The organism is Teichococcus globiformis, assembly GCF_042646265.1.
GTDB classification, from domain to species: domain Bacteria; phylum Pseudomonadota; class Alphaproteobacteria; order Acetobacterales; family Acetobacteraceae; genus Pseudoroseomonas; species Pseudoroseomonas globiformis.
The window spans coordinates 114,636-171,355 of the sequence record NZ_JBHRTN010000003.1 but is presented as its reverse complement, the minus strand read 5'-3'; the positions used below and the strand labels follow the sequence as shown (position 1 = coordinate 171,355).

Here is a 56,720-nt window from a genome sequence, read left to right as displayed (position 1 = left end):
GCAGGTCATGCGTGGCCAGGTGGCTGGCGCGTCGCAGCGCTGCATCCATCCGGCGGATCGGCAGCACGCGCAAAAGCAGAAACACCAGGATCCCGAGCGCCCCGGACAGCAGGCTTGCCAGCAACGTACCCAGGAGGACGCCCCGCAGGCTGCGCGTTGCCTCGGCATCGCCCATCCGCACGCCGCCGACCTGCACCGCTTCAAGCCGGCTCGCTATAGGCCAGGCCACGGGCCGAGCTGGCCGGGATTCCATCACCAGCCGCCCAGCGACGTCATAGACACGCCGCAGCTCATCGGCTGCCCGCCCACGCGATGGCGCCGGGATCTGCAAGGCATCGCTTTGCCAGATGGCCGGGTTGGTGCGCGCCATTTCCGCCACTTCAACGGCATGAAGCGCCGCGCTGGCCTCCAGCGCCGCTTCCACATGCGCGCGCCCGGCCATGAAAACGCCGGCCGGGGGGCTGATGGCGACCAGGGCCGCCGCCACCGCCGTCAGCACCGTGACCGAGCGTGTCGCGGCGCCACGGTGCGGACACCGGTCCTGCGCACGGCCAGCGGGCGGCGGCAGCACGGGCGGGCGGCGAAGGCGCTGGGGCAAGGAGAAACGGGCGAGGCTCACAAGAAGGGTTCCGATGCGGTCGCCCACACTGCCCCGGCTCTGCTGAACAGTTCCTCAAAATGGGGTGGCGGCGGGTGCAAAAAAATGGCCGCACGCTTCGGTCCGACTCACCGGACGCGCCGAAAGGCAGCGCGACGGTGCCGGTCCGGGCCGCAAAGTTGCGTCCTGGATGTCAGCCACGCGGGCGGCCATGGGCGACAAGCAGCAGCGCCGCCGCCACCGCCAGATAGGGCGCGCCGGGCGCCAGAGCGTAGAGGGCGCCGCCGAGCACCGGCCCCAGCACCATGCCGCAGCCCTGGGCGGCGGCAACCGTGCCGGCGGCTGCCCCCTGCTCCTGCGGGCCGACTGCGTTCGCCGCCATGGCGGCGAAGGCCGGGAAGACAAAGCCCATGCCGGACGCCGCGACGAAGTAGGCCATCCACAGAGCCGGCGCCGTGCTGGCCAGGGCGACGGCGGCGAAGCCCAGTGCAGCGACGCTGCCGCCGATCCGCACCAGCCTCGCAGGCGGCCAAACCAGCCGCCGCACGAGCGCCTGCGACAGCAGCAGCGCCACCCCCACCAGGGTCAGGGCGATGCCGGCCGTGTTCGCCGCCTGCTCGGGCGGCAGGCCGAGGCGATCCAGCGCCAGGAAGCCCACCATCATCTGCGCATTGGCGACGCCGAGCATGGCGGTGAAGGCCACGGCCATGGGCCGGCGCAGCCGCGGGTCGCGCCAACGCAGCACCCTGCGCGGGCCCTTGGCAGCGGGCGGCGTGGCGGGCAGCGCAGCCCAGATGACCACCAGGGCCACCAATGGCAGCAGCGCAGTGCCATAGAGCGGCAGGCTCAGGCCCTGCGGCGCCAGCGCCGCCGCCAAGGCGGGCCCCAGCACCAGCCCAAGAGCCCCGGCCGAGCCCAGGGTGGCCATGGCGGCGGCACGGCGCTCGGGCGGGGTGTTGTCAGCAACCAGCGCACCGCTGGTGGGCGGCACCCCGGCATAGAAGCCGCCCATGGCCCCGCGACCGAGCATCAGCCCGGCAAACACGAACCACACCGCGGGCTGTGTCCAGAGCGCGTACTGGATAAAGGCGCAGAAAGCCAGATACGCCAAGGCGAAGCCGCCAATGCCCAGCAGCAGCACGGGTTTGCGCCCCAGCCGGTCGCTGGCCACACCCCATGGGCGGGCCATCAGCATCCAGAGCAGGCCGGACAGGGTCATTGCCAGGCCGAACTGCCAGGGCGCGACGCCCAACACGCGCAGCAGTGGCCCCGCGAGCGCGGTGAAGGCCATCATCCCCATGCTGCAGGCCAGCACGGCAAACAGGAGGGGCCAGAGACGGAACGAAGTGGAGCTCATCGCCGGGTCCCGGAACTGCGTTCGCAACGCCTCGGGAAGCGCGTTGCCCCTCCCGGACCCGTCCCAAATGCCCGAGCCCTTCGGAAACGGGTTGCCCTTAGGTGTCGGTGGCGGATGGCTGCGCGCTTCATGGCTTCGGACATGGGCGCCCTCCTGCGATGCGGCCGTGGAAGTTGGGCCCGGGCGATCGTGTCCCTCGCGGGAGGAGTTTCGAGGGCGGGCAGGCCCTCGATGCCGTTTCATCCCCGCAGGGTAGCGCCGCCATCGATGTAGAGATCGGCCATGGTGATGTGCCCCGCACGGTCGGACAGCAGAAAGGTGATGGCATCGGCGATGTCCTCGGGCGTGGCCAGCTTGCCCAACGGGATGCCGGTCTTGAAGCTTTCCGGCAAGCCGGCGATGACGCGCGCGGCGCCGTTCTGATCCGACCACATTCCGGTCTGCATGGGCGTCAGGGTTGAGCCGGGGGCGATGATGTTGCAGCGTATGCCGAAGGGCGCCAGTTCCAGCCCGAGGCAGCGGGTGAACATGGTGGCCGCCGCCTTGGACGCCGCGTAGGCGCTCATCGCATGGCGGGGAATGCCGGCGGCGTTGGAGCTGACAATCACGATGGCCCCGCGGCGGCGAGGCTGCATCACGCGGGCCATAGCCCGGCCGAGATGGAACACGCCATCGGCATTGACCGAGAAGACGCGGCGCCATTCCGCATCGCTGGTTTCTGCGGCGAGCGTCGTGCCCAGCACTCCCGCCAGGCTCGCAGCGCAATCGATCGGGCCATCCTCGTGCTCGATGCGGGCCACCAGCGCCTCCACCGCGGCTCCATCGGCGACGTCGAGCCGCTCGACGCGCAGGCCCTTCTCTGGCGAAAGGGCGGCAACATCGAAATCCGTGGCAGTGACCTGCATGCCTTCATCCAGCAAGGCACGGATCGTGGCGCGGCCGATGCCGCCCGCAGCCCCGGTGACAAGGACGCGTTTTCCGGCAAGGCCCGTGGGGCGCATCAGGCATGGTCCTCTTCGGTAAGGGCGAGGCGCCGGGCCAGCAAGGGCGCGATGCGCGCCGTGGCGGCCGGGCCAGTCAGCTCGGAATGCAAAGCGGGGATGTTCTCGATGTCCAGCCCGCCGACATAGGGCAACCACAGCGCGGGCTGCAGCCCGCTTTCGCGGTGGTCGAGCGCCGCGCGGAAATGCAGAATGCGCCCCTCGTAGCGGGTGTGGTGGTGCGCCCGCACCAGGCGGTTGTTGCCGCGCACCACGCGCATAACGCCGTCCAGAACGAGCTCCGGCAATTGCCCAAGCGGACTGCCGCCTCGCTGGAGATGCGCGACCACACCCTTGCGCGTCAGTTCGGCATCGGGAATGGCGTCGGGGTCCTCGCCGGCAATGGCCAGCAGGGCGCGAAGGGGGGCGTTCTCGCCCGGCTCGGGAGCGGCGCGCCAAACATCGGTGGGATAGGAATCAAGCATCGCCACCACACCCGGCGCCCGGCCGGTGGCGCGCAGTTCCACCGCCACCGCCTGGGCGATGATGCCGCCCACCGACCAGCCCAGCAGGTGCAGCGGACCATCGGGCTGAACAGCGGCGATGCGGCGGGCATAGTCGCCCGCCAGCGCGGCGAGGCTGTCGGGTGCTACGTCGCATTCGGTCAAGGCGGGGGCCTGGAGCGCCCAGACGCTGCGGCGCGGTGCCAGCGCGCGGGCCAGCCCGGCATAGCACCAGGACAGGCCGCCCGCCGGATGAACAACAAAGAGTGGCGGCAGGGATGCATCGCCCGCTTGCAGGCGAATCAGGGGGGCGAGGCCGTGATCACCCTCCCCGCCCCCATCCAATAGTGTTGCCAGTGCGGCGACACTGGGATGCGCGAAAAGCGCGCCGAGGCCGAGGTCCTGGCCGAAGCGGTCGCGGATGCGGCGCATGAGTTCCACCGCCAGCAGGGAATGTCCGCCCGCGGCAAAGAAATCATCCTCGGCGCCGACGGCATCGCGCGCCAGCACGGTGGCGAAGAGCCGGGCGAGCGTCGCCTCGGTGCCCGGGGCGGGGGCGCGGCCTTGTGTCACGGCGCTGGCGGGCATTGGCAGGGCGGCGCGGTCCAGCTTGCCACTGCCATTCACCGGCAGGGCTTCGAGCGCCACGTAGGCGGAGGGCCGCATCGCTTCTGGCAGGCCAGTGGCGGCGAGGCCGCGCAACGCCGCCTCGTCATAGCCAGCGGATGGCACCAGATAAGCGACGAGGCGCTTGTCGCCCGGGCGGTCCTCCCGCGCAATCACGCGGAGCTGGGCAATGCCGGGGGCGGCGCCGAGAGCGGCCTCCACTTCCCCCGGCTCGATGCGCTGGCCACGGATCTTCACCTGGTGATCGGCGCGGCCGAGGAATTCCACCGCGCCATCCTGCCGTCGCCGTGCCACGTCGCCGGTGCGGTAAAGACGCCTGCCGGGGTGGAACGGGTCGGGGATGAAGGCCTGTTCGGTGAGGTCGGGGCGACCGAGATAACCCTCCGCCAACTGCACTCCGCCCAGATGGAGGTGGCCAGCGACGCCGGGAGGTACGGGGCGCAGGGCCTCGTCCAGCACGTGCAGCTGGGTGTTCCAGACCGGATGGCCGATGGGCACCGGGCGGCTGCGGTCTTGCGGCGTGGCAGGCCAGAAGCTGACATCCACCGCCGCCTCCGTCGGGCCGTAGAGGTTGTGCAACTCGGCTGCGATGCGGTGGTGGAAACGGTCCCGCAGATCGGCGGTGAGTTCCTCCCCGCTGCAGAAGATGCGCGCAGGGGCGAGACCGTGCGAGGCGGGCTCGCGCAGAAAGGCGGCCAGCATCGAGGGCACGAAATGCGCGGTGGTGATCCGGGTCTCGCGCATCAGCGCGGCCAGGGCCGCCGGATCGCGGTGCAGGCCGGGCGGGGCCACCACCAGTGTCGCGCCCGTGATGAAGGGCAGGAAGAACTCCCACACCGAAACATCGAAGGTGGCGGGGGTCTTCTGCAGGATGCGGTCGGAAGCGGTGAATCCGTAGTGGCAGCGCATCCACTCCAGACGGTTGACAATGGCCCGGTGGCTGACGACCACGCCCTTGGGCTCGCCGGTCGAGCCGGAGGTGTAGAGCACATAGGCCGGGTCGGCGGGGGTGACATCATCCGGCGCCGCGCCTTTGGATGGCCAGGCGGAAGGTGGCAGAACCGGCGTCCTGCCCGGCAGCGGCGTCCTGGCCAGAACGAGCAGGGGGGCGGCCCGCTCCACCATCGAGGCGAGGCGCGGTGCTGGATGCGACGGGTCCAGCGGCAGCCACGCCGCGCCGGCGCGGACGACGGCCAGCAGCGCGACCACCAGTTCCACCGAGCGTTCCAGGGCCACGGCGACGATGCGCCAGGGACCCGCGCCCCGCTCGCGGAGCGTGGCGGCCAAGGCGGCGCTGCGGGCATCCAGCTCGGCATAGCTCAGCACCGCCCCGTTGAATTCCAGGGCCGGAGCCTCCGGCGTGGCCCGCATGCGCGTCGCGATCAGCGCGGCCAGCGTGGTGTCGGGTACCGGTTGGGCGGTGTTGTTCAGCCCATGCAGCAGCCATTCCGCTTCGGCCGGTGTGGCCAGCGGCACATCGGCCAGCCGCTCCGCACCCAGCGCCTGCGCGATGAAATGCGGCAGGCGGGCGGCATGCGCAGCCAATCCGGCCTCGTCGTGGAAGGCCGGATTGGCCTCGATCTCCAACCGCAGACCGGCCGCATCATGGTCGCCGCGAAAGGTCAGGGTGACGTCGTCGACCGGACCGGTGCCGAGGATGTGGAGATCCGCCCGCAGTCCCTTGAAGACGGGCGACAGGTCGAAGGGCAACAGGTTGACCAGCGGGCCATAGAGCCGCCGTCCGGCGCCCACGCGCCCCAGGTCGCGGCGCAGCTGCTCGCCGCGGTAGCGGCCATGGCGGCGCAGCCGGGTCAGGGCCTTGGCTGCCTCGGCGAGGTAGTCCGCCAGTGGTGCCGACTCATCCGGCCTGAGGCGCAGCGGCAGGACGTTCATCCAGGTACAGGGCACCCGGGCGGCGGCATGCCCCATGCGACCCATGAAGGCGATGCCGGCAGATACCTCGTCCGTGCCGGCGTGGCGGCGGATATAGGCGGCGGTCAGCGCCGCCAGAATATCGGGCCAGGGAATGCCGTGCGCCGCGGCGGCATGGCGCAACGGAGCGGACAGGGTGGCTTCCAGCGTGCTGTCGTGGCGCAGCGCGTGTCGGCCCGTGATGGGCTCGGCGCGCATGCGGTCGCGCGGCACCAGCCCTTCGACCTCGGGCAAGTCGCGCAGCCGTTCCAGCCAGTAGGCGGCGTCGCGCGACCGGCGAGGATCGGCACGGTAGCGTTCGTCCTCGGCCAGTGCTGCGGCGAAGGGAGCGAGTGGCTGCCCCGGGACGCCGGCATAAAGCTGCGCAACACGGCGGGTGATCAGCTCCATGCCATAGGCGTCGAGCAGCAGGTGATGCGCTCGCTGGTACCAGAGATGCCGCTCCGGCGCGAGGATGTAGAGGCGTTGCACGGCCATCGGGTCGCGGGCGGGGTCGGTGGCGCGGGCCATGTCGCGGGCCATCCCCGCGCGGGCGGTGGCTTCCGCGTCGGAGGTGGCGGAAAGGTCCACGATATCCAGCACGGGACGGCGTGCCGGGTCGGTGGATTGTTGCGGGCCGCCTTGGCCTTCGACGATCCTCAGTGAGAGGATGTCAGCCTCCGTCAGCATCGTTTCCACGGCGGTGCGGAAGGCGGCGCGGTCGAGCGGGCCGCGCAGGTCGTGATACTGGCCGGTATTGAAGATCGGGTTCGCCGGATCGAGGGCCTGTGCGTACCAGAGGCCCGATTGCGCCTCGGTCAGCGGGGTCACGGGCCGGCCTGGTGGCGCTCGACGATGGTCCACCAGGCGTTGAGCGTCAGCCGCTCTGCGAACTCGGGGAAGTCGAGGCCGAGGCCGGTCTCGTTCCAGCGCGTCAGCAGCTGCATGGCACGGATAGAATCGAGGCCAAGATCCATGAGGTTGTCGTCGTCGCCGATTTCGGAAGGGTCTTCGTGGATGGTGGCGGCGATCTGCGCGCGCATGGCGTCGCGGGTCAGCATGACAGCGTGTCCAGGATGCGGGCGGTGGTCAACGGCACGGCAAAGGCGCCGGCAGCGTAGTGCAGCGCCATCATGTGCTTCTCGCGCGAAAAATCCGCCAGCGCGTCGGCGGCCATAAAGGGCTCGATGTCGCGCTGGAAGGCCTCGGCGGCGGTGAGGGCGCATCCGATATGGGCGTAGATACCGCAGACGACGAGCTGGTCGCGGCCGCGCGCGCGCATCAGGGTTTCGAGGTTGCTGCGCTGAAAGGCGCTGTAGCGATGCTTCACCAGCACGAAATCGCCGGACTCCGGCGCGAGCTCGGGCAGGATCGGCTGGTGCTCCGGCGCGTCCGACATGCCAGGGCCCCAGAGATCGGCCTGCAGGCCGCGGTCGCGCCGGTCCTGGTTGCCGTGCTGCGCGGTGTAGAAGACAGGAATGCCGCACGCGCGGGCCGCGGCGGCAAGAGCCGCGATGTTCGGCACCACTTGTGCCATCGGCGCGGCATCGCGCGTGTAGGGGCGCACGAAGTAGTGCTGCATGTCGTGCACCAGCAGGGCAGCGCGATCTGGCACCAGCGACCAGGGGGCCCGGGGCATGGGGAGCTCCGCTTCGCATGGCAGTTCGTAGGCGGGGATGGCGGGCAGGCCCTTGGCAGTCACGAGGCGTTGTCCTTGGCCAGGAAGTCCGCCCGCAGCCGGGCGCGCAACTCCTTGCGGCTGACCTTGCCGGCGGCTGTGGTGGCGAATTCGGGCACGAAGACGATCTGGTCGGGCACCTTGAACTCCGCGATGCCGCGCGTGCGCATCCACGCCTTCAGCGCCGGCGATCTCGGCTTCTCGCCATTGGGGATGATGAAGGCGCAGGAGCGCTCGCCCAGCACCTCGTCGGGGATGGAGACGATGGCGGCATCGAAGACCTGCGGATGGGCCAGCAGGTGGTCCTCGATCTCCTCGGCCGAAATCTTTTCGCCGGCACGGTTGATGTGGTCGCCGGCGCGGCCATGCACTTCCAGATAGCCGCCCGGCAACCGCCGCACGATGTCGCCGGTGCGGTAGAAGCCGTCGGCGGTGAAGGAGCGGGCGTTGGCAGCCTCGTCATTGTGGTAGGCGCGAATGGTGTAGGGGCCGCGCGCCAGCAGGTAGCCGGACTCGCCATCGGGCACCGGATTGCCAAGGTCGTCCACCACCAGCACCTCGTCATCCGCGCTGATCGGGCGCCCCTGAGTTCCGGTGATGATCTCGTCAGGGTCGTCCAGGCGGGTGTAGTTCACCAGCCCCTCGGCCATGCCGAAGACCTGCTGCAGCGTGCAGCCCAGTGTCGGGCGGACGCGGCGGGCGACCTCGGGGGTGAACTTGGCGCCACCCACCAGCAGGACTTCCAAGCTGGACAGGTCGTCGGAACGCGTTGGCGCCGCCTGCATCCAGAGCAGCGCCAGCGGCGGCACCAGGCCAGTGATGGTGACACGCTCCCGCGCGATCAGGGGGAATGCGCTGTCCGGTGCAGGCGATGGGCTGAGCACTACCCGTGCGCCGGCATAAAGCGCACCGATATGCCCCGGCGAGGACATGGGGAAGTTATGTGCCGCCGGCAGGGCGACAAGGAAGACACTCTTCTCCGTGACGCCGCAGATCGCGTTGCTGGCCCAGCAGGAGTAAAGATAGTCGTCATGCGAACGCGGGATCAGCTTGGACAATCCCGTGCTGCCGCCGGAGATCTGGATAAAGGCGACATCCGATGACGGAGGGTCGGGCGGCAGCATGATCGGCGTCCCGGCCTCCACCTCCAGGGGGGTGAATTCCGCCGCTTCGCCATTCACCACGAAGACATGCCGCAGCGCCGGCACCTCCGTCCGCAATGCACGCGCCTGGGCACGGTAGTCGAAGCCGTCATGCCGCTCGGCGATGATGTAGCCGGCTGCCTCGGATCTGCGGGCGAAGTGCGCGATCTCGGTGATTCGGTGTGCCGGCAGGGCGTAAAGGGGGATCATGCCGGCGCGGAACAGACCGAACACGGCGGGGAAGAACTCGGCGATGTTGGGAAGCTGCACCACCACGCGGTCGCCGGGGCGCAGCCCAGCCCGGAGGTATCCGGCGGCAGCGGCCTCGGCGCGCGACAACAGCTCGGCGTAGGACCAGTGGCGGGCGCCGTCCGTGATGGCGATGGCCTGCGGACGCTCGGCGGCGCGCTGGCGCAGGAAGGAGGAAAAGGTTTCGCCGCGCCAATAGCCCTTCTCGCGATAGCGGCGGGCGACGTCCTCGGGCCAGGTCTGCCGGAGCGGGATCACGGCGAATCATCCTTCATTCGAATTCCGAGCGCCTCCAGCAGCGCCCCGTACTTGGCGGCGGTCTCGTCGGCCTCGGCCCCGGGATCGGAGCCCGGAACGATGCCGGCGCCGGCATAGAGCCGTGCGGTGTTGCCGGCAATCTCGGCGCAGCGGATCGAGACGTACCAGTCGCCGTCGCCTGCCGCGTCACACCAGCCGACAGCGCCGGCGTAGAAGTCGCGGTCATGCCGCTCGATCTCGCCGATGAGCCTGGCCGCCTTGTCGCGCGGCACGCCACACACGGCCGGCGTCGGATGAAGCGCGGCGGCCAATTCGGCGGCACCGACGGAGGGATCGCGCAGTTCGCCCTCGATGCGGGTGCCAAGATGCCACATGCTGCGCGTGGAAGTGAGCTGCGTGCCGGCCGGTGCCGCCAGCACGGCACAGAAGGGCGCGAGCGTGTCGAGGATAAACTCGGCAACAATGGCATGCTCGCGCTGGTCCTTGTCCGAACGGAACAGCGCCTCGGCGGCGGCACGATCCCCGGCGGGGTCAGCCTGCCGCCGGGCAGAGCCGGCCAGCGGGTGTGACAGGACGCGGGCGCCCCGCCTGGACAGAAGCAGTTCGGGCGTGGCGCCGGTCAGCAGCCGGGCCGTCCCGTCGCGTGGCGGCAGCGGCACCAGAAAGCCGGTCACGGCAGGGTCGGCCGAAAGCCGCTCCAGGAGCAGCGCCGTGCCGATGGGCGCATCGGCCTCGGCCACCAGGCTGCGGGACAGGACGATCTTGGTCAGCGCGTCTGCCGTTCCCGCTTCCTGCGCCATGATGCCGAGGACACGGCGAACGGAGGCGGCGTAGCCAGCGGCGTCAGGCTCGTGCCGCAGCCGCCAGCGCGGCGTGTCGCCGGGTGGTGCCGGATCGGCGGCGGCGGGAGCCAGACGGCGCGAGGTGTGGGGGGAAACCAGATAGTCCGCCGCCTCACGACCGAAGGGCATGGCACCGGCGAGCACCGCCCCTGGCGGCGCATCGCGGAAAAAGGCGGCGGTCCGCGCCCCCAGCGTCGCTGCGGGTCCGCGCGGCAGCACGGTGCCAGGGCCCTCCCCCAGCACCGCGCCACCCGCGTTGCGGAAAGCGAAGCATGGGATGCTCCGGGCCGCCGCATTGTTGCGCTCCGCCACCATCGCCATCGTCGCCGAACCGCTGTTCAGAGACGGATCAGGCTGACGGTGTCGCCGTTCGGATCGTCGATCGGCGGCTGGCCACGCCCGGCGCTTTTCGCCTTGTTGGTGACATAGGCGATGCTGCCCTCTGCGTTGAAAGCAATGGTGTTGGGGTGGGTGCCGGTGGCCAGACTGTTGCGCAGCTCCAGCGTTCCCGCATCGATCACGCTGACCGTACCGGCACCGCGATTGGCGATCAGCACCAGCCCCTTGGCCGGGTTCAGCGCGATGCTGAGCGCGCCGGCACCTGTTTCGATGGACTTCAGGACAGCGCCGCTGGTGGCGTCCAGCACGGCGAGGTTGCCGCTCTTCTGGTTGGTGACGAAGAGGCGCTGATTGGCCGCCTCATACGCCGCGTTGACTGCGGATTCGCCGCCCGAGGCGAAGCTACGGGCCACCTTGCCGCTCGACAGGTCGATCTCGGCGACTTCGTTCGCCATCAGGCGGGTGACGAACAGGCGGTTGCCGGCGGCATCCAGCGTCAGGCCGGTTGCGGCCTCGCCCAGCCCTTCCTCGATCACCGAGAGCAGCTTGTGGGTCGCACCGTCGATCACCCAGACCTGGCTGGGAGCACCCTGGAAGCCGGGGGCCGAGACATAGATGCGGTTGGCCGCAGGATCGACCACCGCCTGCCGCAGGTGCGCCTTCTCGCCATGCACGACGCTGCCGACGATACGGCCCTCACGGGGATCGATGATCGAGACGCTGCCGGTGCGGGTGTTGGTGGTGTAGAGCAGTCCGGTACGGTCGTTCACCGCAAGGCCGAAGGCAGGGTCGGCCATGGGAATGCTGCCTTTGACCTCCAGCGTGCCGGGATCAAGCGCCAGGATCGCTGCCTGGTCGCCGCCGCGCGGGCCGACCGCGGCGACATGGACCAGGCCTGTGGCGCGGTTGAAGACCAACTCGTAGAGGCCGCCTGGCGGTGACAGCCGGATCTTCTGCTCAACGGCGGCCGCGGCGAAGGCCGGGGGCAGATGCGCCGCGGCGAACAGGCCGGCCATGGCGCCCAGGGCATGGCGCCGGGAAAGGATCGGCGTCGAGAGAATGCGTGCCATCGCTGCGTGTCTTCCTGTGCCGTGGCGGGGATCGGAAACGGCCGGCGTGGCCGCCAGCCCACGCTCGCCGTGAAAAAACGGCCATCTTCGGGCGGCGGCCAGACCAGGGCGCTGAACGTCGCGCCGCCGAATTCCCTGCGGCACCCGGGGGCGCGGCGATCAGGATCGGCGGGCAGGCGGCGAAGCCTTGGCTGGCCGGCGCATCCAGGATCGCGCCGGGGGCAACACGGCCCGCGGCACGGTCCTGCAATTGCAAGTCATTCTTAGTGGCGGGGAAACTATCGCCCGGCGGGCCGAAGTCAAGCCAGCCATTGGCGCGAGTGGCAGCCTTCGCTCAGCAGCGCTCCAGCCGGGCGGCGCAGGTGGCGAGGGTTTCCTCGGGCGGACGTTGCCACCAGTCGCGGGCGGAAAATATCTCCACCTCGACCTTTCCGGCATAGCCCGCCGCCTCCACGGCGCGGCGGATGCCGGGGATGTCGATCACGCCGTCGCCCATCATGCCACGGTCGAGCAGCACGTCGGTCACGGGCACCTTCCAGTCGCAGACATGGAACGCGGTGATGCGGCGGCCCTGCCCTGCCCGGCGCAGCGCGGCGGCCAATCTGGCATCCCACCACACGTGATAGACGTCCACGGCCAGGCCGACACCGCCGGCGCTGCCGGGATCAACCGCCTCGCAAAGGTCGAGCGCCTCGTCGAGCGTGCAGAGGCAGGAGCGGTCGCCGGCATAGACCGGGTGCAGCGGTTCCAGCGCCAAGGTCACGCCGAGCTGGCGGGCCTCCCCCAGCAAGGCGCCAACGCCGTCCTCCAATTGTCGGCGGGCGGCGCCGAGATCGCGCGAGCCGGGCGGCAGGCTGCCGGCCACAATGACGAAGCAGGACGCCCCCAGCCGCGCCGCATCACGCAGAGCCGCACGGTTCTCGGCCAGGGCGGCGGCGGCGGCCGCGGGAGTCGCGGCGGGAAAGGCGGTGCTGCGGCAATAGCCGGTGACAGCAAGGCCGGCATCGCGGATGCGTCGGGCTATGTTACCGACATCTTCCCCTTCCAGGTCGCGCCGCCAGGGGGCGATGCCGCCGAAGCCGTGCCGGGCAACGGCCTCGATCACCTCGGCGATCGGCTGCCGGTGCCCGAGGGTGGCGGTGTTGATGGAGCAGAGATCGGGCCGACCTTCCAGGCTGCGCACCTGCTTCAGCCCTCGATCCCGTGCAGTGCCAGGAGGTGCCGCATCCGTGCCGCCGCCCGGTCGGGGTCCGCCAACAACCCGGCTGCATCGGCCATGCGGAACAGGTCGGCGAAGTAGCCGAGCGGACGCATGGATTGCTGCCCCGCGACCATCACGAAGTGGTCCTGGTGCCCGTTCAGCCAAGCCAGGAACACCACACCTGTCTTGTAGAACTGCGTGGGCGTCCCGAAGATCCTCCGCGACAAGGGAACGGTCGGCGACAGCAATGCGTGGAAGCGCGCCGTGTCGCCCTCCGCCAGCGCTGACAGCGCCAAGGAGGCGGCCGGCGCGATAGCGTCGAAGATGCCGAGCAGCGCATGGGAATGGCCTTCGGCATCGCCCTCGATCAACTCGGGATAATTGAAATCGTCGCCGGTATACATGCGGACGCCGTCCGGAAGGAGCCGGCGCATCCGCACCTCCTTCGCGGCGTCCAGCAGAGAGATCTTGATGCCGTCCACCTTGCCAGGATTCTCGGCGATGATGCCGAGACAGGTATCGAGCGCGCCATCGAAGCCCGCATCGCCCCAGTAGCCGGCCAGAGCGGGATCGAACATGTCACCCAGCCAGTGCAGGATGACGGGTGCATCCGCCTCGGCCAGCAGGCGGCGGTAAACGGTGCGGTAATCCTCCGGTCCGCGCGCGACGCGGGCAAGGGCACGGCTGGCCATCAGGATGACCTCGCCACCCATGGACTGCACGGCTTCCATCTGCTCGGCATAGGCGCGCAGCACATCGTCGATGTCGCGCGCCTCTTTCGGATCGAGCTGGTCCGTGCCGCAACCGGAAGCGATGCGGATGCCGGGAATATCGCGGGTCTCGGCGAGGCTGCGACGGATCAGCTCGCGCGCCGTCGGCCAGTCCAGCCCCATGCCGCGCTGCGCAGTGTCCATGGCCTCGGCGATGCCGAGGCCGAGGCCGGCCAGGTGGCGACGATAGGCGATGGTCCGATCCCAATCGATCGCCGCGACGCCCGAGGTGGGATCGCCCAGCGGGTCCGCCACCACATGCGCGGCGGAAAAGGCCACACGGTTGAAGCGCGCGGCGCGCGGCACCGGCAACGGCGTGCCGTGCAGCGTGTAGGGCACGGGCGCGGCGCCCCCTTCCCCCGGCAGGCGGATCGTGGTCATGGCATCAGGCTCCTCATTCACCAACCCAACGCAGGATGTGCGTACCAGCGAGGCAGAGCCGGCCCTCCTGGTTGACCACCTCGAAGCGCGACATGGCACGCCTGGGTGCTTCCTCGATGCTGTCCACGGCGTAGGTCGCGGTCAGGGAGTCGCCGGCAAACACCGGATGGGTGAACCGGATGCGGTCATAGCCGGCGGAGACAGGCGTGCCGCGGCAGCCGCCCTGCACTGCGCGGCGCGACATCAGAGAGGAGGCCGCAGAAACCAGTCCCATCACATGCGCACCATGCGCGATGCAGCGGCCGAAGGCCGTGTTGCGCGCATACTCCTCGTCCACATGAACCGGATCGTGATCGCCGCTCAATTCCGCGAAGCGGACGATGTCGTCGGCGGAAATGGTGCGGCTAAACGACACTGTGTCGCCGATGGCCAGCGCTGTTGCGTCCGACATGGCCTACTCCGCGGCCAAAGATGCGGCGAAGCGCTCCAGCGCCGCGCGCGGCGTGGTGCCCGGCAGGCGTTGTGCCAGCCCCATCGGGCCGTCGGCGAAAAGCCCGGCAGGCATTGTCCGGAGATTGTCGGAGACACGCGGGCGGAAGCCCATGGCGCCCAGCACATCGCGCTCGAGGTCGCAATCCGGTGCGATCTCGATCAGTTCCGGGCCGTCATCTCCCAGCCGGAAAACCGCACGCTCGGTGACGTAGAGCACGGGCTGGCCGCGTTCCCGCGCGAAGCGGCCGGAAAAAGTGACCTGCTCCACCTGCCGTACTGCCTTCGGCGCGCCATTGGCGGTCAGCGTGCCGCCGAAGATCACGCGCTTGGCGCCCTGGCTGATGTTGACGAAGCCGCCAGGCCCGACGATGCGCCCGCCAAAACGGGACACGTTGACATTGCCCTCGGCATCGAACTCGGCGAAGGACAGAAAGGCGAGGTCCAGTCCGCCGCCATCGTAGAAGTCGAACTGGTAGGGCTGGTCCACCTGGGCATCGGGGCTCATCGCCGCCCCGGCCTCGTTGCCGCTGGCCGGCGCACCACCGATGTTGCCCTGCTCGTTGGTCAGGCAGATGCGGCGCAGAATGCCCTCCTCCGCCGCGACATTGGCGATGCCGGTTGAGATGCCGGAGCCGAGGTTGCAGATGGCGCCCTCGAACAACTCCATCGCGCCACGGCGGGCAACGATGCGGCGAGGGCCTGGCGGCAGGCGCGGGATCTCCTCGAGCGCCACGCGCTGATGGCCGGAATAAGCGGCGCTGTTCTGCGTTTCAAAAGTTTGCCACTGCTCAGGAACATGCACCAGCGCGTCCACCAGGATGCCCGGCACCTTCACCATTTTTGGATGCAGACTGCCCCGCGGCACGATGTGCTTGACCTGGGCGATGACGATGCCGCCGGCACGTCGCGCCGCCTGGGCGATGCTCAGCATCTCCAGTGTGACGGCCTCATGCTCCATGGAAATGTTGCCGTCCTCATCGGCGGCCGAGCCGCGCACCAGCGCCACATCCACGGCAAAGGGGCGGTAGAACAGGTGTTCCTCGCCGCGGAAATCCACCAGTTCCACCAGATCCTCGGTGGCGCAGCGGCTCTGCCGCCCGCCGCCGAGACGCGGGTCGACGAAGCTGTGCAGACCGATGCGGGTAAGCAGGCCGGGGCGCCCCGCTGCCATCTCCCGCATCAACTGCGACAGCGAACCCTGCGGCAGCGTGTAGGCCTCGATCTTCTCGTCGATCGCCAGCTTGGCGATGCCCGGACTGTTGACAAAGGTTCCGGAAACGACGCGCTTGAGCAGTCCCTCCTGCGCCAGGTGCCCGGCACCGCGCGTCTTGCCGTCGCCAAGCCCGACCGGGTGCAGCGCGGTGATATCACGGGGCTGGCCGCTGTCGCGGAAACGGGCGCCGATGGCTTCCAGCAGCGCGTCCGGCACGGCATGGCCCCCACCCGATCCGCCGATCAGCAGTGTATCGCCGCTCCGTACCAGCCGGGCGGCCTCCGCCGCGCTCATGCGCCTCATGCCACGGTCTCCAGTTTGGCAGTTTGCGAGGGCGCCAGCACCCCCGGAAAATGGCAGGCGACGCGGCGGCCCGGCGCAACTTCGGCCAGGGGCGGTGGCGCCTCGCACTCGGCGCGAGCGGCGGGGCACCGCGCCCGAAAGGCGCAGCCCCGCGGCAGATGCAGCGTCGAGGGCGGCTCCCCGCCCAGCACGATGCGCTGCCGGCCGGGATCGGGAATCGCGCTGGTCAACGCCACCGTGTAGGGGTGCAGGGGGCGCGACAGCACATCGTCCGCCACGCCCTCCTCCACAATGCGGCCGAGATACATCACCGCCACGCGGTCGCAGAAGGCGCGCACCACGGCGAGGTCGTGCGCGATGAACAGGTAGGACAGGCCGAGCCGCTGCCGCAGGTCCAGCATCAGGTTCAGCACCTGCGCCTGCACGTTGACGTCAAGCGCCGAGACGGGCTCATCGGCGACCACGACGCTGGGTTCCAGCGCCAGGGCACGGGCAATGGAAATCCGCTGCCGCTGTCCGCCGGAGAATTCATGGGGGAAGCGGGTGGCGAAGGCGGGCTTGAGGCCGACTGTGCCGAGCAGGTCGGCTACACGCTCGGCGGCCACCTTGCGCGAAGGCACGCGGCGGTGGGCCAGCAACGGCTCGGCCAGGATGTCGCCCACCGACATGCGTGGATTCAATGATGCGTAGGGATCCTGAAACACCATCTGCAGGCGCGGGCGCAGAGGGCGGAGCTCGGCGGCACTGGCGGTGGTGATGTCGCGTCCCTCAAACAGCACCGAGCCGCCGCTGGGCTGGTGCAGCCGCGTCAGCAACCGTGCCAGGGTTGATTTACCGCAGCCGCTCTCGCCCACGATTCCGAGGCTCTCGCGCGGGTGAAGCGCCAGGTCGACGCCGTTCACCGCATGCACCGTGGCCGGGGGCGCGAACCAGGACTTGCGCGGCAGGGTGAAGTGCTTCTCCACGCCGCGGGCTTCCAGCAGCGGCGCCGCATCGAGCAGCGGGCGCTCGCTCTCGGCGGCGGCGGGCAGACTCGGGCGCGGCAGGGTCCGGCCATCGGCGGTGACCCAGCAACGGGCGCGGCGGCCCGGCGCCACCTCCATCAGCGGCGGATGCTCCTGCCCGCAGCGGGAAATGCGGAAGGGGCAGCGCGGCTCGAACCGGCAGCCGGGTGGCTGGTGCAGCGGGTCGGGCGGCGTTCCCTCGATGCTGGTCAGTCGCGCGCCGACCGGCGAATCCAGGCGGGGCACGGCATTCGTCAACGCCCAGGAATAAGGATGGCGCGGGTCGGCCAGCACGGCGGCCGTCTCGGCTTCCTCCACCACCTCGCCAGCATACATCACCGCGACGCGCCGGCACACCGTGCCGATCACGCCGAGATCGTGGCTGATGAGCAGGATCGCGGTGCCGAAATCGCGGTTCAGTCCACGCAACAGATCGAGGATTTGCGCCTGGATGGTAACGTCGAGCGCCGTGGTCGGCTCGTCGGCGATCAGCAGCGAGGGATCGTTGGCGACGCCGATCGCCATCATCACGCGCTGCCGCATGCCGCCGGAGAACTCATGCGGGAAGGAACCCGCCGCACGCTCCGGTGCCGCGACACCCATCCGGCGAAGCAGCTCGACGCCGCGCTTGCGGGCCGCGGCCGGCGGCATGCGCCCATGGGCCACGATGTGTTCGGTGACCTGGCGCAGGATCTTCAGTACGGGGTTCAGGCCGGTCATCGGGTCCTGGAACACCATGGCGGCCTGGTCACCGCGCCAGGCAGTCAGATCGCGCTGGGACATGGCCAGCACGTCGCGCCCCTGAAATCGGATGGAACCGCCTGCGATGCGCGCCGGCTCTTCCAGCAGGCGCATCAGCGTCAGGGCGGTGACGCTCTTGCCCGATCCGCTTTCGCCGACGATGCCCAGCGTTTCACCGGCACCGAGGCTGAAGGACACGCCATCGACCGCCCGCACCGGGCCGGCATCCGTCAGGAACACGGTGCGCAGGTCACGCACCTCGAGCACCGGAGTGTTGTCTGCCCCATGCGATGGCGAGGCGATGGATCCGTCCATGATCTTTTCCTCCGCGCCAGGCATCAACGGTTGCGGCCCTTGGGATCGAGCCAGTCGCGCAGTCCGTCGCCGCAGAAATTGAAGCCCACGACAACGGTCAGGATGGCAAGGCCGGGAAAGGCTGCGACCCACCATTGCTCCACCAACTCGCGTCCCTCGGCCACCATGGAGCCCCACTCGGCAGCGGGCGGGATGACGCCGAGGCCGAGAAAGGACAGGCCGGCAAAGGTGAGGATGGCGTTGCCGAGATCCAGCGTGACCAGCACCGCCAGCGGCCCCAGCGTGTTCGGCAGGATGTGCCGCGACAGGATGCGGCGCGGCTTCAGGCCAAGCACCGTTGCCGCCTCGACATACTCCTGGCTGCGCTGCACAAGGGCGAGCGCCCGCGCCAGACGGGCGAATTTCGGCCACCACACCACCAGCATGGCGAGGATGGTGTTGACCGGCCCGATGCCCAGGGCGGCGGCGATGGCGAGCGCCAGGATGATCGGCGGGAAGCACAGCACCAGGTCGGTGAGACGCATCAGCCCCTCATCCCACCAGCCTCGCGCCCAGGCGGCGACGATGCCCACCAGCGTACCCAGCGCGGCGCCCAGCAGCACCACGGTGAAGCCGGCGAAGAGCGAAAGGCGGGCGCCGTGCAGCAGGCGCGAGAACACGTCGCGCCCCAGCGTGTCGGTGCCCATCCAGTGCGCGGCGGAGGGCGGCAGCAGGCGGCTGGTCACGTCCACCGCGTCGGGCGGGTATGGCGAGATCCAGGGCGCCAGCAGGGCGACCAGGATCCAGGCTAGCACAATGGCGCCGCCGAACCAGGCAGGCCCATAGCGCCGCAGCCGGCGAGCGAAGCGGGAAGGCGCGCGGGGAAGGGCCGCGCCCTGCGTGGACACACTCACCGCCGCACCCTCGGATCCAGCACGGCGTAGGACAGATCGACCAGCAGATTCACCAGGAGGTAGGTGACCGATACAACCAGCGTGATGCCGATGATGGCCGGGAAATCCAGTGCCGCGGCCGAGCGAAAGGTGTAGCGGCCGAGACCGGGCCAGGAGAACACCGTCTCGGTCATCACCGCGCCAGCCAGGAGATTGGCGTAGGCAAGGCCGCCCAGGGTGATCACCGGAACCAGTGCGTTAGGAAAAGCGTGACGCATGACGACGCTCCATTCCCGCAGTCCCTTGGCGCGCGAAACGCGGACGTAATCCTGCTGCAAACTGTCCAGCATCGATGCGCGGGTGGTACGGGTGATGAGCCCCACGGTCGCCGCGGCAAGCACGATGGAGGGAAGCACCAGATGCGCAACCGCATCGCTGAAGGTTTCCCAGTCCTGCTGCCAAACGGTGTCGATGAGGAAGAAGCCGGTGGGGCCCTCCGGCGGGAAGGCGATTGGATCGAGGCGGCCCGGGCCGGGTGCCCATTCGAGCCCGCCATAGAAGATCGCCAGCATGATGAAGGCGAGCCAGAAGGTGGGCGCCGAGACACCGAGCAGCGACACGCCGCGCGCCACGGAGTCGACCCAGCTATCGCGCCAGACGGCCGCGGCAATGCCGAGCGGGATGCCGACCGCCAGCGACAGGATGAAAGCAACCGTCGCCAGTTCCACCGTGGCGGGCGCGTACTGGATGATGTCTTCCAGCACCGGCCGGCGGGTGGCGATGGACAGGCCAAGGTCGCCCTGGGTCAGCCCGTGCAGGAACAACCCGTAACGTTCCCAGAGCGGCAGATCGAGGCCCCATTTGGCACGCCATTCCGCAACCGTTGCCGGATCGCTGGCGGCGATATCGCCCAGCTGCGCCAGCACCGGGTCGCCCGGCACCAGATTGGCGATGAGAAAGATGACCGCAGTGGCCAGGAGCGCCATGATCGCGGCTGTTACCAGCCGCTGGGCGATGTAGCGCGACACCGTCCCCTCCTCCCCGTCTCTTTTGTCTGTTGACCGGAGTCTTGTCCCATTGGAACGTTATCATCAAGCGGTTTCTGGACGAGCGCTGCGGTTTATTGGAACGTTACAATCGAGCCAGGGCAGCTTCACGCCAGGCAGGGGAGAATGGGACGTGCAGGGTCAGATCAGGGTGGACATCACCGATGGCATCGCGGAACTCGTGCTGGATCGCGCGGCCAAGCACAACGCCGTAACGCCGGAGATGGCGCGGATGCTGGCGGAACAGGCGCGCGCGCTCGACGAGGACGATGCCGTTCGCGCGGTGCTGCTGCGTGGCGAGGGCGTGAAGGCGTTCTGCTCCGGCAGTGACCTCAACGCTCTGGCCGCTTATCCCTCCGCGTGGCATTTCCGCAACCGCATCGAGTATGCCGCCGCCGTGCGGGACATCCGCAAGCCGGTTGTGGCGGCGCTGCAGGGATGGACGCTGGGCGGCGGCGCCGAGATGGCGCTGGGCGCCGACATCAGGATTGCCGCCGACACAACCCGCATCGGGTTTCCGGAGGTTGAGCGCGGCTGGGTCGGCGGCGGAGGTGCCTCGCAGGTGCTGCCGCGCCTGATCGGGCACGCCGCCGCCACGCGCCTGCTGATGCTGGGCGGCCAGATCGATGCCGCCGAGGCGGCACGGCTCGGGCTGGTGCACGAGGTCGTGATGCCCGACGCGCTGCTCGACCGTGCTCGTGCCGCGGCCGCGCGGCTGGCGTCGTTCAGCCCAGTGGCGGTGCAGTCGGTCAAGGCCGCCCTGCGTGCAGCCATGGAGGCGCCGCTCGCGGCCGGGCTGCGCTACGAGAACGAGATGAACGTGCTGTGCTTCAGCGCCGGTGACCATCTGGAGGGCATCCGCGCCTTCAATGAGAAGCGCTCGGCGGAGTTCACCCGATGAAGGTATTTCTGTCTCACACCGACGAGCAGTTCGCCGGATACTACGGCGATCGCGCACTGGCTGCCCTTGCCGGGACTGCCGAAGTGGCGCGAAACCGCAGCGGCCGCGTGCTTCAGGGCGAGGAGCTGGCACGCGCGGCGGCCGGATGCCACGCCATCATCGCCCACCGCGCCACGCCCGGCGACGCCGCGACCTTTGCCGCGGCACCGGATCTGGTGGCGTTTCTGCGCTGCGCTGTCGATATCAGCACGATCGATGTGCCGGCCGCATCGGCGCAGGGCATCCTGGTGACGAGGGCAACGCCGGGCTTCACCGACGCGGTGGCGGAGCTCGGCCTCGGCATGATGATCGACCTCGGGCGCGGCATCACCGACGCGGCCGCCGGCTTCCGTTCCGGCAGCGTGCCGGCGGCGCGGATGGGCCGTCAGCTTCGCGGCGCGACGCTGGGTCTGATCGGGTATGGCCGCATCGCGCGTCGCCTGGGTGAGCTGGCGGAAGCGGCGGGCATGGCGGTGCGCGCGCATGATCCCGCCCTGGGCGAAGCCGGCGCCACGCTGGACGAGGTACTGATCGGCAGCGATTTCGTCGTCTGCCTCGCGGCCGCGACGCCGGAGACGGATCGGCTGATGAATGCGGATCGTTTCGCGCGGATGAGGCACGGCGCCTTCTTCATCAACCTGTCGCGCGGGCAACTGGTCGATGAGGCCGCACTGGAAGCGGCGCTGGAGTCAGGGCATCTCGCCGGAGCGGCGCTGGATGTGGGAATGGCACCGGACCAGATGCCGCCCGGGCGGCTGGCGGCACGGCACGACGTCATCGCGACACCCCATGTCGGGGGATTGACGCCCGAGGCCACCGAGCATCAAGCGATGGACACGGTGCGTCAGATCGAGGCGCTGGCGGCGGGGCGGATGCCGGAGGGCGCGGCGAATGCAGAGGCGGCGCACCGGCTGCGCCGCCTCCTTGGACAGGCGGGGCCGGCGGGCTAGGCCAGCTTCACCCCGCCCATGTTGAGCTGCCAGCCCGCCGCCGTGAGGGGGAAGGCGCCCAGCGTCTTGCGGACGCCGATCTGGTAGGTGGGCTGGAACAGGATGAAATGGTTGGCCTGATCGACAACGCCTTTCTGCCACTCGATCCAAAGGCTGGCCGCCTCATCCTGGCTCTGCGCTTCCGAGGCGCGCTTCACCAGCGCCGTCATCTCCGGCGGCACGTTCCACCCCACGCGCCGCGCCACGCGCTCCACCACGGCGGAGGCCCACAGGTCGTTGGACACGGCAGGCGGGTTCCAGAAGGTCAGCACGCCACCCTGCATCTTGCCGGTGGTGTAGACCGTGCGCAGGTTGACCTGATCCATCGGGTTCAGCCGCACGCGGATGCCGATGCGCGCCAGGTCCGACTGGATCTTCTGCGCCAGAACCTGGTAGGACACGCCGGCCACGGCGGCGTTGCCGTAGGCGATCTCCATCTCGAAGCCATCGGCCAGCCCGGCGGATTGGAGCAGCTGGCGCGCCTTGTCCAGATCCTGGCGGAAGCCGACCTGCTTCGCGACCTCGGCCGTGCTGCCGGTGACGCCAATCGGCAGGAAGTGCGCTGGTCGAACGCCGGCTCCGCCCACCAGGCTGTTCAGGATGCCGTCATAGTCGATGGCGTGGCCAATAGCGTGCCGCGCTTCCTTCTTCGCCAGCGCCGGATTGGCCCCTGGATTTTCGGTGACGGCCATGTAGACGAAGTCGAGGCTCGGCAGCTTGTCGATCCTGACATTCGCCTCGCTGGCCAAACCCTGGACGTGCTCGGGGATCAGGTTGAAGGCGGCATGCACGTCGCCGCGGCGCAGCGCCAGGAGCTGCGCCGCGCTATCCGACAGGTGGCGGATGATGACGCGCTCGAAATCCGACGGGCCGCGCCAGGAATGCGGGTTGCGCTGGAGCGCGATCTGCGAGTTCCGCTCCCAGCGTACCAGGCGGTAGGGGCCGGTGCCGGCGCTGTTTCCGTTCAGCCAGTCGGTGGCCTTGTCCTTCTCGCGCGCCTCCGGCCCGGGCACGGCCCCGTTCTGCATCAGTACGGCGCGCTCCATGATGGCGCAGGCCGGGTTGCAGAGGATGGGCAGGATCGGGGCGTTCGGCGCGTTCATGATCAGGTCCACCGTGCGGGCGTCGACCACCTCCGCACGCTCGACCGACTTGATGTAGACCTGCGTCTGCTCCCGCATGCCGATCAGGCGGTCGAAGCTGAACTTCACGTCCTCCGCCGTCATGGTCGCGCCGCTGGAAAACTTAACGCCTTCCCGCAGGGTGAAGCGCCAGCCATCGCCACCCGGCCTGCGCTCCCATTTCGTGGCCAGACAAGGCTTGGGGTTGATGTAGTCGCCGGGCTCGAAGGTGACGAGCGTGTCGTAGCAGGCGGCCAGAGTCATGGGCGGCGTGTACTGCGCCTGCCGCACGGGGTCGAAGGTGACGCTGTCGCTGGTGTCGAGACCGATCACCAGGGTCTCCCGCCTGCCCTGCGCCCTCGCTGTGTGCGACAAGAACGGCAGGCTGGCCGCGCCGCCGGCCAGCAGGCGCGCGAGATCGCGCCGCGTGGTGTTGATGATTGCCATGGACTTTTCCTCCCTTGCGGCTGAAGCTAGCAGCAAGATCGGAACGTTCCAATAAATCCTTGGACAACTCCGGCGCAAGGCTCTGCGAGGGGAAGATGAGCATGGACAGCCCTGTCGGTGTCGGCCTGATCGGTCTCGGCATGGCGGCGGCGCCGCACCTGCTGGCGCTGCGCGATCTGGAGCGGGAGGGACGCGTCAGCCTGCTCGGAGGCCATTCACCCTCGGCAGAGCGGCGAGACACCTTCCGCCGCCGATGGGATGCTCCGGTGTTTGCGACGCAGCAAGAGCTGTTGCGCCAGCCCGGGCTGGGGCTGGTGCTCATTCTGACCCCGCCCGGCACGCACGGCGCCATCGCCACCGATGTCGCCGCCGCCGGACATGCCATGATCGTGGAGAAGCCGCTGGAGCGCGACGTGGCTGCGGGCGAGGCGCTGGTTGCGCTTGCCGAGCGGCACGGCATCGCCTGCGGCGTCTGCCTCCAGCATCGCTTCCGGCCCGGTGCCCTGAGGTTGCGCGAGGCGATCTTGGCGGGCGAGCTAGGCCGGCTGCTGAGCGCCAGTGCTTCCGTGCGGTGGTGGCGGGATGCGGCATACTTCGCCGAGCCAGGCCGTGGCACCATGGCGCGCGATGGAGGCGGCGTGCTGCTGACCCAGGCCATCCACACCATCGACCTGCTGCTGCATCTCGCCGGTCCTTGCCGGAACGTGGCCGGCTTCGCCGAAACCTCGCCGCTGCGCGCCATTGACACCGAGGATATCGTGGGAGCCGCTCTTCGCTTCGAGAACGGTGCCATCGGCGTGCTGGACGCGACCACCGTGGCAAAGCCCGGCTACCCGGAACGCATCGAGATTGCCGGCACGGAAGGGTCAGCCGTTTTGGAGGGCAGTCACCTGACGCTGCACGGACTGAACGGTGTCGAGCGGATCGGCCTTTCCCCTGCCGGCGGCGGCGCCGATCCCATGGCCTTCGACCACGGTCCACACCGCACCCTGATCGCCGACATGCTGGACGCGATGGCGGCTGGGCGCAGACCGATCAGCGATGCGCGCACGGCGCTGCCGGCCCAGCGCCTGATCGAGGATCTGCTGCGGCATACAAAGGAACGCACATGACCGGCATCACCGGCGCCACACGCCTTTTCGGAATTCTTGGCGATCCGGTGGCGCCACTGCGCTCCCCGGCACTGTTCAACGCCGCTTTCGCCAGGCTTGGCCGCGACGCGGCCTTCATCCCCATCCAGCTGCCGGTGGGCACCTTGCCCGCGGCCTGGGAAGGACTGCGGCGCATCGGCAACCTGGACGGACTGGTGATCACCATGCCCCATAAGGAGGCGGTGGTTCCCCTGCTGGACGCTCTTGGCCCTACCGCCCGCCTGACGCGCAGCGTCAACACGGTGCGCCGCATCGGCGATGGTGCCTGGGAAGGCGAGATGTTTGATGGCGAGGGCTTCCGCGACGGGCTGGAACGCACGGGGCATGCACCGCGCGGTGCGCGCATCCTTCAGGTGGGCTGCGGGGCAGCGGGCCGCGCCATCGCTCTTGCCCTGGCGCGTGCCGGCACCGCGCATCTTTCCCTGGTGGATTCCGATGCGGGCCGGGTGGAGCGCCTGAGGGCACAGCTGGCGGAAAGCTATCCGGCGCTTTCCACCAGCGCGGGCATAGCGGAGTTGGCGGGCCATGACATCATCATCAACGCCACTCCCATGGGCCTTTCGCCGGGTGATCCGCTGCCGCTGGACATCCGGCAGCTGCGGCAGGATCAGGTGGTAGCTGATGTGATTCCGAACCCCGAGGTGACACCGCTGGTTGCCGCCGCACGCGAGCGGGGCTGCCCCACGGTGACAGGCCGCGCCATGCATGAAGGGCAGGCACGGCTCGCCGCGGCCTGGCTCGGCATCGAGGGTTGGGAAGCCTAGCCCCCGGCCGACACGGCGACCCGGCGATGGATCATCATGTCGTTCTCGCCCTGCTGCACCGTGTCGCCGCGCTGTGATCGCAGATCGAAATCCAGCGTGACGATGCCGCGATCGGCATGGCGCGTGGGGCGCAGGGCGGTGATGCGGATGCGCGCCTGCAGGCGGTCGCCGACAAAGATCGGGCCGCTGAAGCGCCAGCGCCAGCCGAGAGAAACAATGGCGGCGAGCTGGGTCTGCGCCCGGTTCTTCAATCCGTCGGCCAGAGCAAGCCCGAGGATGCCGTGCGCCACCCGGCCCGGATATCCGAGGCGGCGTGCATACTCGTCATCCGTATGGATCTCGTAGAAATCCCCGGACAATCCGGCAAAGGCGAAAAGATGCGCCTCCGTCACCTGGATGCCGCCGGTTTCCCACTCCATCCCGACGGCAACGTCATCGTAGTGCAGCCTGCGGTCTTCCATGCCTTGTATCTCCCTGGTGCTGAGTTCACAGGCGGCCGACATGCAGTCCGCCATCGATGTGCAGCGCGTCGCCAGTGGTGAAGCACAGTTCCCCGGCCGCCAGCAGGGCGATGGCGCGGCCGATATCCTCCGCCTCGCCCCAGCGCCGGATAGGGGACAAGCCTTCGGCAATGCGTCGCGTGTAAGCTTCGGCCACCGGCGCGGTGAGGTCGGTGCGGATCACGCCCGGACGGATCTCATGCACGCCGATGCCAGCCTCGGCCAGGCGCAAGGCCAGGACCTTGACCATCATCGACACCGCTGCCTTGGAGGCACAGTATTCGGCACGATCCGGCGAGGCGAGTGCGGCATTGGCGGACGACACGAAGATAATGCTCCGCGGCGTAGTGCCCTGCTGCGCCTGAAGCATATGGCGGGCGAAGCACTGGGTCAGGAAGAAGCTGCCACGTGCATTGATGCCGAAGGCGCGGTCCCACGATTCCGGCGAAACCTCCAGCAGGTCGCCGCGCCGCATGGCGCCGACACCGGCATTGTTGACAAGGCAAGCTATCTCGCCCAGTCCGAAGGCGTGTCGAGCAAAGGCTTCGTGATCCTCAATCCGGGCGATGTCGAGCAAGTGGAAATGGAAGTGGCCGCCGGCGGCGCGCACGGCCTCGGCGGTTTCCCGCACCCCCTCCTCCGCGATGTCGGCGGCGAGCACGTCGAAGCCACGGCCTGCCAGCGCCACGCAGGCGGCGCGGCCGATGCCGCGGCGGCCGCCCGTCACCACGGCCAATGGACGCTGCGGGCTCATGCCAGCAGGCTCCGGGCGACGATCATGCGCTGGATCTGGTTGGTGCCTTCATAGATCTGCGTGATCTTGGCGTCGCGGTAGAGCCGCTCCACCCGGACCCCACGGATGTAGCCCGAGCCGCCATGGATCTGCACCGCATCGGCGGTGCGCGCCACCGCGGCATCGGAAGCGAAGCTCTTCGCCATGCTGGCCTCCACTGTCGCACGCTCGCCGGCATCGAGGCGCTGCGCCGCGTGATGCACCATCAGCCGCGCGGCGTGCGCGTCCCTGGCCATGTCGGCGATCATCCACTGCACGGCCTGGAACTCCGCAATGGCCTGCCCAAACTGCTTGCGCTGCTTGGCGTAATCGATGCTGTCCTCGAGTGCCGCCTGCAGGATGCCGAGGGCGAGGGCGGCGATGCCGATGCGCCCCTTGTCCAGCACGGACATCATCATGTGGAAGCCGCGACCTTCCTGCCCCAGCAGGGCCTCGGCAGGCAGCGCAACATCCTCGAAGCGCAGGCCGCCAACGGGGGAAGCGCGCTGGCCCATCTTGTGCTCCTTGCGGTCACGCGTCACGCCAGGCGCTTCGAGGTCGACCAGGAAGATCGACATGCCGCGATGCCCGGCCGCCGGATCGGTGCGGGCCAGCACGGCGGCGAAATCGGCCACGGGCGCGTTGTGGATCCAGAGCTTGGCTCCGTTGAGCACCCAGCCTTCGCCCCGCCGGCGGGCCTGGCTGCGCAACCCCGCGAGATCGGAGCCCGCCTCCGCCTCGGTCAGAGCATAGGCGCAGCGCCGCTCCGCACGCAGAAGGGGACGAAGGTAGTGTTCCTGCTGATCCTGAGTGCCGTGCTGGGTCAGCAGCGTACCGAGCAGTTCCACCAATCCGACTTGGTCGGCCACCGAGGCATAGCCGCGCGACAACTCCTCCATCACCAGCGCGTAGGCCAGCGCGTCGGCGCCGGCACCTCCCAGCACCTCCGGGACGCTGATGCCGAAGAGGCCGGCTTCCGCCAGACGGCGGTAAAGATCGGCGGGATAGCGCTCTGTTTCATCGAGTTCAGCGGCCAGTGGCGCGATCTCGTGCTCGGCGAAACGCCGGGCCGCGTCGCGCAGGGCCGTGTGCCAGTCGCTCGCGGCGAAGGGCATGGCTGTATCGGGCACCGGACTTCCTTCCCTGTTGATTGGTTCTTGTGCAGTCCAGAAGGCAAGACTAGCCGGAGGAGCATCCTCCTCCGTTCAGTTTCGCACCGCAGGACTCGCGGACGACCAGCTGCGCACGAATGGTTTCGCGGGGCGGCGGAGCGTCCGGATCAGCGATGCGCGCCAGCAGAACCCTTGCCGCCGCCTGTCCCATCTGGCGCGGCGAGGTGCTGATGGTGGTCAGGCGCGGATGCCACAGCGCGGCCTCACGGATGTCGTCGAAGCCAGTGACGGCGATGTCGCGGCCCGGAACACGGCCGGCGCGCGAAAGGCCCAGCATGGCACCGAAGGCCACGGAATCGTTGAAGCAGACCAGGGCGGTCGGACCGTCATGCGGCAGGTCCTGCGCCAGCGCCGCGGCTTCGCCGATGTCGGTGCGGCAGGCCAGTTGCACCGGCTCCAACCCGGCCCGCGCCATGCTGCGCGCATAGCCTTCCCACCGCCCAGCGGTGACAGAGTTCTTGGCAGCACCGCCAAGGAAGGCGATGCGCCGGTGGCCAAGGCCAAGCAGATGTTCCGTGGCCAGCCGCGTTCCACCACGGTTGTCGGGGCCGGTATGGGCGCCGCGCCGGAAGCCGCGCACCACCGTCGCATGCGGCAGGCCCCAGCGCTCCAGATCGTCCAGCAACGTGGGTGGGGTGCCGGAGGCGGGCATCATCAACACACCATCCACCGGTTGCTCGCGGAACCGTTCCAGCATTCGCCGCTGGCGTGTCACGGATTCCCCGGTGTTGGCCAGCATGGTGGCGAAGCCCGCCTCTTCCAGCGCCGCCTCCACCCCCGCGGTCAGCTCCGCGTAGAAAGGGTTGGTGATTTCGCAGACCAGCAGGCCGACCGTATGCGATCGGCCCGAGCGCATCATCGCGGCTGAGCGGTCATACACATAGCCGAGCCGCGCCGCGGCGTCGCGCACCGCCCGCCGCGTTTCCTCGCGCAGCTGGTTGTCGTTGCGCAGCGCAAGGGCGGCGGTGGACAGAGCCACACCCGCCTCGCGGGCAACATCCTTGATGCGTACTCTCTGCATGATCCGCAACCAGCCTCGACGAAAGAATGGAACGTTCCAATCACAGTGTCAATGACGCGTGTCCGGCACTGCTTGACACCTGTTGCCTTCGGCCGCGTTTCAGGAGTGAAAGCATTTGAGAGGAGAGACCGCCATGGCCGCAGCACCACCCATCCTTGCCTCGATCCTGGGGATCGGCCTACTGACTGGCTGTGCTTCCGAGGGCAGCGGGTTCGACCGCCGCATGGCGACCTATGTCGGCGAGCCTGAGATCACGCTGGTCAACAGCCTCGGCGTGCCGAACCGTGTCTACGAGGGTGAGGGCCGGCGCTATCTGCAGTATGACTTCACAGGGCTGGCCGCGCCGGTTTCCTCAGGCCCCAGCTTCGGTCTTGGCGTGGGCGGCGGCAATTTCGGCTATGGCAGCGGGATAGGCGTCGGCACAGGGATCGGCTTTGGCTTTGGTGGTGGAGCCTCGGAGCCCATGCCCTGCCAGGTGACGTTTGAGATGCGCGAAGGTCGCGTTCTAGATTTCGAGCGGCGGGGCGGAGGTTGCCGGTAGGCGGATCCGGCTGAAATCCGCATCTCCGCCCCGAGGCTGAGCCTCTCGGGGCTGTGCTGGCACGGAGGCCGATCCGCGGCCCTGGGCGACGATCCCGAGGCAGCCCCACGAAAAGGACGGGAGCACGATCGGTCGCCGCGCTGGGCATGCACCACTGACGCCGCATGGCGCGACTGTGGCATCAGCCGCCGAAGCGTTCAGCCCAGCGCTGTTGCTCCCCGAGCCCGACCACTGCAGAAAATTCCGCATAGCTCGCCATGGCGCCGGCCCGGCCGCGCGGTGTTCCGGCACGCTTCAGCTCGGCCAATGTTTCGCCAACAGCCCGGACCATTGTGAACAGCGTGCTGACGGCGTAGAAGACGACACTGAAGCCCATCTGCTGCAGCTCTGCCGCCGTCAGGCGCACCGTCTCGGTGCCGTCCACCACGGTCATCACCTTGGGACCTTGAATGGCGCGCGCGATCGCCTCGACTTCCGTGATCGTCTTGATGCCATCGACGAAAACCAGGTCGATGCCGGTATCCTGGTAGCGCCGGGCGCGCTCCAGCGCCTCGTCAATGCCGGCAGCCGGCAAGGCATCGGTGCGGCCGATGATAAGCATCTCGTCGGTGCCCCGTGCAGCCACGGCCGCCTCCAGGCGCTGCGCGCCTTCCGCCGGCTCCATCAGCCGGATCCCGGCAAGCTGCCCGCAACGCTTTGGCGCCACCTGATCCTCCAGGTGCAGGGCCGCGACGCCGGCCTGGAGGTATTCGCGCACAGTGCGGTGGATGTTGAGCACACCGCCATAGCCGGTATCGGCATCCGCGATCACCGGGATGGCGACGGCACGGGTCATGTTGCGGGCATGGTCGGCCATCTCCCCCTGGGTCAGCAATCCCAGATCCGGCATGCCGAGGCGCATCGCCGTGGCGCCCAGCCCAGTCATGTAGAGGGCAGGAAAACCCGCCTGCTCGATCATGCGGGCGGTCAGCGGATCGGGCGCGCCGGGCGCCATCACAATGCCTTCGGCCATTGCGGCGCGCAGCCGCGCCGCCGGGTTCATGCGGTTCATCCTCGTTCCCTCCTCCGCGGCCCTGCCGGCCGCCCTGCCGGCAGCATAGGCGGTGACCGAGGGTCAGGGCCACCGGCCGCGCTCAGGCGGCGCGTGGCCTGGTGCGCAGCCCCGGCCGCAAGTTGCGGAAGGGCAGCGAGGATGGATCGGCCAGCACCGGACCGGGCGCCGCCACCACCAGAACGGCTTCTGCGATCGGCTGGAAATCGGCGCGGAAATGCACGCTGCTCTTCAGGGCGAGGATCTTCTCCGCCGCCGGCTCGATACCGATGTGGCGGAACAGCGCCTGGTCGTGCGCCTGCATCTTGCGCGAAACGATGATGACCCTGACCGTTCCGATCGCCACCAGCGCGGTGGGGCCGAGATCGGCCGGGTTGCCCGCGTTCATCGGCCCACCACAGGTGAATCGGCCATCAGTCAGCCGCAGCACCTCCACCTCGGCTTCCAGCGGCACGCCGTCGGACTTGCCGCCGAGCTTGAGGGTCAGCCGTGCACCCTTCCCCGCCGCATGGCAAGCGGCCGCGCTGTCCGCATCGTTGATCAGCCCCAGCACGGCGGGCGCGCCCTGGCGCACCAGCTCGGCCAGCAATCCGGTTGTGTCGCCGTGGCCACCGCCGCCGGGGTTGTCCTGCGTATCAGCCAGCAGGATCGGCTTCGTGGCCGTGGCGGAGAGGCGGACTGCCTCGGCCACACCCTCGGCGGCGGGGATAGCGCCGCCAGCAAAAAGCGGCTCACGCTCGTCCAGCATCGCCGCGAAGGTGTCGGCGGCGGCATCGGCGCTGCCCTGATCGTCGGCATAGGCGGCCCAGCCCATCCCGCAATCCGCGAAATCGGCGTACGGAAAACCGAAGCAGAAGGCCATCTCGTGCAGGCCCGGCCGCCCTTCCAGCTCGGCCCGCACGACGTACACGCCGGCCATGGGCTCAACCATGGTGCATTGCGAGGACAACGGCGTCCAGTAATCGGCCTGGCGGAAGGCCTTGGCGAAAGGGCGCCGCAGTTCGATGCGCCGCGCCAGCAGCGCCATGGCCCGCGCTCCGGCCGCCTTCATGTCCACATGCGGATAGGTGCGGTAGGGCGAGAGCGCGTCGGTCAGCCGCACCATCTGCTCGGTCAGGTTGCAGTGGGGATCGAGGCTGGCGGTCAGCGGCACATCCGGGCCCAGCACTGCGCGCATGCGGCGCAGCAGCTCGCCCTCGCCATCCGGGAAGCCCTCCACCACCATGGCGCCGTGCAGGTCCAGGTAAACGCCGTCCAGCGGTGCCTGATCCAGCGCAGCGACCAGGTCGGCGACCATGCAGGCGCTGATGCGCTCGAAGGCTTGGGGCGTTACCGGGCCTGCCGGGTTGGCGAAGCACCATGGCAGGGCAACGACCTCGAAGCCGCGCGACTCGGCCTCGGCCAGCGCCCCGGCGAAGCCCGCCGATGTGGGGCGCAGGGCCTCGATGGTGCCGGGCCCGCGCTGGAAGGGCGGCAGGCCGCCAGGGTGGCGGAACTCGGCCCAACCGGTCGGACGAGGCGCAAAGGAATGGCTTTCGTGCAGAAAGCCGCCCATGGCGATGCGCCGGGGCCGCGCGGGCTCCTCGCTAGCCATCCCGCCGATTCCCTGTTCGCCCTGAGCCATGCCTGCCAAGTTCCATCTCCTGCCTGTCTGGTACCGGCGCATCCGCGGCACCGGCGGCGAAACTGTGGCCCCGCCGCCCGGGACGGGCAAGGCGAAGCCGCTCACCAGGAGTTATCGTGCAAAAGCGCGGCAGCGGTTTACGATTTCGGCTGTATTTTCAAGCGGGAGTATCTTGGTGGCGGTTTTCAACGATCCGGATTTTCCCAATCAATGGCCGCTGCGAACCGCCAAGCTGACTGGTCTGTACGATGAATATTCCGGCCAGGGCGTGCGGATCGGCCAGATCGACACCCGCCGCTGGCCGGAGGAGCCCGAGCTGACAGGCCAGCTGGACCTCGCCGCAGGGGTGACCGCCAGCGGCACATCCCCCATCACCGACCTGCATGGCCAACAGGTGGCTGAGCTGCTGGTGGGGCGCGCCAATAACGGCATCGATGGCATAGGCGCGGCCTTCGGTGCGACGCTGGTCGCCTACACCTTCGACATGCCGGGCAACCGGACGGTAGCGCAGGAAACCGAGTTGCTCGCGCTGCAGGCGCAAGTGGATGTCTCGCATAATTCCTGGGGCCGCTCCGGCTACCTTTTCCAGGATAATTTTGCACAGCCCGCCTATGCCGGCGCGGCAGCCGCCATTGCCCGTGCTGCGACGGAGGGACGCGGCGGGCTGGGCACAGTGTTCGTGCGCTCGGCGGGCAATGCGGCGCAGCAGGGCGACGACGTCAACACCCACAGCTACGCGAATGACCGGCACACCATCACGGTGGGTGCAGCCTTCGAGAATGGCGTCGTGGCGCCGATGTCTAATCCGGGCGCCGCCTTGCTCATCGTGGCACCGGGCACCGCAACCTCCTGGTCCGCGCCCATCGCCACCGGCGCCGTCGCCCTGATGCTGGAGGCCAACCCCGGCCTGGGCTACCGCGACGTGCAAACCATTCTGGCGCTGTCGGCCCGTATGACGGACACGAATGCCGGCTGGTTCACCAATGCGGCCGACGACTGGAATGGTGGCGGGCTGCACGCTTCGCGCCGTTCGGGCTTCGGCATGATCGACGCGCATGCGGCGGTGCGGCTGGCCGAGAGCTGGGATGTGACCTCCACGGCCGCCAACCTTCTGCAGACCAGCGCCGGCAACAACAGCGGCGCAGTGCTCGCCGACAACGCACGGGTGGAGCAATCCGTCACCATCGGCTCAGCCATCGCCGTGGAACGTGCCGAGCTGAGCATCGACCTGCGGCACGAACGCATCGGCGACCTGCGCATCACCTTGATCTCCCCTTCCGGCACGGAAAGCCTGCTGCTCGACCGGCCTGGGCTCGGCAACTACGATCCCGCCAGCGGGTCACTCGTCTTCACCTTGGGCAGCACCCAGTTCCTGGGCGAGGCCGCGCAGGGTGAGTGGCGGGTGCGGGTCGAGGATCTGGCAGCAGGCAACACAGGTAACCTGGCGGGATGGTCGCTGACCGTGCTGGGCGCCGCGGCGTCGAACAACACACGGCACGTCTTCACCGATGAGTTCGCCACGCTCGCCGCCGACCCGGCGCGCCGCGTGCTGCAGGATACGAGCGGGGAGGACACCATCAACGGCGCGGCGCTGACCGGCGCGGCCCGCATCGACCTGTCGGGCGCTGAGCCCAGCCGCATCGCGGGGCAAACACTCTCCCTGGGCGCGAACACCGTCATCGAGCATGCTGTCGGCGGCGACGGGGATGACTGGATCACCGGCAACGACCATTCCAACCGCCTGAACGGCGGACGCGGCCATGACCGGCTGGAAGGCGGCGGAGGCAACGACCTCCTGGACCCCGGGCCGGGCCGCAACATCGTGGATGGCGGCACAGGGCATGACACCGTGTTGCTGTCGCTGCGCGCCGCGGACCACGTATCGGTTCGCCACGGGGATTCGATGACCTTGTGGAGCACCCTGGGCTCCAACACGCTGCAACAGGTGGAGCAGATCAACTTCGCCGACGGCGCCGTGTTCCTGGGCTCGGGTGGGCCACTCTTCGATCCTGTGTTCTATGCGGCGCGCTACCCCTGGGCGATGGCGCAGGGTGCGGACATGCTGGTGCACTTCAATGCGTCCGGCTGGCGCCAGGGCCATGATCCGAACGCGCTGCTGGACGTTGATGCTTATCTGGCGCGCCATCCCGACGTGGCGGCGGCCGGGCTCAATCCACTGGTGCATTATGCGGAATGGGGCTGGCGCGAGGGCCGCGACCCTTCCGCCGGCTTTGACATCGAGGCTTATCTCGCCCGCAATCCGGATGTGGCGGCGGCAGGGCTCGATCCGCTGGTGCATTACCTGACCTACGGGCAAGCCGAGGGTCGCGGCATCGCGCCGGCCATTGGCGCCGCTGCAGCGGATGCGTTTGACGCCGGATACTACCTGCTGGCCAATTCCGACGTGGCGCGGGCCGGCCTCGACGCGCGCGAACATTGGAACGCCTGGGGCCGCGCCGAGCAGCGCGACCCGAACGGCTATTTCGACACCTCCTTCTACTTGGCGCGCAACCCGGATGTGGCGGCAGCAGGACTCGATCCGTTGGCGCACTACAATGAATGGGGGTGGCGCGAAGGGCGGGCGGCGAGCACTGATTTCAACACGGCCGCCTATCTCGCCGCCAATCCCGACGTCGCCGCCGCCGGCCTCAATCCCTTGCAGCATTTCCTGCAGCATGGCGCCACGGAAGGCCGCCTGAACGAGGTGTTCGCCGTCTAGGCGTCAGGCAGGCACCGCGCGGCCAGCCGTGGCCAGCACGGCATCGGCCAGCACCACCAGCCCGGCCTCAGCCCATTCAGGGGTGATGCTTTCGGCCTCGTTGTGGCTGATGCCGCCCTCGCAGGGGCAGAAGATCATGGCCGTCGGCACTTCCCGCGCAACATAGACAGCATCGTGGCCGATGCCGGTGGGCATGATCTTATAGGGCAGGTTGCGTCCCTCGGCGGCACGCTTCAGGGCCGCCACAAGATCCTCGCTGAACGGCGTCAGTGGCGAGTACCAGAAATCCTTGACGTCGATGCTGACACCGCGCTCGGCCTCGATCTCCTTCGCGCGATCCTTCACGCGCTTCACCATGCCGTCCAACGCCTCCGGATCGCCATGGCGGAAGTCGACGCTGAACCAGATCCGCGAAGGCACGACGTTGCGGCTGTCGGGCTGCACGGTCAGCCGGCCTACCGTGCCGCGGCCCTCGCCCGCGGCCAGCGCCGCCGTCTCGACCTCCTGCACCAGATAGGTTGCAGCCATCATGGCGTCGCGGCGAGGCCCCATTGCCGAGCCGCCATGCGCCTCCTCGCCGGCCACCGTGACCTCCAGCCAGAACTGCGCCAGGCCACGATCGACGATGCCGATGGGCAGGCCCTCCTTCTCCAGGATCGGACCCTGCTCGATATGCAGCTCGAAATAGGCGGCGAGCTTGCGCAGCTCCGCCGGATCGGCCTCGCCCCGCCAGCCGATGCGGCGCAGTTCGTCACCGAAGGTCAGGCCTTCGGGGTCCTGCTTGGCGAGCACCTCCTCCTCGGTAAAGATGCCCATGGCGGCACCGCTGCCCATCATCGGCGGGGAGAAGCGGGCACCCTCCTCGTTGGTCCAGTTCACCAGCACCACCGGCGCCTCCGTCTCGGTGCCGGATTCGTGCAGGGCGCGCAGCACCTCCAGCCCGGCCAGGACGCCCAGCACGCCATCGAACCGGCCACCTGTCGGTTGAGTGTCGAGGTGGCTGCCCATGGCGACGGGCGCGCGGGAAGGATCGCGCCCTTCCCGCCGCAGCACCATGTTGCCGACGCGGTCGACGCTGACGGTGCAGCCAAGCGCCTCGCCCCAGGAGCGGAGCAGGCCACGGGCCCGTGCATCGCCATCCGTCAGAGTTTGGCGGTTGTTGCCGCCCTTGGCCGTGGCGTCGATCTTCGCCATCTCCATCAGGCTGTCCCAGAGGCGGGCGCCGGAAACCGGGAGATTGCTGCTCATGCTCATGCCTTCTCAACTCCGCACCATTCCGCCATCGTCAGCGCAATGGCGCGCGTTGTCGCGTGGAAGCTGTTCAGGCTGACGCTTTCATCGATGCCGTGAATCGCATCAGCCTCCGGTCCAAAACAGGCAACCGGAACATTCTGGTAGAGGTTGAAGAAGCGGCCATCGGTCAGACCCGCCGCCTTGTAGTCGCGCAGTTCACGGCCGGCTGTGTCGGCGAAGTTGCGGCGCGTCAGGCGCACGATTTCCGCCTCCTGGTCGAACACGCAAGGATCGGCCATGAAGCCGCTGAACTCCAACTCGATCCTGGCGCCGCGCAGCGCGTCCTCGGAACGGGCGCGCTCCACCAGCCGCTCGATATCCGCCTTCACCTGGCGCGCGGTGTTGCCCATCATGACGCCGACCCGCAGGCCAATGCGCGCGCGGGTAGGAACCGAGCTGTTCCATTCGCCGCCCTGCACGGTGCCGAAGTTGACGTTCACCGGATGGTTCTCGCCGAAGAAGCTGGGATGGATGTTCTCCGCCCGGTTCATCTCCGCCTCATACTCCTTGAACAGGCGCGAGATGTGGTAGGCGGCCTCAATGGCGTTGATGCCGGCCTGCATCTCGCGCACATGGGTTGGCCGGCCGGTAACGGTCACCCACGCCCAGACCACGCCGACCTCCACCGTGTAGATGGCATCGAAGCCAGGCCCCGGTTCGGGGATGATGGCGGCGTCGCAGCGCGGCAGGGCCAGCATGCAGGCCAGGGCGCCGTTGCCGGTGCATTCCTCCTCGATCACCGAGTGGAACTGCACCTCGGCGGCGGGCTGCAGCCCGGCCATCTGCAGGGCACGGAACGCCATGACGTTGGCGATGTCGCCCGCCTTCATGTCGCCGGCACCGCGTCCATACATGCGGCCGTCGCGGATTGCCGGCTCGTAGGGCGGCGTCACCCAGAGATCGGCGGCGCCTTCCGGCACGACATCCACGTGTCCCTGCAGCACCAGGCTGCGCCCGGCCCTGGCACGCGGCTGGTGCACCGCCACCACATTGTCCCGCCCTTCATAGGAGACCAGCGGCGGGGAGAAGCCGGGATGCGCCGCGAGCTGGTCGGGTACGGTGGCTACTCGACGCGGTGCGAGACCCAGCGCGGCGTAGTTGCGCGCCATCTCGTCCAGTGCCGAGGCCTCGTTGCCCAAGGTGGACGGGCAACGGACCAGGCGCTCCAGCGCGGCGATCGCCTCTGCTTCCAGCGCGACGGTGGCATCGAGAATGGCGCGGCGCGCGCCGGGATCGAGCTGGGGCATGGGGCGACCTCCTGCGAATCAAGGCGGGCATGATGCAGGAAGCGGCGGGGATTGCTACCCACCCGGTCGGAGGCGGGAGGGTTGCTGCCCGGCTGCAGAAGGCTGCAGGCTCCGAAAATCTGCCTGGAACGTGCTGGCACGATGGATCTCGGCTGCAGGGGATGGCATCCCTTGCAGCGTCGCAGAACCCCTTCGGGGGATTGTCAGCGGATGGGCGGCGCGTAGTTCAGCCCGCCTTCGGTGTAGAGGGCGTTGCGGCCACGCGGCAGGCCCATGGGTGCGACATGCCGGTCCCACACCTCGCGCAAATTGCCAACCTGCCGGATCACCTGCACCGCCCAGTCGCGCTTCAGCCCCAACATGGCGCCGAAATCGTCGGTGGTGCCGAGCAGCCGCTGCACATCCGGCTGGGTGTCCTTCATCCGGGCCTCGACATTTCCGCTATCGATCCCGAACTCCTCGGCCAGGATCATCGCATTCTGCGTCCAGCGCACCACGTCGAAGAAGCGCTCGTCGCCCTTGCGCACCACCGGGCCAAGCGGTTCCTTGCTGATCAGGTCGGGCAGAACGACATACTCGTCCTTGCGGCCGCCCAAACCCTCGCGGAACGCGGCCAGGGTCGAGGTTCCGACGGTGAAGGCATCGCAGCGCCCCGCCGTCAGCGCGTTGCGGATCTCCTCGACGCTCTCGATGATGACGGGGTTGAGCTTCATGCCGTTGGCGCGGAAGTAATCGGCCAGGTTCTTCTCGGTGGTGGTGCCGGGCTGGACGCAGACGCTGGCGCCGTCGAGGTCGCGCGGCGTCTTCACGCCCAGCTTCTTCGACACCAGGAAGCCCTGCCCGTCATAGAACAGGACACCCGTGAACTGCAGGCCGAGCGAGGCCTCGCGCGGCATGGTCCAGGTGGTGTTGGAGGAAAGGAGGTCGATCTCCCCCGATTGCAGCGCCGTCAGGCGATTGGCGTAGGTGGTGGGCACGTAGCGCACCTTCTTCGCGTCGCCCAGGATGGCGGCGCCCAGCGCCTTGCAGAAGTCGATGTAGAGCCCGGCAAACTCGCCCTTCTCGTTGAGAAAGGCGAATCCCGGCAGATCGGGCGAGGTGCCGCAGACCAGCTCGCCCCTGGCGCGGATCGTATCGAGGGAGCGGGAGCCCTGCGCCGTCGCAGGTGCGGCGGCGCCGGCCAGCAGCGTCAGCCCGGCCAGGGCGGAGAAGAAATGGCGTTGGAACATGCGGACGTCCTCTCGGCTCCCGGCGCCCGGGAGCCTGCATTGGGTTGCGTTGCGCCGTGTTGAGTGTGCCGCTTTGCGCAGCTTGCCCGGCCTGGGCGCCGGGATGCAGGGCCGGGCGTCAGAAACGCTGCGGCGAAAAGGCAGCGATGGGGATTTCCGGCTCCCTCCCGCCAACAATCTGGGCTACCAGGCGGCCGGTGCGTGGCGCCCCCACTAGCCCGACATGGCCGTGGCCGAAGGCATGCACGATGTCGGGCGAGCTGCGCGAGGGCCCGAGGCAAGGCATGCCGTCCGGCATGGAGGGGCGATGGCCCATCCACACCTTGACGCGCTCCGCCGGGAGGTCCCGCGGCAGGCCGGGGAAGGAGCGCAGCAGGTGGTCGCGCAGGATCTCGGCGCGCTTCCAGTTGGGCATGGCATCGAGGCCGGCGATTTCCACCTGGCCAGCGCAGCGCAGCCCCTGGCGCGTGAGTGTGATGGCCATCTTGCCGTCCGAGGGCATCATGGGCGTGCGCGGGCGCACTTCCGGGTCGCTGAGCACCGCGTGGTAGCCGCGCTCGGTTTCGAGCGGCACCTTGTCGCCGGCGGCGGCGGCGAGCTGCTTCGAATAGGCGCCAGCGCAGATCACCGCCGTGTCGCAGGCGATCTCGCCCGCATCGGTGCGTACGGCCTTCAGCTGTCCGCTCTCGACGTGGAATCCGGTGGCCTTGACGCGCCTGAGCTCGGCACCCAGCGATTCCGCGTGGCTGATCAGCGCAGCGACATAGGCGCCGGGATCGGTGCAGTGCCCCCCCATCTCCATCAGCACGCCGAACTTGTAGCGGCGGTCCAGCTCCGGCTCGCGCTGGCGCAGTTCGTTCTCGTCCAGCTCGATCCAGTCGATGCCGACCTGCTTGCGGATGCGCCAGGACATCGCCTCCGCCTCAAAGGTCGCGCGGTCGGGATAGATGTACATGTCGCCGCGATGCTCGATCAGCTCGGGCACCCCGGCCTCGGCCGCCAGCTTGCGGTGCAGCGCCGGGCCGTCATGCAGCAGCGGCTGCATGGCCTGGGCGATGCGCAGCACCTTCTCCTCGGTCCAGCCTGAAAGCAGGTACTTCACCAGCCAGGGCAGCACCTTCGGAAGATAGGACCAGCGGATGGCCAGCGGACCGAGCGGGTCACGCAGGAATCCCGGCACTTTCTTCCACACCCCCGGCCCGGCCGGCGGGATCACCGATTGCGGCGACAGCCAGCAGCCATTGCCATAGCTCGCCGCCTGCTCGCCGCCCGGCGGCGCGGGGTCCAGGATGGTGACGCGATGCCCGTCGCGCAGCAGCTCCAGCGCGCTGGCGGCGCCGACAATGCCGGCCCCGATGACGACAACATGACGGCTCATGGCATTCAACCTTTCAGCACGCGGCCACCGCCATGATCTCGACCTTGATGTCCGGCAAAGCCAGCTTCACCTCGCCGCAACAGCGCGCCGGCGTGTGGCCGGGCACCACCCAGGCATCATAAACCTGGTTCATGGCGGCGAAGTCGGACATGTCGGCGATCCAGATGGTGATGCTGAGCAGCTTCGACTTGTCGCTGCCGGCGGCGGCGAGCATCTCGTCGATCTTGGCCAGCACCTGCCGCGTCTGGCCGGCAATGTCGGCGGAACGGTCGTCGGCCGTCTGCCCGGCCAGATAGACGGTGCCGCCATGCACCACGGCGCGGGAGCGGCGGGCATTCTGGTCCAGATAGGTGATGTCGGACATGGAGCTTGGTTTCTTTCAGGCGGTGTCGCCCAGGATGCGGGCGGCCAGGGTGTTGCCGGTGTAGATCTCGGCGAAGCCGTCACGGATCATTTCGGTGATGCGGTCGAGACGGCGGTCGATATGCGTGCGCAGCAGCGCCGCGGCGGCCTCGGCGTCGCGGACGCGCAAAAGGTTCACCAGCCGGACATGCTCGTCCATCCAGTTGATACGGCCGCCCTTGTCCAGGTCGATCCAGCGGATGAAGCGCATCCGCTCATTCAGCGAGCGGATGGAGCGCAGCATCTCCGCATTGTCGGCCAGTGCCACGATGTGGCTGTGGAAGGCCTCGTCGGCGGAAAGCTTGAGAAAGGCATCCTGCTCGATCGTGGCCTGGGTCTGGTGCGCCAACCGGTCCAGCTCGGACAATCCTGCCTCCGTGCGGCGCTCAGCGGCCAGGCGCACCGCGCCGATCTCCAGCATCGCGCGGTATTCGTACAGCGTCAGCACGCGCTTCGGGTCGAGCGGCAGCACGGAATAGCCACGGTTGACCGTCGCTTCCAGGAAGCCTTCCGCCGCGAGCCTGTTCAGCGCCTCGCGCAGCGGTGTGCGGCTAACACCCAGCTCGCGGGCCAGGCCCACCTCGTTGATCCGCTCCGAGGGCCGCAGGCGATAACTGATGGCCATGGCCTTGACGCGTCCGTAGACGCGGTCGGCAGAGCGCAGCGGGGCGGTGTCGGGATCGGCATCCATTCCAACCGACGTTAGGAACAGAAGTGCATACAGGTCAACACACAGTCTTGACGCGGTTTCGCCCCTGCCCGCAGACTGTTCCGCACACCGTCACTGCGCAGGCTCCGCCATGACCAGCCTCCCCTCCCCAACAATCCGACGCGGCATCGCCAAGGGCGGCAAGGCCGTCTACGGCGCGCCGCTCGGCATCCTGATGCTGGAGGCACGGTTCCCGCGCATCCTGGGCGACATGGGCAATGGGGCGACTTGGCCGTTTCCGGTGCTTTATCGCGTGGTGCGCGGCGCCAGCCCGGAGAAGGTGGTGCTGAATGGCGCGCCGGGGCTGCTGGACGACTTCCTGGTTGCGGCGGAAGATCTCGTGCGTCTCGGCGCCGAGGCCATCACCACCAATTGCGGCTTCCTGTCCCTGTTCCAGAAGGAGATCGCCGCGCATGTCGGCGTGCCGGTCGCGACATCCTCGCTGATGCAGGTGCCCTGGGTGCAGGCCATGCTGCCGCCAAGCAAGCGCGTTGGCCTCGTCACCGTCAGCGGCGCCACCTTGACCCCGCGCCACCTGGAAGCCGCCGGCGTGCCGGCCGACATCCCTGTGGAAGGTACGGAGAACGGCCGGGAATTCTTTCGCGTGCTGATCAAGGCCGAGAAGGACGACATGGATGTCGATCTGGCCGAGGAGGACATCATCGCCGCCGGTCGTGCCCTGGTGACGAAGAACCCCGATGTTGGCGCCATCGTGCTGGAATGCACCAACATGCCGCCCTATGCGGCGGCGCTGCAGCGCGCAGTGGGGCTGCCGGTCTACGACATCTATTCCATGATCAGCTATTTCCACGCCGGCATCCGCCCGCGCGACTTCGCCTGAGATCCTGAGGAGACACTTCCCCATGGCCAAACCCTGGAAGGGCGACGCGCCCGTTCTTTGCCTCGCCCACGGCGCCTACGACCTTGAAACGGCGCTGCGCCAGCAAGGGTGGACCGGCGCCGCCAAGGTCTTCAAGACCAAGGACGAACTGATGGCCAATCTCGCCGATGTCGAGGCGCTGGTGATTTCCGGCTTCTGGACCGATGACATCCTGGAGAAGGCGCCGAACCTGAAGCTGGTGCAGTCGATCAGCGCTGGCACCGATCGCTACGGCTTCGACGCCTTCCGCGCACGTGGGGTGCACCTTTGCAGCGGCCAGGGCGTCAATGTGAACGCGGTCTCCGACCATGCCATGGCTCTGCTGCTCAGCCTGACGCGTCGCGTCAACGAGGCGGTGCAGAACCAGAGCAAGGCCGAGTGGCGCGGCATGATTTCCGATCCGGCACAGCGCGAGGCGGAGCTGGAAGGCTCCACCATGGTGATTCTCGGCCTGGGAGGCATTGGCGGGCGCCTGGCGCGGCTGGCCAAGGCCTTCGGCATGCGCGTCATCGGCCTGAAGCGGAACCGCTCCGGCGCCCATCCCGATGGCATCGAGCTGCGCGGGCCGGAGGAGTTGAAGGCCCTGGCCGCCGAGGCCGATGTGCTGGCGCTGACCTGCCCGCTGACGCCGGAAACACGCGGCATCGTTTCGCGCGAGGTGCTGCAGGCGATGAAGCCTTCCGCCTTCCTGATCAACGTGGCGCGCGGCCCGGTGGTGGACGAGGCGGCGCTGGCCGAGGTGCTGCACGCCGGGAAGATCCGCGGAGCCGGGCTGGACACCTTTGTCGAGGAGCCGCTCGACGCCTCCTCCGCGCTCTGGACGGCCCCCAACACGGTCATCACACCGCATTCCGCGGGAGAGACCCAGTACTACGAGCGCAACGTGATCCGGCTGCTGCTGCAAAACGTCGCGGCCCTTGAGCAGGGCGGAACGCTGGTCAACAAGGTGGCCTGAGTACCCGCTCCGGGCCAACTCTCCGGAAGATGAATAGACCGCAATCTTGCGATCGGCAGGCCGGCACCCGATCTGTCCGGGCATGATCGACGCAAAGGCTCTGTTGAACCAGTTCCTCGGTGCCGCGCAGGTGCCGGGGCGCAGCTCCGGCAACCAGGCACCCTCGCCCTGGTCCAATCCGGGCGGCACGCCCGCGCAGCCGCCCTCCTCCTCGGCCTGGGGAGGCGGCAACATGAGCGGCCTTGCCGAAGCCGCCCGCCAGGTGTTGAGTCAGGGTGGCGGCAAATCCGGCGGTGCCGGCCGGGGGCTGGGCGGTCTGGCTGGCGCGGCAGCGACCGGCGGGCTGATGTCCGTGCTATTGGGAACGGGCAAGAAGGGTAAAAGGAAGGGTGGTGGCGGCCTGCTTAGCCATGGCGGCGCCGCGGTGCTGGGGGCACTGGCGGATCGTGCCTTCCAGAACTGGCAGGCGGGACGGCAGGCGCCCTCGGCGCCGGTAGCCACGCCGGACGATGCGGCACGGGTGGATGCCCGCTTCCTGCCGGAAGCCAGGCCCGCCGCAGGCGGTGAACCCTTCGAGCTGGCGCTGATCCGCGCCATGATCGGCGCCGCTCGGGCCGATGGCCACATCGATGCGGAGGAGCGCAGCCGCATCTTCGCCCAGATCGAGGACGCGGGGCTGGATGCCGAGGCCAAGGCCTTTGTGTTCGACACGTTGGATGCGCCAATCGGTGTCAGCGAGGTCGCGGCGGCGGCCACGACGCAGGAGCAGGCTTCGGAACTCTATCTGGTGTCACGGCTGGCGGTGGACCCGGATGAGCCGGCAGAACGCGCCTACCTCCAAGCTTTGGCACACCGGCTGAAGCTGCCGCCGGAGTTGGTGGCCCATCTTGACCGGCAAACCGAAGCCGCCACGGCTTAACTCGGGGGTCGAAGAACTGGCTTCCGGCGTGCCGCTCAGACCAAATAGCCGCCGCCGTTGATGTGGTAGGTCTGGCCCGTGATCCATCCGGCAGCGCCGGAGGCCAGGAACACCGCTAGCTCCGCGATATCCGCTGGCTGGCCCATGCGGCCGAGCGGCAGAGCCGCTCCCATGGCGGCGAGTTCCGCGTCACTATTGCCGTGGCGTGGCTGTGCCGTGTCCGTCAGCCCCGGAGCAACGGCGTTCACCCGGATGCCATGCGGCGCCAGGGCCAGCGCCATGGAGCGGGTCAAGCCGATCATCCCGGCCTTGCTGGCCGCGTAATGCGCGCCCAGCGGAGTGCCGCGGATGGCGCTGGAGCTGAGATTGATGATGGCGCCGCTTCGGCCACGGGCGATCATGGCTTTGGCTGCGTGCTGTGCGCAGAAGGCGGAGCCCTTGAGATTGGTGTTGATCACGCTGTCCCAGTCCCCCTCGGTCAGGGCCAGGAAATCGCAGCGCGGAAAGATGCCCGCATTGTTCACCAGAACGTCCAGCCGGCCCAGCTGCGCCACAGCCCGCTCCACCAGCTCGGCCGATTGCGCAGGGCTCGAAACATCCGCCGCCAAGGCGACGCCGCGCCGGCCCAGTGCTGCAATCTCTGCGCAAAGCGCCTCTGCGGCCGCCGCATCGTCGAGGTAGTTCACCCCCACATCTGCACCCGCCCGTGCGCTAGCGAGGGCGATGGCACGTCCAATGCCCTGCTGCGCCCCGGTGACCAGCACAACCTGCCCGTTCAACTGCGTCATGAGCGCTTTCCCCGCCGCCTTGCCGGCGGCAGCCAAGCATGGCGGCGGAGGAAGCGCACGCCAATATCGAAGCCGGCGCGCCCCTGTCAGGTTCCCGGCAGCGGCGCGCCTTGATGCCCTCAGCCCTGGCCGAGCACGCCGTCGGTGCGGCGCCACAGACCCATCGGGTTGCCGTCCTTCAGCGCCTCCGGCAGCAGGTCGGCCGGGAAGTCCTGATAGGCGACCGGGCGCAGGAAGCGCTGGATGGCTAGGCTGCCGACGGAGGTGGTGCGGCCGTCAGACGTCGCCGGGAAGGGCCCGCCATGCACCATGGCATGGCCGACCTCGACGCCGGTGGGGTAGCCGTTCACCAGGATGCGGCCCACCTTGCGCTCCAGCACCGGCACCAGCTTGCGCGCCAGCTCCAGATCCTCGGGCTCCATCTGGATGGTGGCGGTAAGCTGGCCCTCGATGCCCTCGGCCAGGCGCAGCATGGTGTCCTCGTCCGGGCAGCGGATCACCAGCGACGCGGCGCCGAACACCTCCTCCAGCAATGCGTGGTCGGCCGCGAAATGCTCGGCGGTGGTGGTGAACAGGGCGGCACGGCCCATGTAGGGGCCGCCCTCGCCCGGCTTGCCCTCGGCCACCGTCTGCACGCGGTTGTTGGAGGACAGCTTCTCCACCCCCTCCTTGTAGGCCTTGTGGATGCCCGGGGTCAGCATGGTCTGCGCCCCGGCGCCTTCCAGCCCCGCCTTGGCCGAGGCCAGGAAGCTGTCCAGCGTCTCGCCCTCGACGCCCAGCACAAGGCCGGGATTGGTGCAGAACTGCCCGGCGCCCATGGTCAGGGAGCCGACAAAGCCCTTGCCGATCGCCTCGGCCCGCTTGCGCAGCGCGCCGGGCAGCAGGAAGACCGGATTGATGCTGCTCATCTCGGCATAAACCGGGATGGGCTGCGGGCGATTCTGCGCCGTCTTCATCAGGGCCGTGCCGCCGGCAAAGGAGCCGGTGAAGCCGACCGCCTGGATGCGCGGATCGGCCACCAGCGCCGAGCCCACCTTGGCGCCGGAGCCGAACAGCATGGAGAACACGCCCTCCGGCAGGCCGCACTTCTTCACCGCCGACTGGATGGCGCGGCCGACCAGCTCCGAGGTGCCGGGATGGGCCGAATGCGCCTTCACGATCACCGGGCAGCCTGCAGCAAGGGCCGAGGCGGTGTCACCGCCGGCCACCGAGAAGGCCAGAGGGAAGTTGGAGGCGCCGAACACGGCCACGGGCCCCACCGCAATGTGGCGCTGCCGGATGTCGGAGCGTGGCAGCGGCGTGCGCTCCGGCTGAGCCGGATCGATGCGGGCATCGAGGTAGCCGCCATCGCGCACCACGGCGGCGAACATGCGAAGCTGGCCCACCGTGCGGCCACGCTCGCCCTCAATACGGCCACGCGGCAGCCCACTCTCGGCGCAGGCGCGCTCGATCAGCTCGTCACCAATGTCGAGGATCGCCTGGGCGCAAGCCTCCAGGAAGCCGGCGCGGACCTCGGGCGTGGTTTCGCGGTAGCTGTTGAAAGCCGCCGCCGCCAGAGCGCAGGCACGGTCGACCTCGGCTGCCCCGCCGCCGCCGTAAGCTGGCTGCAGCGTTTCGCCAGTGGCGGGGTTGATGCCGTGCACCGCCGATTCACCACCGCGCAGTGCGGCAGCGCCAATCAGCATTTCTCCGGTGAGAGCCATGGCGTCGTCTCCTTGGGGATAGGGACCGGCCTCGTTCCGGGCCGGCGCTTGGTGCGAAGGTAGGCGGGGTAGCGGGCCCGCGCCACCCCCTTAGCGCCAGGATGTCCGACATCCTACCAGTGCTCCTGAGGCGGGTTGAAGGGCCGGGCGCAGATCTCTCCCGCTGCGTGAGCCCAGCCTACGCGAGCTTCACCATACTGGATCGTGTTCTGTCGGTCCTGCGCGCTTTGCACTGCTCTGGCCGGCAACTTCATGCTACGTCAGGCGCTTAGGCGACGAGCCGTCCATGTGACGTGCAGAGTGGTCCACACACCACATCTAGTTATCCCCCGCTTTTTTCGACCCCATATATTGACCCTCCCGATGGGAGACCGCCAAGGTGCCCTCCGTCACGGCAAGCGATTCGTCGCCCGCCGCGTCGCCCAACCGAGCCGGAGCCCCCGTCGATGAATGCCATCCAGAAGAGCGCCGAGCGGCGCGACGCCCAGGAGACGACGATGGGAATGGTTGAGCAGAGGCAGATCCAGGTCATCCGTCGCGATGGTCACCCCACCTCCTTCGACGCCGGCAAGATCACCACCGCCCTGACCAAGGCCTTTCTCGCCGTGGAGGGCACCTCGGCCGCAGCGTCGCAGCGCGTTCACGAGGTCGCGGCCGAGCTGACGCGGCAGGTGGTGGCCGGACTCACGCGCAATTCCGGCCACAGCGTGACGCTGCACATCGAGGACATCCAGGATCAGGCCGAGTTGGCGCTGATGCGCGGCGGCCACCACAAGGCTGCCCGTGCCTACGTGTTGTATCGCGAGGAGCGCGCCAAGGAACGCGCCCAACACGCCTCAGCCCCGGCTGAACCGCTGCTGCAGATGCGCGATGCCGACGGCCTGCTGCGGCCGCTGGACCGCGCCGCCCTCGCCCAGGTGGTGCAGGATGCCTGCGAAGGTATCTCCGATGTTTCGCCCGAGCCGATCCTGGCGGAGACCAGGCGCAACCTGTACGACGGCATCAGCATCCAGGAGCTGGCCCAGGCCCCCATCCTGGCCGCCCGCACGCTGATCGAGCAGGAGCCGAATTACAGCCAGGTTTCCGCCCGCCTTCTGCTGGCCGAGCTGCGCCGCGAGGCGCTGGCCCACGTTGAGGGCGGCAAGCTTTCCCAGGCGGTGACGCAGGCCGAAATGGCCGCTCGCTACCCGGACTACTTCGCGGCCTTCATCGCCAAGGGCATCGAGGCCGAGATGCTCAACCCCGAGCTGGCGCAATTCGACCTGACCCGCCTTGCCGCCGCGTTGAAGCCCGAGCGCGACCTGCAGTTCCAGTATCTCGGCTTCCAGACGCTGTATGACCGCTACCTGCTGCAGCAGGACGGCGTGCGATACGAGATGCCGCAGGCGCTGTTCATGCGCATCGCCATGGGCCTGGCGCTGAACGAGATTGACCGCGAAGAGCGCGCGATCGAGTTCTACGAGCTCATCTCCTCCTTCGACTTCATGTGCTCAACGCCGACGCTGTTCAACAGTGGCACGCGGCACTCGCAGCTTTCCTCCTGCTTCCTGACCAGCGTGCCCGACGATCTGCACGGCATCTTCGGCGCCATTCAGGACAACGCCATGCTGTCCAAGTTCTCGGGCGGCATCGGCAACAGCTGGACCCGCGTGCGCGGCCTTGGCGCGCACATCAAGGGCACCAATGGGCAGAGCCAGGGCGTTGTGCCGTTCCTGAAGGTGGCGAACGACACTGCCATTGCGGTCAACCAGGGCGGCAAGCGTAAGGGTGCGGTCTGCGCCTATCTGGAAACCTGGCACATCGACATCGAGGAATTCCTCGACCTGCGCAAGAACACCGGGGATGAGCGTCGCCGCACGCACGACATGAACACGGCCAACTGGGTGCCGGATCTGTTCATGCAGCGTGTGGAGGCGAATGGCGACTGGACGCTGTTCTCGCCCAACGATGTGCCGGACCTGCACGACCTCTACGGGCTGGAGTTCGAGGCCGCCTACCTGCGCTACGAAGAGCGCGCGCGGGCCGGCGAGATCCGCGTGCACAAGACTGTGCGCGCCGTGGATCTGTGGCGCCGCATGCTGACCATGCTGTTCGAGACAGGCCATCCCTGGATGACCTTTAAGGACCCGTGCAACCTGCGCTCGCCGCAGCGCCATGCCGGTGTGGTGCACTCTTCCAACCTTTGCACCGAGATCACGCTGAACACCTCGGACAGCGAGGTTGCTGTCTGCAACCTCGGCTCGATCAATCTTGGCCGCCACGTGGGCGAGAAGGGCCTGGATCGCGAGCGGCTGGAGCGGACCATCCGCACCGCCATGCGGATGCTGGACAACGTCATCGACGTCAACTTCTACACCATCCCGCAGGCACGGCGCTCCAACCTGAAGCACCGGCCGATCGGCATGGGACTGATGGGCTTCCAGGACGCGCTGCACGAGCTTCGCATCCCCTTCGCCTCCGATGAGGCTGTACGCTTCGCCGATGAGAGCATGGAGGTGATCAGCTACCACGCCATCGCCGCGTCCTGCGACCTCGCCGCCGAGCGCGGCGCCTATGCTTCCTTTCCCGGCTCGCTCTGGAGCCAGGGCGTGCTGCCGATCGACAGCATCGAGTATGTCGCGGAAGCACGCGGTGGCGTGCTGGAGCTCGATCGTTCGGCAACGCTCGACTGGTCCGGCCTGCGCGAGCGCGTGAAGACCGTGGGCATGCGCAATTCCAACGTGATGGCGATCGCGCCGACCGCCACGATCTCCAACATCGTGGGCGCCACCCAGTCGATCGAGCCGACCTTCCGCAACCTCTACGTGAAGGCCAACATGTCGGGCGACTTCACGGTGGTGAACCCCTACCTGGTGCGCGATCTCAAGGCGCGCGGGCTGTGGGACAGCGTGATGGTCAGCGACCTGAAGTATTTCGACGGCAGCCTCGGCGCTATCGACCGCGTGCCCGACGACCTGAAGGCGCTTTACGCGACCTCCTTCGAGATCGAGACGGGCTGGCTGATCGAGGCGGCGGCGCGGCGGCAGAAATGGATCGACCAGGCGCAGTCGCTGAACCTGTACCTGGCCAACCCCAACGGGCGGAAGCTGGACAACCTGTACCGGCTGGCCTGGAAGCGTGGTCTCAAGACAACCTACTACCTGCGCACCCAGAGCGCGACGCATGTGGAGAAGTCCACGCTGAAGACCTCGGACGGCAAGCTGAATGCGGTGAAGGTCGCGCCGGAGCCGGTGGCCGCCGTGCCCGTGCCGCAGGTCTGCTCGCTCGACGATCCGACCTGCGAAGCCTGCCAGTAACTCGCGCGACGACGGAGATAACAATGCTCGACTGGAACGAGAACAAGCTGTCGGTCGCGACGCCTCCGCAGGACGGAGGCACGGCGGATGGCACCGGGCTGGGGCAGATCGACCACGGCGCGGCGCGCATCTCGGTTGATGACAAGGCGATGATCAATTGCCGCGCCGACGTGAACCAGCTCCTGCCCATGAAGTATCGCTGGGCGTGGGAGAAGTACCTCGCGGCCTGCAACAACCACTGGATGCCGACCGAGATCTCCATGCAGGCCGACATCGCTCTGTGGAAGTCGCGGGACGGGTTGACGGAGGAGGAGCGGCGCTCGATCAAGCGCAACCTGGGTTTCTTCGCCACCAGCGAATCCCTGGTCGCCAACAACATCGTGCTGGCCATCTACCGCCACCTGACCAACCCTGAGTGCCGCCAGTACCTGCTGCGCCAGGCCTTCGAGGAGGCAGTGCATACCCACACCTTCCAGTACATCGTGGAAAGCCTCGGCCTGGACGAGGGCGAGCTGTTCAACATGTACCGCGAGGTGCCGTCCATCACCGGCAAGGCCGAGTGGGCGCTGCGCTACACGCAGAACCTTTCGAACCCCGACTTCCAGACCGGCTCGCTGGAGGCCGATCAGGCTTTTGTGCGCGACCTCGTCGCCTTCTACGTCGTGTTCGAGGGAATGTGGTTCTACACCGGCTTCGCGCAGATCCTCTCGCTCGGACGGCGCGGCAAGATGGTGGGCATCGCCGAGCAGTACCAGTACATCCTGCGCGACGAGAGCATCCACCTGAACTTCGGCATCGACGTGATCAACCAGATCCGTGCCGAGAACCCGCGGATCTGGACCGCCGAGTTCACCGCCGAGATCCGCACCATGCTCAAGGAAGCCTGCGAGCTGGAAGTGGCCTATGGCCGCGACACCATGCCGCGCGGCTTCCTTGGGCTGAACGCGGCGCTGTGCGAGCAGTACATGCACTTCATCACCAACCGCCGCTGCACGCAGCTCGGGCTGCAGCCGCTGTTCCCGGAAACGGAGAACCCGTTCCCCTGGATGTCCGAGGTGATGGACCTGAAGAAGGAGAAGAACTTCTTCGAAACGCGCGTGATCGAGTACCAGAATGGTGGCGCGCTGAGCTGGGAGTGAGCGCGCTCAGGGAGCGGGTGCGGTCAAGAAAGACCCAGCGCAATGCCTGTCTGACGGCGAGCGCAGTGGATCGTGTTCCCTGCCGGAAAGGTTCGAGAGGGCACAGCCCTCTCAATCCACCTCAGCCAGAAAACGCTCCAATGCCTGGTTGAAGGCTTCGGCCTGCTCGAAGTAGGGCGAGTGCCCCGCATTCGGAATTTCCACATGCCGCGCCCGCGGCATCAGCGCCGCCAGATACGGCGCGACAGGTGCGGCGAAGACGATGTCCTCGCCCCCCGTGATCCACAGCGTCGGCGTGCCGATGTCCGACAACTCCGTCGCGGGCACGGTACGTCCTGCAAACAGGCGCGCCCGCAGCGCTTCCTTGTCCAATCCCGCGCTCAGCTCATCGATGTTGCGGTAGAGCAGATGCAGCGCCGGCTGCTCATCCGCCATCCGTGCCCCCGCCGCAGGATGCACACCGCGCGGACCTCCGGTTGCCCTGGCCGCAGCGGAGAAGCGCTTCCATGCCGACCGGGCGGCAACAGCGTCTGGACCCGCGCTATCGGGCTCGATGGGGCCGGAGGTCGCCGACAGCACCAGCCCCCGCAGCCGGTCCGGAAAGCGACGCGCAAAGTTCACGCCGGTCCAGCCGCCCATGGATTGCCCGATGAAGACCGGAGCATCGATCTGCAGCGCGTCGAGCAGCGCCGCCAGGTCATCGGCGTAGGCACCCGGATCCGGCGCGCCATCCACTTCGGAAGGAAAAAAGCCGCGATGGCTGAAGGTCACGCAGCGATGCGTCGCGGCGAAATGCCCGATCTGTTGCCACCAGGAAAGATGGTTGCCGCCCAGCCCGTGACCGAAGACCAGGGGCGGGCCCTTCCCCATCTCCTCGTAGTAGATGCGGGCATCGGGACGTTGGACGAAGCCGCGATGGCGTGGGGCGCTTCCGCCCGGAATGGCGATGGGCTGGGTCATGCCGGGCAGCTTGCGGTCAGCGTCGCGCCGTGTCGAGATGCGACGCAGTATGCGGAAGGATGGCGCGATGGGCGATTTCGATCTGGTGGTGCGCGGCGGCACGCTGGCCAGCGCGGCCGAGGTTTTCGAGGCCGATATCGGCATCAAGGACGGCGTCATCGCCGCGCTGGGGCGCAACCTGTCCCGCGGGGCGGAAGAGGTCTCGGCCAAGGGCCTGATCGTCACCCCGGGCGGGCTCGACTCGCACTGCCATATCGAGGAGATCGGCCAGGACGGCACCGTGCAGGAGGAAAGCTTCAGCAGCGGCTCGGCCGCCGCGCTGGCGGGCGGCACCACCTCCTTCATCTGCTTTCTGCCGCAGTGGAAGGGGTACTCCCTCGCCGACAGCGCGCCCGGCTATGAGGAACAGGCGAAACGGTCGCGTGCCGACTATTCCTTCCATCAGATCATTACCGATCCGACGGCGGAGGTGATGGAGAAGGAGGTGCCCGCCCTGGTGCAACGCGGCATCCGCAGCCTGAAGGTGTTCCTGACCTATGACCCGCTGCGGCTCACCGATGGCGAGTTCCTGCGCGTGCTGGCCACGGCGCGCCGCCTTGGCGCCTTCGTCACCGTGCACTGCGAGAACTTCGACGCCATCGGCTGGCGGATCGAGGCATTGCTCAAGGCCGGCCTGACCGACCCGCTGCAACACGCCTGGTCCCGTCCCCCGGTGGTGGAGCGCGAGGCGACGCACCGCGCCATCGCCTTGGCCGAGTTGGTGGACCAGCCGATTCAGGTTTTCCACGTTTCCTGCGAGGACGCCGCCGCCGAGATCGCCGCTGCGCGTGCCCGCGGTGTGAAGGTGTGGGGTGAGACCTGCCCGCAATACTTCACCCTGTCGCATGACGACCTGCAGGGCGCGGATTTTACCGGCGCCAAGGCCGTGTGCTCGCCCGCGCTGCGCGAACGGTCGGAACATGCGCGCATCTGGCGCCGGATCCAGGACGGCACGCTGGATGTGGTCACCTCCGACCATTGCGGCTTTTCCTTCGCCACCGCGAAGAAGGCAGCGGGCAGCAGCGCCTATGGCACAGGGGCGGCGGCACAGCGGCCGGACGGCATGCCGGCCTTCAACGCCATCCCCAATGGCGTGCCGGGCATTGAGACGCGGCTGCCCGTGCTGTTCTCGGAAGGGGTGTCCAAGGGACGGATCGACCTACCGACCTTTGTGAAGCTTTCCTCGGCCAATGCCGCGAAGCTGTTCGGGCTGGCGGGGCGCAAGGGCACGCTGGCGCCGGGCGGCGATGCCGACCTCGTGCTGTGGGACCCGGACCGCGAAACCACGATTGCGCAGGAGCGGCTGCACCACGCCATTGACTACACGCCCTGGGAAGGTCTGCCGGTGAAGGGCTGGCCTAGCATCACCATCCGGCGCGGCGAGATTGCCGTGCAGGAAGGAGAAGTGCTGGCGGCGCCGGGCTCTGGCCGCTTCCTTTCCCGCGGCCCGTATGCCCTGGCGCGAGGTTCCGGGCGGGTGCCCGACGGTTTCGACGCCGCGGCACTCTGAGGGGCCGCCCTCTGGCCGCCACCATGCTCGTTCGCAACGGACGAGGCAGCGGCGGCCAGCGGCGTTAATGCTGCTCGCCCGATCCGGCGACGGCCATGACATTGAAGGGCGCGCCGCCCATGGCGACCTCGCGCTGCACCGCCAGCGTCGCCGCATCGAGCACCAGCAGACGCCCTTGCGCAGGATCGGTCACGGCCACCAAGCCGCCCGCGGCCGAGAGTCGGGGCCGCGCCAGTGCCCAGCCGCCATCCATGGAATAGGGCTCCACCAGCTTCACGGTGGCGGCGATCTCCGCCTTCAGCGTGTCGATACGGTGCAGGCTGCCATCTTCGGTCAGCACGAACATCGTCTGGGAGCGGCCGGGGTCGAGCGTGTAGGCGACCCGCCGCGCCGGCAGTTCGACCACGGCGAAGCGGCCGGCGTCGGGGTCCAGCACCGTTACCGCATCCGGTCCGAAATCGGCGGCGAAAAGATGGAAGTCGCTGCCACCGATGAGGGTCCGCACCATGCGGTCCAACGCCGTTCCTTCAGGATAGGCGAGCTTGCGGAATTCCCCCTTCCGCGTGTCGAGCAGCAGCACGCCATCGGCGCAGCCCACGGCGATGACGCGGTTGGAGATGGCCTCGCCATGCAGGCGCGGGCAATCGTCGCGGCGGGCCACCTGCTTGCCTTCCGCGTCGAGCACCACCACGCCGCCAGGCCGGGCGCCATTGGCTTCGGCGTGGCTCAGCATCAGCATGGCGCCAGCGGAGCCGCGAAACGGATAGGCCAGGCCGTGATGCGCCGTGCCGGCGTTGAGCCGCCGGATACTGTCGGCTCCGGTCACCACCACCGAGCCGTCGCCATCGAAGAAGCTGGCCAGCCGCCCGTCACCCGCCAGCACATGCGACGGCTTCGGCCCTTCGGCTACTTTGGCGACGAGGCGCGGCCCGGAAAGCTTCAGGTCCGCATGATCGCCATGATCTTCCAGCGCGATGCCGAGATCAACCACATCGACGCGTCCCGCCTCGCCCTGCGCCAGGGAAACCTCGCCTCGGGCCACGCCCCGCCGCAGCCCGCCCGGGGAGCCGGTTTCAAAGCGCTGCATCACCTCGCCGGTCAGCAGATCGACCACCGCGACACTGTTTCGGGCGTGATCTGTCACCACCGCGCGGTTGGCCTGAGGGGTCTGGGCTTGGCTCGACGCGGCGGCCAGGAGGACGGCCACGCCAAGGATGCTGGCAATACGCATGATGCAATCCGTTACGTTATATTATACTATTCTGCGGATTTTCTTTGGAATGCAAGAGGGCAGCAAGCGGCTGGGCGGCCTTGTTTTCCCGATGGCACCCACCGCGCGCCCAAGCCCCGGGCCTTTCCTGCGCTGCAGGCAAGAACACGCTCTGCGAGGACAGTCGGGGTGCCCGGGCCCCTTCGTTTAGCTGCCGATCTTCAGCGTCTCGGTCAGGCCCCGCAGGCAGGCCAGCACGGAAAGCGGCGTCATCCGGCCGGTGCGCGGATTATCCGGGCTCGGCATCCCCTCGATGGTCATGCTGAAGCGGGCCGCTTCCGCCTCGACACGGATGGTGTGGATGTTGCGCTCTGCGGCAGGGTCCGCCCAGAGCCGTACCTCCGTGCGCTGCGGCCCAATGCCCGCCATGGCCAGGGCCGCGGCCACATTGACGTTGGCAGGAAAACCTTCGGCGGCCTCCAGCGCGTTGCCCTGGAAAACCAGCTTCGCCTCGGCAAGGCCGTCCAGACTGATGCCGTTGCGCTCCAGATAGGGCGCGCCGGCCAGGCCGCGCGGTGGCTTGCGGGTTTCGATCACCACGCTGTCCACGCGTCCGTACGCTGCCGCCCGCACCGCATCCAGCCCCACCAGCGCACCGGTCGGCACGATGATGCGTGCGCCACTGGCCTCGGCTTCCTCGACCAGCTCCATCTGCCGCATCAGCGCACCGCCCGAGCAGGCCAGCAGCACGCGGCCAGCAGCGATGGCCGGCCGGGCAATGGCGGCGAAGGCAGCGGCGGGGGCGGCCTCGATAACGATCTCCGCCTCGGCCAAAGCTTCCACCGGCACCACGCGTGGCGGAGCGCGGAAGCCCGCCACCGCCGCCCGTGCCTTTTCTGTGTCACGCGAAGCCACGGCGATCAGCCGGAAACCTTCCACGCCACGATCCAGCGCCCGCGCCAGTTCCAGCCCGATCGCGCCGAGACCACCGATGGCGACGGTCTTCACGCCAGTGCCTGCGCAAAAAGCGAGGCATCCACATTGGCGCCAGAGGCGAGCACGGCGAGCGTCCGGCCTTTGGCCTCGATGCGCCCGGCCAACACCGCCGCCAGCGCCGCCGCGCCGCCCGGCTCCACCACCACCCGGAACTCCTCGAACGCCAGCCGCATCGCGGCCATGGCCTCAGCATCGGTGACGCCAAGCGCGCCGCGCAAACGGGTGCGGGCCACGGCAAAGGTCATCTCGCCCGGGCTCGGCGCCAGCAGGGCGTCGCAGATGGAGGGTGCGGCCCCCTCATTGCTTTCACGCTTCCCGCTGGCGAGGCTGCGCGCCATGTCGTCATAGGCGGCCGGCTCCACAGCCCAGACCTCCGTTTCCGGCGAGACGGCATGGGCGGCGATGGCACAGCCCGCCGCCAGTCCGCCGCCCGAGCAGTTCACCAGCAGCGCATCCAGCTTCGCGCCAATCGCCTCCGCCTGGAGCAGCATCTCCAACCCCACCGTGCCGGCACCGCCGGCGATCCAGCGATGCTCGAAAGGAGGCACCAGCATCAGGCCGCGGGCGGCGGCGATGTCGCGCCCGATCGCCTCTCGATCCTCGGTGCGGCGGTCATACAGCACCACCTCGGCGCCCCAGCCACGGGTGCGCTCGATCTTGGTCTGCGGCGCGTCCCTGGGCATCACCAGCACGGCGGGCGCGCCGTGGCGCGATGCGGCCCAGGCCACCGCCTGTGCGTGGTTGCCGGAGGAGAAGCCGATCACCCCACGCGACCGCGCTTCCGGCTCCATCTGCGACAGGAAGTTCCAGGCGCCTCGCGCCTTGAAGCTACCGGTGCGCTGCAGCCCCTCGGCCTTCAGCAGCAGCCGCCCGCCCAGCCGGTTGTTGACGCGCTCGCTTTCCAGCAGCGGTGTCTTGACCAGCACGCCGTCGATGCGCACCGTCGCGGCCTCGATCTCGGCAAAGGCGGGCGGCTGGAGGTGCCAGGGGGTGGTGTCATCGGGCATCGGGCGGGTCCTGCGTTTCGCTCCGCCGAGCATCCTGCATGGCCCGGCCTCCGCCCAGCCTAGGTCGCACGGGACGGCTTGTGAACGCCTGGCGCAACCGTCCGGCGCGGAGCGGTCTTTTCCTTGCTCCGGGAGGGCCACCAGCCCTGCCCGCTTCCTGAGGAGCAGCCAATGATCCCGACCCCTTCCCCCCCGCTGCGCCTCGGCTTTCCCGTCAAGCTGATGGGGGTGGACGACATCAAGAGCAACGACACGCGGCGCTGGCAGCAGAACCCGCACCTCAAGGTTTCGCTCGAATACATGGACCGGGCGCTGGACTACTTGAACAAGCACGATATCCGCATGTACCGGATGTC

48 protein-coding genes (2 of these 48 cut by a window edge) are annotated in these 56,720 nt (G+C 68.6%); 13 read left to right on the top strand and 35 right to left on the bottom strand.

Going from position 1 to position 56,720, the window contains the following annotated elements; translation table 11 throughout:
* The 16 genes from ACFOD4_RS01565 to ACFOD4_RS01490 all read right to left on the bottom strand — a co-directional run.
* On the bottom strand, window positions 1-619 hold the 5' end (the start) of the coding sequence (locus ACFOD4_RS01565; RefSeq protein WP_379592905.1) for a putative bifunctional diguanylate cyclase/phosphodiesterase. 1,301 nt of this gene lie to the left of the window's left edge; 619 of the gene's 1,920 nt are visible here — the first part of the coding sequence; it begins with the start codon at window positions 617-619; its stop codon lies off the left edge, out of view.
* A 172-nt stretch (window positions 620-791) separates the two neighbouring features.
* Complete coding sequence (locus ACFOD4_RS01560; protein ID WP_379592903.1) at window positions 792-1,955, bottom strand: MFS transporter; 1,164 nt, start codon at window positions 1,953-1,955, stop codon at window positions 792-794.
* Window positions 1,956-2,194: 239 nt separating this feature from the next.
* The gene (locus ACFOD4_RS01555) at window positions 2,195-2,956 is read right to left on the bottom strand and encodes a 2,3-dihydro-2,3-dihydroxybenzoate dehydrogenase (RefSeq protein WP_379592901.1); all 762 of its coding nucleotides are present in this window, start codon (window positions 2,954-2,956) and stop codon (window positions 2,195-2,197) included.
* Window positions 2,956-6,807, bottom strand: coding sequence for an amino acid adenylation domain-containing protein (locus ACFOD4_RS01550; protein WP_379592899.1), 3,852 nt, complete (start codon window positions 6,805-6,807; stop codon window positions 2,956-2,958). The genes ACFOD4_RS01555 and ACFOD4_RS01550 overlap by 1 nt, the downstream gene beginning before the upstream one ends.
* Window positions 6,804-7,037 (bottom strand): phosphopantetheine-binding protein, encoded by a 234-nt coding sequence (locus ACFOD4_RS01545; RefSeq protein ID WP_379592897.1) that lies wholly within the window; start codon window positions 7,035-7,037, stop codon window positions 6,804-6,806. Before ACFOD4_RS01545 ends, ACFOD4_RS01550 begins: the two co-directional genes overlap by 4 nt.
* A complete protein-coding gene (locus tag ACFOD4_RS01540) occupies window positions 7,031-7,615 on the bottom strand; it encodes an isochorismatase family protein (RefSeq protein WP_379592895.1) in 585 nt (194 codons plus the stop codon). The genes ACFOD4_RS01545 and ACFOD4_RS01540 overlap by 7 nt, the downstream gene beginning before the upstream one ends.
* Before the next feature lie 59 nt (window positions 7,616-7,674).
* Window positions 7,675-9,303, bottom strand: coding sequence for a (2,3-dihydroxybenzoyl)adenylate synthase (locus ACFOD4_RS01535; RefSeq protein ID WP_379592893.1), 1,629 nt, complete (start codon window positions 9,301-9,303; stop codon window positions 7,675-7,677).
* Complete coding sequence (locus ACFOD4_RS01530) at window positions 9,300-10,466, bottom strand: isochorismate synthase (RefSeq protein ID WP_379592891.1); 1,167 nt, start codon at window positions 10,464-10,466, stop codon at window positions 9,300-9,302. Before ACFOD4_RS01530 ends, ACFOD4_RS01535 begins: the two co-directional genes overlap by 4 nt.
* Window positions 10,467-10,483: 17 nt before the next feature.
* A complete protein-coding gene (locus ACFOD4_RS01525; RefSeq protein ID WP_379592889.1) occupies window positions 10,484-11,554 on the bottom strand; it encodes a YncE family protein in 1,071 nt (356 codons plus the stop codon).
* A 334-nt stretch (window positions 11,555-11,888) separates the two neighbouring features.
* The gene (locus ACFOD4_RS01520) at window positions 11,889-12,737 is read right to left on the bottom strand and encodes a sugar phosphate isomerase/epimerase family protein (protein WP_379592887.1); all 849 of its coding nucleotides are present in this window, start codon (window positions 12,735-12,737) and stop codon (window positions 11,889-11,891) included.
* Window positions 12,738-12,742: 5 nt separating this feature from the next.
* Complete coding sequence (locus ACFOD4_RS01515) at window positions 12,743-13,906, bottom strand: dihydrodipicolinate synthase family protein (protein WP_379592885.1); 1,164 nt, start codon at window positions 13,904-13,906, stop codon at window positions 12,743-12,745.
* A 13-nt stretch (window positions 13,907-13,919) separates the two neighbouring features.
* Window positions 13,920-14,357, bottom strand: a complete 438-nt coding sequence (locus ACFOD4_RS01510; protein WP_379592883.1) for a MaoC family dehydratase — start codon at window positions 14,355-14,357, stop codon at window positions 13,920-13,922.
* A gap of 3 nt (window positions 14,358-14,360) precedes the next feature.
* Window positions 14,361-15,914, bottom strand: a complete 1,554-nt coding sequence (locus ACFOD4_RS01505; RefSeq protein ID WP_379592881.1) for an acyl CoA:acetate/3-ketoacid CoA transferase — start codon at window positions 15,912-15,914, stop codon at window positions 14,361-14,363.
* Window positions 15,911-17,974: an ABC transporter ATP-binding protein gene (locus tag ACFOD4_RS01500; RefSeq protein ID WP_379592878.1), complete on the bottom strand. Its 2,064-nt coding sequence runs from the start codon at window positions 17,972-17,974 to the stop codon at window positions 15,911-15,913. Before ACFOD4_RS01500 ends, ACFOD4_RS01505 begins: the two co-directional genes overlap by 4 nt.
* A 23-nt stretch (window positions 17,975-17,997) precedes the next feature.
* Window positions 17,998-18,867 (bottom strand): ABC transporter permease, encoded by an 870-nt coding sequence (locus ACFOD4_RS01495; RefSeq protein WP_379592876.1) that lies wholly within the window; start codon window positions 18,865-18,867, stop codon window positions 17,998-18,000.
* A complete protein-coding gene (locus ACFOD4_RS01490) occupies window positions 18,864-19,874 on the bottom strand; it encodes an ABC transporter permease (protein WP_379592874.1) in 1,011 nt (336 codons plus the stop codon). The genes ACFOD4_RS01495 and ACFOD4_RS01490 overlap by 4 nt, the downstream gene beginning before the upstream one ends.
* A gap of 151 nt (window positions 19,875-20,025) precedes the next feature.
* On the opposite strand from ACFOD4_RS01490, the gene ACFOD4_RS01485 reads away from it, so the two are divergent.
* Together ACFOD4_RS01485 and ACFOD4_RS01480 are read left to right on the top strand one after the other, a co-directional pair.
* Window positions 20,026-20,793, top strand: coding sequence for an enoyl-CoA hydratase/isomerase family protein (locus ACFOD4_RS01485; protein WP_379592872.1), 768 nt, complete (start codon window positions 20,026-20,028; stop codon window positions 20,791-20,793).
* Complete coding sequence (locus ACFOD4_RS01480; RefSeq protein ID WP_379592871.1) at window positions 20,790-21,782, top strand: NAD(P)-dependent oxidoreductase; 993 nt, start codon at window positions 20,790-20,792, stop codon at window positions 21,780-21,782. Before ACFOD4_RS01485 ends, ACFOD4_RS01480 begins: the two co-directional genes overlap by 4 nt.
* Here the strand turns inward: ACFOD4_RS01480 and ACFOD4_RS01475 are convergent.
* Window positions 21,779-23,389 carry an ABC transporter substrate-binding protein gene (locus ACFOD4_RS01475; protein WP_379592869.1) on the bottom strand — a complete coding sequence of 537 codons (1,611 nt, stop codon included), beginning with the start codon at window positions 23,387-23,389 and terminating at the stop codon, window positions 21,779-21,781. The two genes, ACFOD4_RS01480 and ACFOD4_RS01475, sit on opposite strands and share 4 nt — an antisense overlap.
* Window positions 23,390-23,490: 101 nt before the next feature.
* On the opposite strand from ACFOD4_RS01475, the gene ACFOD4_RS01470 reads away from it, so the two are divergent.
* Complete coding sequence (locus ACFOD4_RS01470; protein WP_379592867.1) at window positions 23,491-24,501, top strand: Gfo/Idh/MocA family protein; 1,011 nt, start codon at window positions 23,491-23,493, stop codon at window positions 24,499-24,501.
* A complete protein-coding gene (locus ACFOD4_RS01465) occupies window positions 24,498-25,304 on the top strand; it encodes a shikimate dehydrogenase family protein (RefSeq protein WP_379592865.1) in 807 nt (268 codons plus the stop codon). The genes ACFOD4_RS01470 and ACFOD4_RS01465 overlap by 4 nt, the downstream gene beginning before the upstream one ends.
* Here ACFOD4_RS01465 and ACFOD4_RS01460 read toward each other — a convergent pair.
* From ACFOD4_RS01460 to ACFOD4_RS01445, 4 genes are all read right to left on the bottom strand, one after another.
* Entirely contained in the window at window positions 25,301-25,765 is a 465-nt protein-coding gene (locus tag ACFOD4_RS01460) for a MaoC family dehydratase (protein ID WP_379592863.1), read from the bottom strand. The two genes, ACFOD4_RS01465 and ACFOD4_RS01460, sit on opposite strands and share 4 nt — an antisense overlap.
* Before the next feature lie 25 nt (window positions 25,766-25,790).
* A complete protein-coding gene (locus ACFOD4_RS01455; RefSeq protein ID WP_379592861.1) occupies window positions 25,791-26,558 on the bottom strand; it encodes a 3-ketoacyl-ACP reductase in 768 nt (255 codons plus the stop codon).
* A complete protein-coding gene (locus ACFOD4_RS01450) occupies window positions 26,555-27,691 on the bottom strand; it encodes an acyl-CoA dehydrogenase family protein (protein WP_379592999.1) in 1,137 nt (378 codons plus the stop codon). The genes ACFOD4_RS01455 and ACFOD4_RS01450 overlap by 4 nt, the downstream gene beginning before the upstream one ends.
* A 64-nt stretch (window positions 27,692-27,755) precedes the next feature.
* On the bottom strand, window positions 27,756-28,769 hold the full coding sequence (locus ACFOD4_RS01445) for a LacI family DNA-binding transcriptional regulator (RefSeq protein ID WP_379592859.1): 1,014 nt from the start codon (window positions 28,767-28,769) through the stop codon (window positions 27,756-27,758).
* Between the two features lie 133 nt (window positions 28,770-28,902).
* Here ACFOD4_RS01445 and ACFOD4_RS01440 point away from each other — a divergent pair, with 133 nt between their 5' ends.
* Window positions 28,903-29,310, top strand: coding sequence for a hypothetical protein (locus ACFOD4_RS01440; RefSeq protein ID WP_379592857.1), 408 nt, complete (start codon window positions 28,903-28,905; stop codon window positions 29,308-29,310).
* 181 nt (window positions 29,311-29,491) lie between these two features.
* Here the strand turns inward: ACFOD4_RS01440 and ACFOD4_RS01435 are convergent, their stop codons facing one another.
* Complete coding sequence (locus ACFOD4_RS01435) at window positions 29,492-30,361, bottom strand: isocitrate lyase/PEP mutase family protein (RefSeq protein WP_379592855.1); 870 nt, start codon at window positions 30,359-30,361, stop codon at window positions 29,492-29,494.
* A gap of 82 nt (window positions 30,362-30,443) precedes the next feature.
* Window positions 30,444-31,955: a M81 family metallopeptidase gene (locus tag ACFOD4_RS01430; RefSeq protein ID WP_379592853.1), complete on the bottom strand. Its 1,512-nt coding sequence runs from the start codon at window positions 31,953-31,955 to the stop codon at window positions 30,444-30,446.
* A 205-nt stretch (window positions 31,956-32,160) separates the two neighbouring features.
* Here ACFOD4_RS01430 and ACFOD4_RS01425 point away from each other — a divergent pair, with 205 nt between their 5' ends.
* Entirely contained in the window at window positions 32,161-34,704 is a 2,544-nt protein-coding gene (locus tag ACFOD4_RS01425; protein WP_379592851.1) for a proprotein convertase P-domain-containing protein, read from the top strand.
* A gap of 3 nt (window positions 34,705-34,707) precedes the next feature.
* Here the strand turns inward: ACFOD4_RS01425 and ACFOD4_RS01420 are convergent, their stop codons facing one another.
* The 6 genes from ACFOD4_RS01420 to ACFOD4_RS01395 form a co-directional block, all read right to left on the bottom strand.
* Window positions 34,708-35,952, bottom strand: a complete 1,245-nt coding sequence (locus tag ACFOD4_RS01420; protein ID WP_379592849.1) for a Zn-dependent hydrolase — start codon at window positions 35,950-35,952, stop codon at window positions 34,708-34,710.
* A 2-nt stretch (window positions 35,953-35,954) separates the two neighbouring features.
* Entirely contained in the window at window positions 35,955-37,244 is a 1,290-nt protein-coding gene (locus ACFOD4_RS01415) for an ArgE/DapE family deacylase (protein WP_379592847.1), read from the bottom strand.
* A gap of 203 nt (window positions 37,245-37,447) precedes the next feature.
* Complete coding sequence (locus tag ACFOD4_RS01410) at window positions 37,448-38,473, bottom strand: amino acid ABC transporter substrate-binding protein (protein ID WP_379592845.1); 1,026 nt, start codon at window positions 38,471-38,473, stop codon at window positions 37,448-37,450.
* Window positions 38,474-38,591: 118 nt separating this feature from the next.
* Window positions 38,592-39,851, bottom strand: coding sequence for an NAD(P)/FAD-dependent oxidoreductase (locus ACFOD4_RS01405; RefSeq protein WP_379592843.1), 1,260 nt, complete (start codon window positions 39,849-39,851; stop codon window positions 38,592-38,594).
* 13 nt (window positions 39,852-39,864) lie between these two features.
* On the bottom strand, window positions 39,865-40,215 hold the full coding sequence (locus ACFOD4_RS01400; RefSeq protein ID WP_379592841.1) for a RidA family protein: 351 nt from the start codon (window positions 40,213-40,215) through the stop codon (window positions 39,865-39,867).
* Window positions 40,216-40,230: 15 nt separating this feature from the next.
* Window positions 40,231-40,944: a GntR family transcriptional regulator gene (locus tag ACFOD4_RS01395; RefSeq protein ID WP_379592839.1), complete on the bottom strand. Its 714-nt coding sequence runs from the start codon at window positions 40,942-40,944 to the stop codon at window positions 40,231-40,233.
* A 109-nt stretch (window positions 40,945-41,053) separates the two neighbouring features.
* Between ACFOD4_RS01395 and ACFOD4_RS01390 the strand changes: the two genes are divergently transcribed.
* The 3 genes from ACFOD4_RS01390 (at window position 41,054) to ACFOD4_RS01380 (ending at window position 43,716) form a co-directional block, all read left to right on the top strand.
* Window positions 41,054-41,803, top strand: coding sequence for an aspartate/glutamate racemase family protein (locus tag ACFOD4_RS01390; protein ID WP_379592837.1), 750 nt, complete (start codon window positions 41,054-41,056; stop codon window positions 41,801-41,803).
* Window positions 41,804-41,825: 22 nt separating this feature from the next.
* Entirely contained in the window at window positions 41,826-42,797 is a 972-nt protein-coding gene (locus tag ACFOD4_RS01385; protein WP_379592835.1) for a D-2-hydroxyacid dehydrogenase, read from the top strand.
* Between the two features lie 82 nt (window positions 42,798-42,879).
* The gene (locus ACFOD4_RS01380; RefSeq protein WP_379592833.1) at window positions 42,880-43,716 is read left to right on the top strand and encodes a tellurite resistance TerB family protein; all 837 of its coding nucleotides are present in this window, start codon (window positions 42,880-42,882) and stop codon (window positions 43,714-43,716) included.
* A gap of 35 nt (window positions 43,717-43,751) precedes the next feature.
* Here ACFOD4_RS01380 and ACFOD4_RS01375 read toward each other — a convergent pair whose 3' ends face one another.
* Together ACFOD4_RS01375 and ACFOD4_RS01370 are read right to left on the bottom strand one after the other, a co-directional pair.
* Window positions 43,752-44,504 (bottom strand): SDR family NAD(P)-dependent oxidoreductase, encoded by a 753-nt coding sequence (locus ACFOD4_RS01375; protein ID WP_379592831.1) that lies wholly within the window; start codon window positions 44,502-44,504, stop codon window positions 43,752-43,754.
* 119 nt (window positions 44,505-44,623) lie between these two features.
* On the bottom strand, window positions 44,624-46,207 hold the full coding sequence (locus tag ACFOD4_RS01370) for an aldehyde dehydrogenase (NADP(+)) (RefSeq protein WP_379592829.1): 1,584 nt from the start codon (window positions 46,205-46,207) through the stop codon (window positions 44,624-44,626).
* Between the two features lie 446 nt (window positions 46,208-46,653).
* On the opposite strand from ACFOD4_RS01370, the gene ACFOD4_RS01365 reads away from it, so the two are divergent.
* Together ACFOD4_RS01365 and ACFOD4_RS01360 are read left to right on the top strand one after the other, a co-directional pair.
* Window positions 46,654-49,503: a ribonucleoside-diphosphate reductase subunit alpha gene (locus ACFOD4_RS01365; RefSeq protein ID WP_379592827.1), complete on the top strand. Its 2,850-nt coding sequence runs from the start codon at window positions 46,654-46,656 to the stop codon at window positions 49,501-49,503.
* Window positions 49,504-49,526: 23 nt separating this feature from the next.
* Entirely contained in the window at window positions 49,527-50,642 is a 1,116-nt protein-coding gene (locus tag ACFOD4_RS01360) for a ribonucleotide-diphosphate reductase subunit beta (RefSeq protein ID WP_379592825.1), read from the top strand.
* 111 nt (window positions 50,643-50,753) lie between these two features.
* Here ACFOD4_RS01360 and ACFOD4_RS01355 read toward each other — a convergent pair whose 3' ends face one another.
* Window positions 50,754-51,602 (bottom strand): alpha/beta fold hydrolase, encoded by an 849-nt coding sequence (locus ACFOD4_RS01355; RefSeq protein WP_379592823.1) that lies wholly within the window; start codon window positions 51,600-51,602, stop codon window positions 50,754-50,756.
* Window positions 51,603-51,669: 67 nt separating this feature from the next.
* Here ACFOD4_RS01355 and hydA point away from each other — a divergent pair, with 67 nt between their 5' ends.
* A complete protein-coding gene (gene hydA, locus ACFOD4_RS01350) occupies window positions 51,670-53,151 on the top strand; it encodes a dihydropyrimidinase (RefSeq protein WP_379592821.1) in 1,482 nt (493 codons plus the stop codon).
* Between the two features lie 64 nt (window positions 53,152-53,215).
* Here hydA and ACFOD4_RS01345 read toward each other — a convergent pair whose 3' ends face one another.
* The 3 genes from ACFOD4_RS01345 to ACFOD4_RS01335 form a co-directional block, all read right to left on the bottom strand.
* On the bottom strand, window positions 53,216-54,382 hold the full coding sequence (locus ACFOD4_RS01345) for a hypothetical protein (protein WP_379592819.1): 1,167 nt from the start codon (window positions 54,380-54,382) through the stop codon (window positions 53,216-53,218).
* 186 nt (window positions 54,383-54,568) lie between these two features.
* Window positions 54,569-55,369, bottom strand: a complete 801-nt coding sequence (locus ACFOD4_RS01340) for an aspartate dehydrogenase (protein ID WP_379592817.1) — start codon at window positions 55,367-55,369, stop codon at window positions 54,569-54,571.
* Window positions 55,366-56,364 carry a threonine ammonia-lyase gene (locus ACFOD4_RS01335; protein WP_379592815.1) on the bottom strand — a complete coding sequence of 333 codons (999 nt, stop codon included), beginning with the start codon at window positions 56,362-56,364 and terminating at the stop codon, window positions 55,366-55,368. Before ACFOD4_RS01335 ends, ACFOD4_RS01340 begins: the two co-directional genes overlap by 4 nt.
* Window positions 56,365-56,535: 171 nt before the next feature.
* Between ACFOD4_RS01335 and uvsE the strand changes: the two genes are divergently transcribed.
* Window positions 56,536-56,720 carry the 5' portion of a UV DNA damage repair endonuclease UvsE gene (gene uvsE, locus ACFOD4_RS01330; RefSeq protein WP_379592812.1) on the top strand. 862 nt of this gene lie beyond the right edge of the window, so the window shows 185 of its 1,047 coding nt (coding positions 1-185); the start codon lies at window positions 56,536-56,538; its stop codon lies off the right edge, out of view.

What these genes read in the sequence shown, in the direction of transcription:
- ACFOD4_RS01345 (WP_379592819.1), bottom strand. Translation starts at nt 54,382, where the DNA reads ATGCGTATTGCCAGCATCCTTGGCGTGGCCGTCCTCCTGGCCGCCGCG.
- ACFOD4_RS01530 (WP_379592891.1), bottom strand. Translation starts at nt 10,466, where the DNA reads ATGGCGATGGTGGCGGAGCGCAACAATGCGGCGGCCCGGAGCATCCCA.
- ACFOD4_RS01450 (WP_379592999.1), bottom strand. Translation starts at nt 27,691, where the DNA reads ATGCCCTTCGCCGCGAGCGACTGGCACACGGCCCTGCGCGACGCGGCC.
- ACFOD4_RS01560 (WP_379592903.1), bottom strand. Translation starts at nt 1,955, where the DNA reads ATGAGCTCCACTTCGTTCCGTCTCTGGCCCCTCCTGTTTGCCGTGCTG.
- ACFOD4_RS01440 (WP_379592857.1), top strand. Translation starts at nt 28,903, where the DNA reads ATGGCCGCAGCACCACCCATCCTTGCCTCGATCCTGGGGATCGGCCTA.
- ACFOD4_RS01545 (WP_379592897.1), bottom strand. Translation starts at nt 7,037, where the DNA reads ATGCTGACCCGCGACGCCATGCGCGCGCAGATCGCCGCCACCATCCAC.
- ACFOD4_RS01455 (WP_379592861.1), bottom strand. Translation starts at nt 26,558, where the DNA reads ATGAGCCCGCAGCGTCCATTGGCCGTGGTGACGGGCGGCCGCCGCGGC.
- ACFOD4_RS01420 (WP_379592849.1), bottom strand. Translation starts at nt 35,952, where the DNA reads ATGAGCAGCAATCTCCCGGTTTCCGGCGCCCGCCTCTGGGACAGCCTG.
- ACFOD4_RS01465 (WP_379592865.1), top strand. Translation starts at nt 24,498, where the DNA reads ATGACCGGCATCACCGGCGCCACACGCCTTTTCGGAATTCTTGGCGAT.
- ACFOD4_RS01410 (WP_379592845.1), bottom strand. Translation starts at nt 38,473, where the DNA reads ATGTTCCAACGCCATTTCTTCTCCGCCCTGGCCGGGCTGACGCTGCTG.
- ACFOD4_RS01500 (WP_379592878.1), bottom strand. Translation starts at nt 17,974, where the DNA reads ATGGACGGATCCATCGCCTCGCCATCGCATGGGGCAGACAACACTCCG.
- ACFOD4_RS01395 (WP_379592839.1), bottom strand. Translation starts at nt 40,944, where the DNA reads ATGGATGCCGATCCCGACACCGCCCCGCTGCGCTCTGCCGACCGCGTC.
- ACFOD4_RS01385 (WP_379592835.1), top strand. Translation starts at nt 41,826, where the DNA reads ATGGCCAAACCCTGGAAGGGCGACGCGCCCGTTCTTTGCCTCGCCCAC.
- ACFOD4_RS01445 (WP_379592859.1), bottom strand. Translation starts at nt 28,769, where the DNA reads ATGCAGAGAGTACGCATCAAGGATGTTGCCCGCGAGGCGGGTGTGGCT.
- ACFOD4_RS01390 (WP_379592837.1), top strand. Translation starts at nt 41,054, where the DNA reads ATGACCAGCCTCCCCTCCCCAACAATCCGACGCGGCATCGCCAAGGGC.
- ACFOD4_RS01370 (WP_379592829.1), bottom strand. Translation starts at nt 46,207, where the DNA reads ATGGCTCTCACCGGAGAAATGCTGATTGGCGCTGCCGCACTGCGCGGT.
- ACFOD4_RS01360 (WP_379592825.1), top strand. Translation starts at nt 49,527, where the DNA reads ATGCTCGACTGGAACGAGAACAAGCTGTCGGTCGCGACGCCTCCGCAG.
- ACFOD4_RS01555 (WP_379592901.1), bottom strand. Translation starts at nt 2,956, where the DNA reads ATGCGCCCCACGGGCCTTGCCGGAAAACGCGTCCTTGTCACCGGGGCT.
- ACFOD4_RS01415 (WP_379592847.1), bottom strand. Translation starts at nt 37,244, where the DNA reads ATGCCCCAGCTCGATCCCGGCGCGCGCCGCGCCATTCTCGATGCCACC.
- ACFOD4_RS01355 (WP_379592823.1), bottom strand. Translation starts at nt 51,602, where the DNA reads ATGACCCAGCCCATCGCCATTCCGGGCGGAAGCGCCCCACGCCATCGC.
- ACFOD4_RS01510 (WP_379592883.1), bottom strand. Translation starts at nt 14,357, where the DNA reads ATGTCGGACGCAACAGCGCTGGCCATCGGCGACACAGTGTCGTTTAGC.
- ACFOD4_RS01435 (WP_379592855.1), bottom strand. Translation starts at nt 30,361, where the DNA reads ATGAACCGCATGAACCCGGCGGCGCGGCTGCGCGCCGCAATGGCCGAA.
- ACFOD4_RS01540 (WP_379592895.1), bottom strand. Translation starts at nt 7,615, where the DNA reads ATGCCCCGGGCCCCCTGGTCGCTGGTGCCAGATCGCGCTGCCCTGCTG.
- ACFOD4_RS01405 (WP_379592843.1), bottom strand. Translation starts at nt 39,851, where the DNA reads ATGAGCCGTCATGTTGTCGTCATCGGGGCCGGCATTGTCGGCGCCGCC.
- ACFOD4_RS01380 (WP_379592833.1), top strand. Translation starts at nt 42,880, where the DNA reads ATGATCGACGCAAAGGCTCTGTTGAACCAGTTCCTCGGTGCCGCGCAG.
- ACFOD4_RS01505 (WP_379592881.1), bottom strand. Translation starts at nt 15,914, where the DNA reads ATGAGGCGCATGAGCGCGGCGGAGGCCGCCCGGCTGGTACGGAGCGGC.
- ACFOD4_RS01335 (WP_379592815.1), bottom strand. Translation starts at nt 56,364, where the DNA reads ATGCCCGATGACACCACCCCCTGGCACCTCCAGCCGCCCGCCTTTGCC.
- ACFOD4_RS01375 (WP_379592831.1), bottom strand. Translation starts at nt 44,504, where the DNA reads ATGACGCAGTTGAACGGGCAGGTTGTGCTGGTCACCGGGGCGCAGCAG.
- ACFOD4_RS01400 (WP_379592841.1), bottom strand. Translation starts at nt 40,215, where the DNA reads ATGTCCGACATCACCTATCTGGACCAGAATGCCCGCCGCTCCCGCGCC.
- ACFOD4_RS01515 (WP_379592885.1), bottom strand. Translation starts at nt 13,906, where the DNA reads ATGACCACGATCCGCCTGCCGGGGGAAGGGGGCGCCGCGCCCGTGCCC.
- ACFOD4_RS01470 (WP_379592867.1), top strand. Translation starts at nt 23,491, where the DNA reads ATGGACAGCCCTGTCGGTGTCGGCCTGATCGGTCTCGGCATGGCGGCG.
- ACFOD4_RS01525 (WP_379592889.1), bottom strand. Translation starts at nt 11,554, where the DNA reads ATGGCACGCATTCTCTCGACGCCGATCCTTTCCCGGCGCCATGCCCTG.
- ACFOD4_RS01480 (WP_379592871.1), top strand. Translation starts at nt 20,790, where the DNA reads ATGAAGGTATTTCTGTCTCACACCGACGAGCAGTTCGCCGGATACTAC.
- ACFOD4_RS01430 (WP_379592853.1), bottom strand. Translation starts at nt 31,955, where the DNA reads ATGGCTAGCGAGGAGCCCGCGCGGCCCCGGCGCATCGCCATGGGCGGC.
- ACFOD4_RS01460 (WP_379592863.1), bottom strand. Translation starts at nt 25,765, where the DNA reads ATGGAAGACCGCAGGCTGCACTACGATGACGTTGCCGTCGGGATGGAG.
- ACFOD4_RS01365 (WP_379592827.1), top strand. Translation starts at nt 46,654, where the DNA reads ATGAATGCCATCCAGAAGAGCGCCGAGCGGCGCGACGCCCAGGAGACG.
- ACFOD4_RS01475 (WP_379592869.1), bottom strand. Translation starts at nt 23,389, where the DNA reads ATGGCAATCATCAACACCACGCGGCGCGATCTCGCGCGCCTGCTGGCC.
- hydA (WP_379592821.1), top strand. Translation starts at nt 51,670, where the DNA reads ATGGGCGATTTCGATCTGGTGGTGCGCGGCGGCACGCTGGCCAGCGCG.